At 30.5% G+C, this 57671-nt stretch carries 56 protein-coding genes and 3 pseudogenes (1 of these 59 running past the window's edge); 41 read left to right on the top strand and 18 right to left on the bottom strand.

Annotated features, from left to right (window positions below; all coding sequences use genetic code 11):
• The 10 genes from pstB to hypA all read left to right on the top strand — a co-directional run.
• Nucleotides 1-106, top strand: partial view of a phosphate ABC transporter ATP-binding protein PstB gene (gene pstB / locus FBE93_RS06705; RefSeq protein ID WP_052786404.1) — the end only. It extends 635 nt beyond the left edge of the window; only the last 106 of its 741 coding nucleotides appear in the window; the start codon falls outside the window, past its left edge; its stop codon occupies nucleotides 104-106.
• Nucleotides 107-184: 78 nt separating this feature from the next.
• Nucleotides 185-1501, top strand: a complete 1317-nt coding sequence (locus FBE93_RS06700; RefSeq protein ID WP_002931975.1) for an MATE family efflux transporter — start codon at nucleotides 185-187, stop codon at nucleotides 1499-1501.
• Complete coding sequence (locus tag FBE93_RS06695; RefSeq protein WP_002931976.1) at nucleotides 1477-2124, top strand: M48 family metallopeptidase; 648 nt, start codon at nucleotides 1477-1479, stop codon at nucleotides 2122-2124. Before FBE93_RS06700 ends, FBE93_RS06695 begins: the two co-directional genes overlap by 25 nt.
• A gap of 41 nt (nucleotides 2125-2165) precedes the next feature.
• A complete protein-coding gene (locus FBE93_RS06690; RefSeq protein WP_002931977.1) occupies nucleotides 2166-3686 on the top strand; it encodes a hypothetical protein in 1521 nt (506 codons plus the stop codon).
• Complete coding sequence (hypF, locus tag FBE93_RS06685) at nucleotides 3667-5853, top strand: carbamoyltransferase HypF (RefSeq protein WP_165434301.1); 2187 nt, start codon at nucleotides 3667-3669, stop codon at nucleotides 5851-5853. The genes FBE93_RS06690 and hypF overlap by 20 nt, the downstream gene beginning before the upstream one ends.
• 72 nt (nucleotides 5854-5925) lie before the next feature.
• A complete protein-coding gene (hypB, locus tag FBE93_RS06680) occupies nucleotides 5926-6669 on the top strand; it encodes a hydrogenase nickel incorporation protein HypB (protein WP_165434300.1) in 744 nt (247 codons plus the stop codon).
• Nucleotides 6669-6950, top strand: a complete 282-nt coding sequence (locus FBE93_RS06675; protein WP_002776342.1) for a HypC/HybG/HupF family hydrogenase formation chaperone — start codon at nucleotides 6669-6671, stop codon at nucleotides 6948-6950. Before hypB ends, FBE93_RS06675 begins: the two co-directional genes overlap by 1 nt.
• Complete coding sequence (hypD, locus tag FBE93_RS06670; RefSeq protein WP_002931980.1) at nucleotides 6934-8025, top strand: hydrogenase formation protein HypD; 1092 nt, start codon at nucleotides 6934-6936, stop codon at nucleotides 8023-8025. Before FBE93_RS06675 ends, hypD begins: the two co-directional genes overlap by 17 nt.
• Nucleotides 8022-8996: a hydrogenase expression/formation protein HypE gene (gene hypE / locus FBE93_RS06665; protein WP_002931981.1), complete on the top strand. Its 975-nt coding sequence runs from the start codon at nucleotides 8022-8024 to the stop codon at nucleotides 8994-8996. The genes hypD and hypE overlap by 4 nt, the downstream gene beginning before the upstream one ends.
• On the top strand, nucleotides 8996-9340 hold the full coding sequence (hypA, locus tag FBE93_RS06660) for a hydrogenase maturation nickel metallochaperone HypA (RefSeq protein WP_002931982.1): 345 nt from the start codon (nucleotides 8996-8998) through the stop codon (nucleotides 9338-9340). Before hypE ends, hypA begins: the two co-directional genes overlap by 1 nt.
• Nucleotide 9341: 1 nt before the next feature.
• On the opposite strand, the gene holA is transcribed toward hypA, so the two are convergent.
• Nucleotides 9342-10307, bottom strand: coding sequence for a DNA polymerase III subunit delta (gene holA, locus FBE93_RS06655; RefSeq protein ID WP_002921151.1), 966 nt, complete (start codon nucleotides 10305-10307; stop codon nucleotides 9342-9344).
• Complete coding sequence (locus tag FBE93_RS06650) at nucleotides 10300-12234, bottom strand: ribonuclease R family protein (RefSeq protein ID WP_165434299.1); 1935 nt, start codon at nucleotides 12232-12234, stop codon at nucleotides 10300-10302. Before FBE93_RS06650 ends, holA begins: the two co-directional genes overlap by 8 nt.
• Nucleotides 12235-12352: 118 nt before the next feature.
• Between FBE93_RS06650 and ilvC the strand changes: the two genes are divergently transcribed.
• Genes ilvC through FBE93_RS06625 form a run of 5 tightly spaced genes read left to right on the top strand, consistent with a single transcriptional unit; the run spans nucleotide 12353 to nucleotide 16472 of the window.
• Nucleotides 12353-13375 carry a ketol-acid reductoisomerase gene (ilvC, locus tag FBE93_RS06645; RefSeq protein WP_002931987.1) on the top strand — a complete coding sequence of 341 codons (1023 nt, stop codon included), beginning with the start codon at nucleotides 12353-12355 and terminating at the stop codon, nucleotides 13373-13375.
• A 3-nt stretch (nucleotides 13376-13378) separates the two neighbouring features.
• Nucleotides 13379-14461 (top strand): divergent polysaccharide deacetylase family protein, encoded by a 1083-nt coding sequence (locus FBE93_RS06640; RefSeq protein WP_002931999.1) that lies wholly within the window; start codon nucleotides 13379-13381, stop codon nucleotides 14459-14461.
• On the top strand, nucleotides 14451-15224 hold the full coding sequence (locus FBE93_RS06635) for a DNA-processing protein DprA (protein ID WP_002932002.1): 774 nt from the start codon (nucleotides 14451-14453) through the stop codon (nucleotides 15222-15224). Before FBE93_RS06640 ends, FBE93_RS06635 begins: the two co-directional genes overlap by 11 nt.
• The gene (gene ruvX / locus FBE93_RS06630; protein WP_002856861.1) at nucleotides 15221-15604 is read left to right on the top strand and encodes a Holliday junction resolvase RuvX; all 384 of its coding nucleotides are present in this window, start codon (nucleotides 15221-15223) and stop codon (nucleotides 15602-15604) included. The genes FBE93_RS06635 and ruvX overlap by 4 nt, the downstream gene beginning before the upstream one ends.
• Before the next feature lie 28 nt (nucleotides 15605-15632).
• The gene (locus tag FBE93_RS06625) at nucleotides 15633-16472 is read left to right on the top strand and encodes an RsmB/NOP family class I SAM-dependent RNA methyltransferase (protein ID WP_079264093.1); all 840 of its coding nucleotides are present in this window, start codon (nucleotides 15633-15635) and stop codon (nucleotides 16470-16472) included.
• Nucleotides 16473-16647: 175 nt separating this feature from the next.
• On the opposite strand, the pseudogene msrA reads toward FBE93_RS06625, so the two are convergent.
• The 4 genes and pseudogenes from msrA to aspS all read right to left on the bottom strand — a co-directional run bounded on the left by msrA (nucleotide 16648) and on the right by aspS (nucleotide 20039).
• Nucleotides 16648-17144 (bottom strand): annotated as a pseudogene (gene msrA, locus FBE93_RS06620) (peptide-methionine (S)-S-oxide reductase MsrA).
• 40 nt (nucleotides 17145-17184) lie between these two features.
• Nucleotides 17185-17703 (bottom strand): inorganic diphosphatase, encoded by a 519-nt coding sequence (ppa, locus tag FBE93_RS06615; RefSeq protein ID WP_002855031.1) that lies wholly within the window; start codon nucleotides 17701-17703, stop codon nucleotides 17185-17187.
• A gap of 9 nt (nucleotides 17704-17712) precedes the next feature.
• On the bottom strand, nucleotides 17713-18291 hold the full coding sequence (locus tag FBE93_RS06610) for an adenylate kinase (RefSeq protein ID WP_165434298.1): 579 nt from the start codon (nucleotides 18289-18291) through the stop codon (nucleotides 17713-17715).
• Nucleotides 18288-20039, bottom strand: a complete 1752-nt coding sequence (aspS, locus tag FBE93_RS06605; protein WP_002854803.1) for an aspartate--tRNA ligase — start codon at nucleotides 20037-20039, stop codon at nucleotides 18288-18290. Before aspS ends, FBE93_RS06610 begins: the two co-directional genes overlap by 4 nt.
• A 90-nt stretch (nucleotides 20040-20129) precedes the next feature.
• On the opposite strand from aspS, the gene FBE93_RS06600 reads away from it, so the two are divergent.
• From FBE93_RS06600 to mrdA, 12 genes are all read left to right on the top strand, one after another.
• On the top strand, nucleotides 20130-20990 hold the full coding sequence (locus FBE93_RS06600; RefSeq protein WP_002866499.1) for an NAD(+) kinase: 861 nt from the start codon (nucleotides 20130-20132) through the stop codon (nucleotides 20988-20990).
• Entirely contained in the window at nucleotides 20990-22513 is a 1524-nt protein-coding gene (locus FBE93_RS06595; protein ID WP_165434297.1) for an AAA family ATPase, read from the top strand. The genes FBE93_RS06600 and FBE93_RS06595 overlap by 1 nt, the downstream gene beginning before the upstream one ends.
• Nucleotides 22514-22615: 102 nt before the next feature.
• Entirely contained in the window at nucleotides 22616-23860 is a 1245-nt protein-coding gene (cbrR, locus tag FBE93_RS06590; RefSeq protein WP_002932013.1) for a bile resistance response regulator CbrR, read from the top strand.
• The gene (locus FBE93_RS06585) at nucleotides 23851-24666 is read left to right on the top strand and encodes a TatD family hydrolase (protein WP_059110962.1); all 816 of its coding nucleotides are present in this window, start codon (nucleotides 23851-23853) and stop codon (nucleotides 24664-24666) included. The genes cbrR and FBE93_RS06585 overlap by 10 nt, the downstream gene beginning before the upstream one ends.
• Nucleotides 24666-25784, top strand: coding sequence for a lytic transglycosylase domain-containing protein (locus tag FBE93_RS06580; protein ID WP_002852087.1), 1119 nt, complete (start codon nucleotides 24666-24668; stop codon nucleotides 25782-25784). The genes FBE93_RS06585 and FBE93_RS06580 overlap by 1 nt, the downstream gene beginning before the upstream one ends.
• Nucleotides 25744-26571 carry a septal ring lytic transglycosylase RlpA family protein gene (locus FBE93_RS06575; protein WP_002932024.1) on the top strand — a complete coding sequence of 276 codons (828 nt, stop codon included), beginning with the start codon at nucleotides 25744-25746 and terminating at the stop codon, nucleotides 26569-26571. Before FBE93_RS06580 ends, FBE93_RS06575 begins: the two co-directional genes overlap by 41 nt.
• A gap of 5 nt (nucleotides 26572-26576) precedes the next feature.
• Entirely contained in the window at nucleotides 26577-27065 is a 489-nt protein-coding gene (locus FBE93_RS06570; protein WP_002932029.1) for an HAD-IIIA family hydrolase, read from the top strand.
• Nucleotides 27056-27571 carry a hypothetical protein gene (locus FBE93_RS06565; protein ID WP_002876713.1) on the top strand — a complete coding sequence of 172 codons (516 nt, stop codon included), beginning with the start codon at nucleotides 27056-27058 and terminating at the stop codon, nucleotides 27569-27571. Before FBE93_RS06570 ends, FBE93_RS06565 begins: the two co-directional genes overlap by 10 nt.
• Nucleotides 27553-28014, top strand: a complete 462-nt coding sequence (locus tag FBE93_RS06560; protein ID WP_165434296.1) for an LptA/OstA family protein — start codon at nucleotides 27553-27555, stop codon at nucleotides 28012-28014. Before FBE93_RS06565 ends, FBE93_RS06560 begins: the two co-directional genes overlap by 19 nt.
• On the top strand, nucleotides 28011-28607 hold the full coding sequence (yihA, locus tag FBE93_RS06555) for a ribosome biogenesis GTP-binding protein YihA/YsxC (protein ID WP_002876714.1): 597 nt from the start codon (nucleotides 28011-28013) through the stop codon (nucleotides 28605-28607). Before FBE93_RS06560 ends, yihA begins: the two co-directional genes overlap by 4 nt.
• Complete coding sequence (locus FBE93_RS06550; RefSeq protein WP_165434295.1) at nucleotides 28604-29098, top strand: hypothetical protein; 495 nt, start codon at nucleotides 28604-28606, stop codon at nucleotides 29096-29098. Before yihA ends, FBE93_RS06550 begins: the two co-directional genes overlap by 4 nt.
• The gene (gene mrdA, locus FBE93_RS06545; RefSeq protein WP_002932032.1) at nucleotides 29099-30904 is read left to right on the top strand and encodes a penicillin-binding protein 2; all 1806 of its coding nucleotides are present in this window, start codon (nucleotides 29099-29101) and stop codon (nucleotides 30902-30904) included.
• A 119-nt stretch (nucleotides 30905-31023) separates the two neighbouring features.
• Here mrdA and FBE93_RS06540 read toward each other — a convergent pair whose 3' ends face one another.
• The 11 genes and pseudogenes from FBE93_RS06540 to FBE93_RS06490 form a co-directional block, all read right to left on the bottom strand.
• Nucleotides 31024-32814 carry an aminopeptidase P family protein gene (locus FBE93_RS06540; protein ID WP_165434294.1) on the bottom strand — a complete coding sequence of 597 codons (1791 nt, stop codon included), beginning with the start codon at nucleotides 32812-32814 and terminating at the stop codon, nucleotides 31024-31026.
• Nucleotides 32815-32829: 15 nt separating this feature from the next.
• Nucleotides 32830-34382: pseudogene (locus tag FBE93_RS06535) on the bottom strand (peptide MFS transporter).
• A 636-nt stretch (nucleotides 34383-35018) separates the two neighbouring features.
• Complete coding sequence (locus FBE93_RS08510) at nucleotides 35019-35297, bottom strand: hypothetical protein (protein WP_347564055.1); 279 nt, start codon at nucleotides 35295-35297, stop codon at nucleotides 35019-35021.
• Between the two features lie 44 nt (nucleotides 35298-35341).
• Entirely contained in the window at nucleotides 35342-35626 is a 285-nt protein-coding gene (locus tag FBE93_RS08505; RefSeq protein ID WP_165434293.1) for a peptide MFS transporter, read from the bottom strand.
• A gap of 126 nt (nucleotides 35627-35752) precedes the next feature.
• Entirely contained in the window at nucleotides 35753-36301 is a 549-nt protein-coding gene (locus FBE93_RS06520) for a hypothetical protein (protein WP_165434292.1), read from the bottom strand.
• On the bottom strand, nucleotides 36294-37400 hold the full coding sequence (locus FBE93_RS06515) for a hypothetical protein (protein WP_165434291.1): 1107 nt from the start codon (nucleotides 37398-37400) through the stop codon (nucleotides 36294-36296). Before FBE93_RS06515 ends, FBE93_RS06520 begins: the two co-directional genes overlap by 8 nt.
• On the bottom strand, nucleotides 37387-38262 hold the full coding sequence (era, locus tag FBE93_RS06510) for a GTPase Era (RefSeq protein WP_134224802.1): 876 nt from the start codon (nucleotides 38260-38262) through the stop codon (nucleotides 37387-37389). Before era ends, FBE93_RS06515 begins: the two co-directional genes overlap by 14 nt.
• Complete coding sequence (hslU, locus tag FBE93_RS06505; RefSeq protein ID WP_165434290.1) at nucleotides 38259-39578, bottom strand: HslU--HslV peptidase ATPase subunit; 1320 nt, start codon at nucleotides 39576-39578, stop codon at nucleotides 38259-38261. Before hslU ends, era begins: the two co-directional genes overlap by 4 nt.
• Nucleotides 39575-40117 carry an ATP-dependent protease subunit HslV gene (gene hslV, locus FBE93_RS06500; protein ID WP_165434289.1) on the bottom strand — a complete coding sequence of 181 codons (543 nt, stop codon included), beginning with the start codon at nucleotides 40115-40117 and terminating at the stop codon, nucleotides 39575-39577. The genes hslU and hslV overlap by 4 nt, the downstream gene beginning before the upstream one ends.
• Nucleotides 40117-40560, bottom strand: a complete 444-nt coding sequence (gene rplI, locus FBE93_RS06495) for a 50S ribosomal protein L9 (protein WP_002781628.1) — start codon at nucleotides 40558-40560, stop codon at nucleotides 40117-40119. Before rplI ends, hslV begins: the two co-directional genes overlap by 1 nt.
• Before the next feature lie 12 nt (nucleotides 40561-40572).
• On the bottom strand, nucleotides 40573-41793 hold the full coding sequence (locus FBE93_RS06490; RefSeq protein WP_165434288.1) for an argininosuccinate synthase: 1221 nt from the start codon (nucleotides 41791-41793) through the stop codon (nucleotides 40573-40575).
• Nucleotides 41794-41947: 154 nt separating this feature from the next.
• Here FBE93_RS06490 and FBE93_RS06485 point away from each other — a divergent pair, with 154 nt between their 5' ends.
• From FBE93_RS06485 to FBE93_RS06440, 10 genes and pseudogenes are all read left to right on the top strand, one after another.
• Complete coding sequence (locus FBE93_RS06485; RefSeq protein ID WP_002932492.1) at nucleotides 41948-42193, top strand: RNA-binding S4 domain-containing protein; 246 nt, start codon at nucleotides 41948-41950, stop codon at nucleotides 42191-42193.
• Nucleotides 42190-42597, top strand: coding sequence for a tRNA (adenosine(37)-N6)-threonylcarbamoyltransferase complex ATPase subunit type 1 TsaE (tsaE, locus tag FBE93_RS06480; protein ID WP_002854905.1), 408 nt, complete (start codon nucleotides 42190-42192; stop codon nucleotides 42595-42597). Before FBE93_RS06485 ends, tsaE begins: the two co-directional genes overlap by 4 nt.
• On the top strand, nucleotides 42590-43318 hold the full coding sequence (gene lptB, locus FBE93_RS06475) for an LPS export ABC transporter ATP-binding protein (RefSeq protein WP_002855252.1): 729 nt from the start codon (nucleotides 42590-42592) through the stop codon (nucleotides 43316-43318). The genes tsaE and lptB overlap by 8 nt, the downstream gene beginning before the upstream one ends.
• Nucleotides 43318-44568 carry an RNA polymerase factor sigma-54 gene (locus tag FBE93_RS06470; protein ID WP_002932495.1) on the top strand — a complete coding sequence of 417 codons (1251 nt, stop codon included), beginning with the start codon at nucleotides 43318-43320 and terminating at the stop codon, nucleotides 44566-44568. The genes lptB and FBE93_RS06470 overlap by 1 nt, the downstream gene beginning before the upstream one ends.
• 166 nt (nucleotides 44569-44734) lie before the next feature.
• Nucleotides 44735-46159 carry an anaerobic C4-dicarboxylate transporter gene (locus FBE93_RS06465; protein WP_002932496.1) on the top strand — a complete coding sequence of 475 codons (1425 nt, stop codon included), beginning with the start codon at nucleotides 44735-44737 and terminating at the stop codon, nucleotides 46157-46159.
• 141 nt (nucleotides 46160-46300) lie between these two features.
• Nucleotides 46301-46488, top strand: a pseudogene (kdpF, locus tag FBE93_RS06460) (K(+)-transporting ATPase subunit F).
• 9 nt (nucleotides 46489-46497) lie between these two features.
• Complete coding sequence (gene kdpA / locus FBE93_RS06455; protein WP_002932497.1) at nucleotides 46498-48189, top strand: potassium-transporting ATPase subunit KdpA; 1692 nt, start codon at nucleotides 46498-46500, stop codon at nucleotides 48187-48189.
• A gap of 9 nt (nucleotides 48190-48198) precedes the next feature.
• Nucleotides 48199-50244, top strand: coding sequence for a potassium-transporting ATPase subunit KdpB (gene kdpB / locus FBE93_RS06450; protein WP_002932498.1), 2046 nt, complete (start codon nucleotides 48199-48201; stop codon nucleotides 50242-50244).
• A gap of 1 nt (nucleotide 50245) precedes the next feature.
• A complete protein-coding gene (gene kdpC / locus FBE93_RS06445; RefSeq protein ID WP_165434287.1) occupies nucleotides 50246-50854 on the top strand; it encodes a potassium-transporting ATPase subunit KdpC in 609 nt (202 codons plus the stop codon).
• Between the two features lie 2 nt (nucleotides 50855-50856).
• Complete coding sequence (locus FBE93_RS06440) at nucleotides 50857-52788, top strand: sensor histidine kinase KdpD (protein WP_002932500.1); 1932 nt, start codon at nucleotides 50857-50859, stop codon at nucleotides 52786-52788.
• Here FBE93_RS06440 and uvrB read toward each other — a convergent pair.
• Nucleotides 52783-54756 carry an excinuclease ABC subunit UvrB gene (gene uvrB / locus FBE93_RS06435; protein WP_165434286.1) on the bottom strand — a complete coding sequence of 658 codons (1974 nt, stop codon included), beginning with the start codon at nucleotides 54754-54756 and terminating at the stop codon, nucleotides 52783-52785. The genes FBE93_RS06440 and uvrB overlap by 6 nt on opposite strands.
• 153 nt (nucleotides 54757-54909) lie before the next feature.
• Here uvrB and FBE93_RS06430 point away from each other — a divergent pair, with 153 nt between their 5' ends.
• Genes FBE93_RS06430 through FBE93_RS06415 form a run of 4 tightly spaced genes read left to right on the top strand, consistent with a single transcriptional unit; the run spans nucleotide 54910 to nucleotide 57641 of the window.
• The gene (locus tag FBE93_RS06430; RefSeq protein WP_002852327.1) at nucleotides 54910-55140 is read left to right on the top strand and encodes a hypothetical protein; all 231 of its coding nucleotides are present in this window, start codon (nucleotides 54910-54912) and stop codon (nucleotides 55138-55140) included.
• Complete coding sequence (locus tag FBE93_RS06425; protein ID WP_002854947.1) at nucleotides 55130-55372, top strand: hypothetical protein; 243 nt, start codon at nucleotides 55130-55132, stop codon at nucleotides 55370-55372. The genes FBE93_RS06430 and FBE93_RS06425 overlap by 11 nt, the downstream gene beginning before the upstream one ends.
• Nucleotides 55369-55806: a prepilin-type N-terminal cleavage/methylation domain-containing protein gene (locus FBE93_RS06420; RefSeq protein ID WP_165434285.1), complete on the top strand. Its 438-nt coding sequence runs from the start codon at nucleotides 55369-55371 to the stop codon at nucleotides 55804-55806. The genes FBE93_RS06425 and FBE93_RS06420 overlap by 4 nt, the downstream gene beginning before the upstream one ends.
• Nucleotides 55788-57641 carry a primosomal protein N' gene (locus tag FBE93_RS06415; RefSeq protein WP_002932503.1) on the top strand — a complete coding sequence of 618 codons (1854 nt, stop codon included), beginning with the start codon at nucleotides 55788-55790 and terminating at the stop codon, nucleotides 57639-57641. The genes FBE93_RS06420 and FBE93_RS06415 overlap by 19 nt, the downstream gene beginning before the upstream one ends.
• The last annotated feature ends 30 nt before the right edge of the window (nucleotides 57642-57671 follow it).

Genomic DNA, 57671 nt, shown 5'->3' with positions numbered 1-57671 from the left:
ATTTTTTCATCTAGGCGAGCTTATAGAATTTGGTGAAAGCAAGGAATTTTTTGAAAATCCAAAGCAAGAAAAAACCAAAGCTTATTTAAGCGGTGCTTTTGGATAATAAAACCGCTATTTTTAGCGGTTTTATTTTAAGAAAAATTTGTTAAAATTTGCTTTTTATCTTTATAAGGCATTAATCATGGCAAAAAAACAACTCTCCTTAACAAGACTTAGTTTTCCTATATTTTGGGATTTGCTTTCTAAGTATTTAACTGTGATTATCAATACCGCTATGGTGTCGCATTATTCTAATTTTCTTGTCGGTGCTATGGGGGCTGGAAATCAAATTTTAGATCTTTTTATCACTATTTTTTCATTTTTAAGTGTGGGTTGTAGTGTGGTGATCGCACAAGCAATTGGTGCAAAAGATCATGTTTTAGCAAGAAAAGTGATTCATCAAAGTTTGTTCTTAAATGCACTTTTAGGCTTTGTATGCGGTGTGCTTATTTTATGGCATGGGGAGTATTTGCTTTATCTTTTAAAAATCCCACAAGAATTGCTCAAAGATAGCGAAATTTACTTACATATGCTTGCAATTTGTTTGTTTTTTGATGCCATAGGAATTGTTTTAGCGGCTATTGTAAGGGTTTATAATATGGCTTATTGGGTTATGCTTATAGGCTTTTTGATGGATGTAGTGGTGATTTGTGGAAATTATTATGTTTTGCATTATACAAAATCAGAACTTTTTGGAGTAGGGCTTAGTAATATTTTTGCTCGTATTGTTGCTATAGTGGCTTTACTTGTGATACTTTTTTATAAACTTAAAATTCATCTTAAAATCAAAGAAATGATAAAACTTGAAAAAGAGGTATTAAAAAAGGTTTTAAATATAGGTGGATTTTCAGCAGGGGAAAATCTTTTGTGGATAGTCCAATACACTATAGCTTTTGCTTTTGTAGCAAGTTTAGGCGAGGCGAGTTTGAGTGTGCAAACGATTTATTTTCAAATTTCAATGCTTATCATGCTTATAGGACAAGCTACGAGCATAGCTAATGAAATCATAGTAGGTAAATTAGTCGGTGCTAGATATGAAAATATCGCTTATAAACATGCTTGGCGTGCTTTATATTTTAGTGTGGTGGCAAGTGCTTTAGTAGCACTTTTGAACTATCTTTGTCAAGATTTTACTATGCAAATTTTAGGGCTTAAAGAAGAGTTAAAAAATTTAATGATACCTTTATTTGCTCTTTCAATCTTTCTTGAAATTTCACGCACTTTTAATATAGTCATGGTTAATTCCTTGCGCGCAAGTGGCGATGCTAAGTTTCCATTTTTTAGTGGACTTGTTTTTATGATGGGGGTATCTTTACCTGTGGGTTATGTGCTTTGTTTTCATTTTAATCTTGGAATTTTAGGGGTTTGGATAGGATTTTGTGCGGATGAGTTTTTGCGTGGAATGGTAAATTCATACAGATGGAAAAGTAAAAAATGGCAAGGCAAAGCTCTAGTTTAAAATCATTTATTTATAAAGATGAGTGCTATTTTTATTCTAAAAAACGCATAAAAACTTTAAGATTAAGGCTAAATGAAAGGGGTGAATTTGTTCTTAGTATTCCTTATTTTTGCACCTTTAAAAGCGTTTATGAGTTTTTAGATAAATCAAGTTCTTGGATGAATGAGGCAAAAAAAAGATTTGAAAAAAAAGCCTTAAAAGATGATGAGTTAATCTTTTTAGCTAAAAAATATAAAATTATATTTGATGTAAATGCCAAAAAAACTTATTTTAATAAAGATAAAATTCTTTGTCAAAATAAAGCAAAATTAGATTTATTTTTAAGACAAAATGCTAAAAAGATTTTTACTTTTTATCTTAAAAAATGGAGTCAAAAAACAGGTTTATTTTACACGCATTTAAGCATTAAAAATATGAAAACGCGTTGGGGTTCATGTAATCACAATAAAGCTTATGTTAATTTAAATTTAAAACTCATTCAAAAGAGTTTAAGAGCTATTGAATATGTGATTTTGCATGAAATATGCCACTTAAAATTCCCTAATCACAGCAAAGAATTTTACGATTTTATTGAGTATTTTATGAGTGATTTTAGGCAAAGAGAGAAAGAATTTTTAAGTTAAAAATGTTATATTTATAGTTTATTTTTCAAAAAAGGCATAATATGACTTTGGATTTTGATTTTATTTATAATGCGGATAATGATATTTTTGAATATTTATTGCGTTTTTATGCGAAAAATTATAACTACACCCTTAGTAAAGAAGAAAATACCTATCATTTTTCTATTGATGCAGATGAAGAAAATTTAAAGACTTTTTGTGATTCTTTGAATTTCATGAGTCATAGCGTTTTTTTGAAAAAATTTGATGTAAAAGCGGGGCAGGGTTTTAACCCTTGTATACCAGAAGATAAAGAATTTTCGAAATTTTCTTATATTACGCATTTAAATTCTAATGCCTATCAAGAAAAAAAACTTTTAAACAAAAATGAATGGGGTGTGTTTTGTGAGTGTGAATTTTCAAGCAATTTATCAGAATTTGAAAAAATCAATGAAGAAAATTTCAATACTTTTTTAAATCTTGCTTTTGATTTGTTAAGTCAAGAAAAAAAGATTTATTTAAAAGATAAAAATGGTATTTATGAATTTTCTTTGTTTAAGAACGAATTTATAGGAGATTTTTTACTTCCTTGTGATATTAAAGCTATAAATTCAGTTTTTGTTTGTTCAAATGAAAATTTAAAACTTCTTGCAAGTTTGGAAAAACCTTTGATAAAGCTAAGGCTTAATGCTATGTTTAGAAAAAATCACAATCTTGATTTTAATGATTTTAAAATCAGACTTGCTAGAGATTTGTTTTGCTTTGCTTTAGGTTTAAAACTTTTTGAAAATGAATATAAATTTTTAAGCGTAAAAAAGATAGAAGAATATCAAAAAGATTTTTATATCAGTGCTTTAGATGAGCAAGTGGTGGTTTTGGAAGGCTTTGAATTTATGAATGCCAAGGCAAGAGAGCTTATTTTTTCTAAAGAAGATAAAAATATGGCAAGAATTTCTTATCTTGTAAGCCGTTATAAAGAAAAGGCTTTTATTTTAGAGCTAAGTAAAGATTATGAAGATATTTTGCTTATCAACAAAGAGCTTAATTTACTTAAAATTTCCTTACCAAAACACAGTAAAGAGCTTTATGATGAGATTAAAAAAGATGAAATTGGTGCAAGGCTTTTAGAAAATTTTAGCAAGGAATTTCCTCTTTTAGATGAAAATTTTGAACTTCAAAACAATTTTTATTCCTTGCTTGGCTTGCTAGGAAGAGTGCTAAATTTGGGTAAAAATTTACAAGAGAGTGCTAGTGAGCTTTTAAAAATCGCTGATGAGTCAAAAATGCCTCGTGGAGTAAAGATTGATTATCGTTTGAAAGAAGATAAAAGTTTTGATTATACAAGAACTTTAAGATCTGCTATGAGTTTTATGTTAGCAGGTGTGGATAGTGCTAATATCGCTTATGGATCGGTTGAGAGTTTGGCTTATTTCTTACGTGATACTTATGATGAATTAAGAGAGAAAAAGCAAAGTGATTTAGCACTTATAAGTGGATCTTTGTTTGAACATAAATCTTTGCTTAAAAACACTTTAAAACATCTTAAAAATTGTCAGTTAAGCGATGTGCCACTTAGGGTATAAGATCAAAATTTCAGGCTTAGTTCAAGGGGTGGGTTTTCGCCCTTTAGTTTATGAACTAGCTTTGAAATCAAAGCTTTTTGGAGAGGTAAGAAATGATGGTTTTGGGGTAGAAATCATCCTTGCTTGCACTCAAAAAGAATGTGAAAATTTCATAGAAAATTTAAAAAATCATCTTCCACCTTTAGCAAGAATAGATAAGCTTATAATCACGCAAATTTCTATTTCAAACTATGAGAATTTTAGCATTACTCCTTCTTTAAAGAATGTAAAAAGCGCGCCTATGTTAAGTGATTTTGCGCTTTGTAAGGAGTGTAAAAAAGAATTTTTTGATGAAAAAAATCCACGCTTTTTATATCCTTTTATCACTTGCACGCATTGTGGGCCACGCTTTAGTATTATAAAAAGTCTTCCTTATGATAGATTTAATACTTCTATGCAAGAATTATTGATGTGTGAGTTTTGCAAAAGTGAATACGAAGATCCTAAAAATAGGCGTTTTCATGCCCAGCCCATTAGTTGTCCTAAATGCAAAATCAATGTTTTTCTTAAAAATCCAAAGGGTGAAATTTTAGCCAAAGATCAAGAGGCTTTTATGCAAAGTGCGAAGTTTTTAAAAGAGGGTAAAATTTTAGCCATAAAAGGCATGGGTGGTTTTCATCTCATGTGCGATGCTTTTAATGAAGAAGCTTTAAAAACTCTAAGACTTAGAAAAAATCGCCCTAAAAAACCCTTTGCTTTGATGTGTAAAGATTTACAAAGCGCTAAAAAACTTGCCTTTATAGATGAAAAAGAAGAAGCTTTGCTTGGTGGGGTTTTGGCTCCTATTGTGATTTTAAAGGCAAAAAAAGCCTTTTCTTTAATCGCTCCTGATGTTGATAAAATCGGCATTATGCTAGCTTATACGCCTTTACATCTTTTGCTTTTTGAGTATTTTAAAGGAAATCTTGTGGCAACAAGTGCGAATTTAAGCGGAGAAAGTATTATTAAAGATGAGTTTAATTTGTGTCAAAAACTTGATAAAGTTTTTGATTTTTATTTGGATTATGATAGGGAAATTGTCAATGCAAGTGATGACAGCATAGCTCAAGTGGTAAATGGTAAAATTATGTTTTTGCGTACTTCAAGGGGTTTAAATCCTTTTTATTTGGAAAGAAAATTTGATAAAAAAGGCACTTTTTTAGCTTTGGGTGCGGAACTTAAAAATGAATTTGTGATTTTTTATGAAAATAAACTTTTAATTTCTCCTTATATAGGGGATTTGAAAAGTCTTGATGTACATGAGAGATTTTTTAAACTTTTAGAATTTTTTAAACAAAATTATGATTTGAAATTTGATGCGATTTTATGTGATAAACACCCACATTTTAGCTATGTAAAAGAATTTGAAGAAAGGATTAAAATTTCTCATCATTATGCGCATTTTTGTGCGGCTTATTTTGAATATGAAGAAAGTTTTGCAAAAGATGAAAAGGCTTTAGCTTTTATTTGTGATGGAACAGGTTATGGTGAAGATGGTAAAATTTGGGGTGGAGAAGTTTTTGTAGGAAATTTAAAAGAATATGAAAGAATTGCACATTTTGAAAATTTCACTCTTATAAATAGTGATATTAAAAATATACAAAATTTAGCCCTAAGTCTTATTTTTCATTATGATTTAGAAGATAAGGCTCAGGAGTTTTTAGCAAAAATTCCAAAAATTAAACTTGAAAATCTTAAAAAAATTTATTCACATTCTAACTTACAAACGAGTTCTTTAGGACGCATTATCGATGCTTTTGGAAGTATTGTTTTTAACTTAGAAAAAAGTTCTTATGAAGCCCAAGTTGGCTTAATGTGTGAAGCTTTTTATGATAAAAATCTTGATTTTTCTTACAAGCTTTTTGTAGAAAAAGGGCAGGTTAATTTTAAAAATTTAATCCTAGGGGCTTTACAAGATGAAAAAACTAAGGCAATTACAGGTATGTTTAATGCCTTGGCAAATTTTATCATAGATTTTAGCAAAGATTATGATTTAAAAGTGCTTTTAAGTGGAGGAGTTTTTCAAAACAAAACCTTACTTGAAATTTTAAAAGCTAAAAATTTTGATTTTTTTATACCTTTAAAATACCCTTGCAATGATAGCTCCATAGCTTTAGGACAAATGGTGCATTTTTTAAAAAAAGAGTGATTTTATCTTTAAACTCATAATTTTTTAATGCTTTTAAGGTTAAAATGAAACAAAAAATATAAAGGAAAGAAAATGTGTAAAGATTGCGGCTGCTCTATAAATTCAGGCCATACGCATGACCATCATCACGATCACCACCATGAAAATCCAAGTTTAAAAGAAAGTAAAACCATAGAAGTAATTTCTAAAATTTTAAGCAAAAATGATGAAGAAGCTAAACACAATAGAGCGCATTTTAATGAGGCTAACACGCTTTGTATCAATTTAATGAGTTCTCCAGGTAGCGGAAAAACCACGCTTTTAGAAAGCACGATCAAGGCTTTGAAAAATGAACTTAAAATTGCTGTGATTGAAGGGGATTTAGAAACCAATAATGACGCTATAAGAGTAAAAAATGCCGGAGCTTTGGCGTATCAAATCACTACAGGGCAAAGCTGTCATTTGGATGCTTTTATGGTGCATGAGGCTTTGCATCATTTAGCTATTGATGATGTGGATTTGCTTTTTATAGAAAATGTTGGAAATTTGGTTTGTCCTGCAAGTTATGATTTAGGAGAGCATTTAAATGTGGTTTTGCTTTCGGTAACTGAAGGAAGTGATAAACCGCAAAAATACCCTGTGATGTTTAAAAAGGCTGATATAGTTTTAATCACAAAGGCAGATTTGGCCCATCATTTTGATTTTGATGTTAAAGAGGCGACTAGGTTGATTAAAGAATTAAATCCTAGAGCAGATATTATCACTCTTGATGCAAAAAATGGCACCAATATGGAGCTTTGGTATAAGGTGCTTAAACTTAGAAAGGAGCTTTTTTAATGTGTTTGTCTATACCTTCTGAAATTTTAGAAATCGATGAGTTAAACAATGCTTTAGTGCAAACTTTAGGTGTGAAAAGAAAAGTTAATTTGGATTTGATTGATGAGCCTTTAAAACAAGGCGATTATGTCTTAATCCATGTAGGCGTTGCTATGGAAAAAATCGACAAAGAAGCTGCACTAGAAAGCATTAAAACCTATCAAGAAATAGTAGAAAAAATGAATAGTGGAGAGATAAAAAGCGATGAGGGAGATTTGGGCTTAAATGAATTTCATCGATGAATTTAGAGATAAAAAAAGCATTTTAGCTTTAAAAAAACTTATAGAACAAGAACTTAAAAATCCTATTAATATCATGGAAATTTGCGGTGGGCATACACATAGTATTATGAAATATGCCCTGCCTTCTATTTTGCCAAAGGAAATTAACTTTATCCATGGGCCAGGATGTCCTGTTTGTGTTATGCCAAGAGTTCGCATTGATACAGCTATTAAGCTAGCCTCCATGAAAGATACGATTTTTTGTACTTTAGGGGATCTTTTAAGGGTGCCTGGAAGTGAAATTTCTTTACTGGATTTAAGAGCTAAAGGGGCTGATGTTAGAGCGCTTTATTCTCCGCTTGAGGTTTTGGAAATCGCTAAGCAAAATTTAAACAAAAATATCATCTTTTTTGCTATAGGTTTTGAAACTACTACGCCTATGAGTGCTTTACTTCTTCAAAAGGTTATAGAAGAAAAAATAAATAATGTCTTTTTTCATATCAATCATATCACAGTTCCAGCACCTGTAGAAGCGATCATGAATGATGAAAATGTAAAAATCAATGCTTTTTTAGGTCCTTCTCATGTGAGTGTGATAACGGGTTATGGTATTTATGAGCCTTTAGCAGCAAAATTTAAAACCCCTATAGCAGTGAGTGGTTTTGAGCCAGTTGATATTTTAGAAAGTGTGTTAAATATCATAAAACAAAGCAATGAAGGTACTTTTAAAGTGTATAATCAATACAAAAGAGCCGTAAGCAAAGAAGGCAATGTTAAAGCACAAAATTTAGTAAAAAAATACTTTAGGGTGTGTGATTTTGAATTTCGTGGCTTAGGGCTTATTAAAGATGGAGGCTTGGAGCTAAAAGAAGAATTTAGCGCCTATGATGCGAGTAAAAAATTTGATTGTACGGTGCAAAGTAAAAATGAAAGCAAAGCCTGTATTTGTGGGCAAATTTTAAGAGGTTTGGCCAAGCCTTATGATTGTAAAGTTTTTGGTAAGGCTTGTACGCCAAGAAGTCCTATAGGAAGTTGTATGGTTTCTGGCGAGGGTGCTTGTGCGGCGTATTATAAATACTCAAAGGTGAATGTATGAAAAATATTTCCTTAGCCCACGGAGGTGGCGGAGAAGAGATGAATAAGCTTTTAACTAAGCTTTTTAAGATCTTTGATAATGAAATTTTAAATGCAAATAATGATGCTGCTATTTTGGGAAATTTGGCTTTAAGCACGGATTCTTTTGTTTTAAGTCCGATTTTTTTAGATGAAGAGGTCAATATAGGCAAACTTTGTGTTTGTGGTTCTATTAACGATGTTTTGATGGTGGGTGCTAAGCCAAAATATCTAAGTTTAGGGCTTATCTTAGAAGAAGGTTTTGAGCTAGAAAAATTAGAACGTATTTTAAAAAGCATTAAAGAAGAATGTGAAAAATGCGGAGTTATGTTAGTTTGTGGCGATACTAAAGTTGTTCCTAAGGGTAAGGCAGATGAAATTTATATCAACACTACAGCCTTAGGTGAAATTATTTCTAAAAAAGAAAGTAAAAATATCAAAGCAGGGCTTAGCATACTTCTTTCAGGCGATATAGGAAGGCATGGAGCTAGTGTTTTAATCAAAAGAAATGAGTTAGAAGCTGATATTAAAAGTGATTGCAAGGCTTTAGATAAAGAGGTTTTAGAGCTTTTAGAAAAAGATATAAAGGTTGTAGCAATGAGAGATGCTACTCGCGGGGGGCTTAGTGCGGTTTTAAATGAGTGGGCAAAGCAAAGTGGAAATGATCTTTTGATCTTTGAAGAAAAAATCATCGTTCAAGATGAGGTTTTAGGACTTTGTGAGCTTTTTGGTTATGAAGCTTATGAGCTTGCAAATGAAGGCACTTTCATACTTTGTGTGGAAAAAGAAGATGAGTTAAAAGCCTTAGAAATTCTAAAAAAATACAATGTAAATGCGAGTATTATAGGAGAAGTTTTAGAAGAGAAAAAAGCACGTGTGATTTTACAAAACGCTTATGGGGCAAAACGCTTTTTAGAAAGCCCTAAAGGCGAACTTTTACCAAGAATTTGCTAATGCACGAATTAAGTATAGTAGAATCTTTAATCGAACTTTGTGAAGAAAATGCCTTAAACAATAAGGCTTACAATGTGCAAGAAATTTATGTAAAAATCGGGCGTTTAAGCGGTATAGAAGTGGATCTTTTTAAGCGTTGTTTTGAAACTTTTAAAGAAAATTCAAATATTTGTAAAAATGCTAAACTTTTTATAGAACTTGTTTCACTTGAAATTTTATGCTTAAAATGCGATCAAACAAGTATTTTAGAAGAAAATGTTTTTAAGTGTCCTAAATGTCAAAGTATAGAATATAAAATCACACAAGGTGAGGACTTACACCTTATGCGACTTGTGATGGAGTGAGTTAGCTTTTCAAAATCCTTGCAAGTTTAAGTAAATTTGAAATTAAAAATTCTTTTTTTACGAGCTTAGAATTGGTTTTAAGCTCGTATTCGCTTTTAAGCAAAAGAGTGAAAATTTCTTTATATTGTTCGATTTTTAAACTAAAGGCTTGAGAGCTTAAATTTTGTCCCACTTGAGGGGGTGGAGTATAGCCTAAAAGATCTTTAAAATCAATTTTACCATTGACTTTAGCATAAAGTGCGATTTTAAATAAACGATAAAAAGAATTATATAAAGAGTTGATTAAAGCAATTTCATTAAAATTGTCTAAAATTTTTTCAAGTTCGCTTTTAAAGTCTTGTTTTTTTAAAATTTTCTCAAAAAAGCTTTCAAAACTTCCTGTATTCAAACTATAGCAGTATTGTTCTATGGTTTTTTCATCTACTCTTAAACCGCTAAATTTATTAAGTTCACTCGCAGCAAGATATAAATTCTCATCAAAACTTGTAAAAAGGGTAAATAAAGCATTTTGAGTGATTTCAACCCCTAGTTGTTTTGCTTTTATACTTAAAAGCTCCACGCCTTCTTTAGCTCCGTTAGCTTTAAAAAATCTTGCAAAATGAGGAGAGAAAATTTTTTCTATGTCGCTTTGCTTTGAGTTTTCATCATAAAGCTCTAAAAGAAAGAAATTGTCCGTATTGTTTTTACAAAGATCTACTAAAATTTTAAGATCTTTTGTTGGAATTTTTTTAGAAGTTTTGATTTCTAGTAATTTTTTTTCGCTAAAAAGCGATCCTGCGCTTAAAAAATCACTCGCACGAGTGAAGTTGTATTCTTCAAAAAAAAGTTTTAAAGTTTCATCGGGCTTATATTTTTCTTTTATAAATTCAGCATAAAGTTCGCTTTGAAAATTATCTGCTCCATAAAGAAAGAAAAAATTAGGTATTGAATCTTTAGAAAGTAGGGTTTGAAGCTCTTTTCTATACATTTTCTTCCTTTATAAGTCTTTGGGTGATTTTAGCATAAATTTTTGCCATAACTATATCTGCTTCCATGATTTGCACTTCAACACTTTCTAGCAAATTTACACGCGTATCATAAAGGATTATATCTGCTCCTTTGATTTCATCATCTAGTTTAGCTATGCAAACTCCATCATTTTGCACAACTAAAGCTTTAAATTTTTTGCCTATATTTTTAGCCGCCCATCTAGCAAATTTTCTATCCATAAAATCAAAAGCAACCTTATCCGCCTCTCTTTCAAGTGTACTAAGATTCTCGCAAGTGCTTTCTATGTTTAAAAGTAGATAATTAAAAAGTTTTTCATCGTTTTTTTGTTTGGCTTTTAAAAGTCTGTGTAAAATAAGATCAGAATACCTTCTTATAGGGCTTGTAAAATGTGAGTATTTATCAAAACCTAAGCCAAAATGTCCCGCATTTACACTAGAATATTCCGCTTTTTTTTGTGCTTTGATGATGAGTTTATCTACTTCTGCTCTTAAATTTAATTCATCAGCTAAAGCTTGTATGTCGCGTATGAGCTCAGGAAGATTAGGCTTAAAATTTACATCGATTCCGAGTTCGCGTAATTCATTTAAAAGCTTATTGATTTTTCTTGCATCAGCACTTAAGTGATTCCTAAAAACACCTATATCTATGAGTTTTGCTGCGGCTTTATTGGCTAAAAGCATACAATCTTCGATTAAATTATGCGAAGGTGTGTCTTTTTCAAAAACTGTGCTTTTTAGACTTAAATTTTCATCTAAATTCATTCTTAATTCTTCGGTGCGAAATTCAAAGGCATTTTTAAGACGCATTTTGCGTAAATTTTTTGTGATTTCAAAAAGCTCATAAAGCCATGAAAGCTCTTTTAAATCAGGTTTTTGTATCAAAATTTCATCAACTTCATCGTAATTAAAACGGCGTTTTGAGTTGATAATACCTTCAAAAAGTTCTTCTTTTATGACCTTATTTTCATGATCGAGTGCGATTTTAAAACAATACGCTAAGCGATCTAAATGAGGTTTTAAAGAACAGATATTTTCACTTAAGGGACGAGGTAGCATAGGTATAGCAATATGTGGAAAATAAATAGAAAATCCACGATTTCTTGCTTCTTTATCTATAGCACTATAAGCATAAACATATTCGCTAACATCAGCAATAGCTACATAAATTTCTCGTTTTTGAGTGTCAAAATAAATCGCATCATCAAAATCTTTTGCATGTATAGGATCTATGGTGCAAAAAGGTAAGGCTCTTAAATCCATGCGATTTTCATACATACTCGCATCAACACTATCGCCGTTTGCTAGAGCTTCTTTGATGCAAGCGTCGCTAAATTCGTTATTTTTATTAAAAAGAGCTAAGGAGATTTTTTCATCTACGCTTTCATCATCGATATGTCCTAAAACTTCTATGATATTGTTATTTTCATTTTCTATTTTTAAAATTGTCCCTAAAGGTAGTGCTTTTAAGGATTTTTGAGAAGCTTTTAAGGCAGTGCTTAATCCTGTTTTGATATTCATTCCAAGCACGGCTTCGCCGTACCTTTTGGTGATCACTAAAGAGGTTTCATTGGCTCTTTTTAGAACTAAAATCACCTTTGCACTGGGGCGTTTTTTCTTTAAAGGTAGAAGTTTTACTGCGACTATATCTTTATAGTTTGCACCTTTTAGGTTTTTGTTTTCTATCAAAAGATCTTTTTTGAAACTTTCATCAAAGCATTGTAAAAAACCTGTGCCTTTGCTTGAAATATCAAGTACTCCAAAGGCAAAACCATTGTTAAGATAGTATTTGTTTTTGTGTTCTTTGGTGATATGATTAGCTAAAAGCTCTCTTAAAATTTGTTTAAATTCATTGCTTACTTCATGAGAGCTAATGCCATAACTAAGACTGTTTAAAAATTCTTTCACTTTTGATACTTTATGATTTTTTGTAAAATTCTTACATAAAGTTTATAAAAAAAATATGAAATTTATACTTTAATTGCTATAATAATACCTTTAATTTTTGAATTTTTAAGGAGTGAATATGGCTATTACAGTATATTATGATAAAGATTGTGATTTAAATTTAATCAAATCAAAAAAAGTAGCAATTATAGGCTTTGGCTCTCAAGGACACGCTCATGCGATGAATTTAAGAGATAATGGCGTAAATGTAATTATCGGACTTCGTGAAGGTAGTGTAAGTGCTGTTAAAGCAAAAAATGCTGGTTTTGAAGTAATGAGTGTAAGTGAAGCTTCTAAGACAGCAGATGTGGTTATGATTTTAGCTCCTGATGAAATTCAAGCAGATATTTTTAATGTCGAAATAAAACCAAATTTAAGTGAAGGCAAGGCTATAGCTTTTGCGCACGGTTTTAATATCCACTATGGTCAAATTGTTGCTCCAAAAGGTATAGATGTTATCATGATAGCACCTAAAGCACCAGGACACACAGTAAGAAATGAATTTACTTTAGGAGGTGGAACTCCTTGTTTAATAGCCATCCATCAAGATGAAAGTAAAAATGCTAAAAATTTAGCCTTAAGTTATGCAAGTGCGATTGGGGGCGGACGCACAGGTATTATAGAAACAACCTTTAAAGCCGAAACAGAAACAGATCTTTTTGGTGAACAAGCTGTGCTTTGTGGTGGGCTTAGTGCTTTGATTCAAGCAGGTTTTGAGACTTTGGTTGAAGCAGGTTATGAACCTGAAATGGCTTATTTTGAGTGTTTGCATGAAATGAAACTCATTGTGGATTTGATTTATCAAGGTGGTATTGCAGATATGCGTTATTCTATCTCAAATACTGCAGAATACGGCGATTATATTACAGGGCCAAAGATTATTACTGAAGAGACTAAAAAAGCGATGAAAGGTGTTTTAAAAGATATACAAAATGGTGTTTTTGCAAAAGATTTTATCTTAGAACGCCGTGCAGGTTTTGCTAGAATGCATGCAGAACGCAAAAATATGAATGATTCTTTGATAGAAAAAACAGGGCGCAATTTGCGTGTGATGATGCCTTGGATCAGTGCTAAAAAATTAGTAGATAAAGATAAGAACTAAACATTGTCAAAGAAAAAATTAGTTCAAATTCAGCGTTATTTAATCATAGCTATACTTTTTTTACTTTGTATAGCTTTAGCTTTGGGAATTTTAGTAAAATATCAAAATTCCCAAGATGTTTCTTCTGTTAAGCCGGATTATTTTATTGATAAACAAGAAGATTTAATTTCATCAAATAAAGATCATTATGAAATTGGTATTTTTCAAGAGAATGAGTTTGATAATAATAAATCTGTAAGTATTTTAGAGCAAAAAATTCAAGAAATCGATGATTTAAATACAAGTTTAAATGAGCAAAATTTAAGCAGTGTGGAGCAGAATTTAAGTTTAGAGCAAAATCAGAGTTTGGAACACAATTTTATTCCAAAAGATACAAATTTAACCCAAGATCAAAATTTAACTTTTGATGAAGATATTCATTTAAATAAAATTTCTAAAAAACCAAAACTTGCTATTATTATCGATGATATGGCAAATGCAAGTCAGGTTAGAGGTTTAAAAGCTTTAAATTTAAAGTTAAATCCTTCTTTTTTTCCGCCAGATAAAAACCATAGCGAAACGCCAAAACTTGCTTTAAAATTTGATTTTTATATGGTGCATTTACCTTTAGCAGCGATTAATTACAATAAACCCGAGCTTGATACTTTAAATCCAAATGATAGCAAAGAAAGAATTTTTAAAAAAATCAAGCAAATTAAAAAAGATTTTAAGGATTTAAGATATATCAATAATCACACAGGAAGTTTATTTACAAGCAATGAAGAAGCTATGAGAAAGCTTTACGAGGCTTTAAAAAATCAAAATATATTTTTTGTAGATTCTAAAACTATAGGAAATTCTAAGGCAAATAAAATCGCTAAAGAACTCAGTATCCCTTATATACAAAGAGATATGTTTTTGGATAATGAAGATGATGTTAATTATGTTAAAAAACAACTTGAAAGTGCGGTAAAACTTGCACAAAAAAAAGGTTTTGTTATAGCCATAGGACATCCTAGGAAAAATACTTTTAAAGCTTTAGAGCAAAGTAAGGATTTGTTAAAAGGCGTTGATCTTGTGTATTTGAGTGAAATTTATGGCAAGTGAAATTTTGCCTGATGAATTTTTAGAACTTTTTAAAGATTTAAAAAAGCCTCCTAAAAAATTACACTATAAAGGAAATTTATCTTTATTAAAACAAGATAAAATCGCTATTATAGGTTCAAGGCGTATGAGTGTTTATACGAAAAATTGTGTTTTTTCTTTAGCGAGTATGCTTAAAAATGCTCATCTTTGTGTGGTAAGTGGCGGTGCTTTGGGTGTGGATATCACCGCAAGTGTGGCGGCTATGCCAAATACTATAGGTATTTTTGCTAATGGTTTAGATCAAATTTATCCAAGAACTAATGAAAAAATCATTAAACAAATTTATGAAAATGCTTTGGCTTTAAGCGAATACGAAGATGATTATTTGCCAAAAAATTATGACTTTTTACTAAGAAATCGTTTGGTTATTGCTTTAAGTAAGGCCGTTGTAGTTGCACAAGCAGATATAAAAAGTGGTTCTATGCAAAGTGCAAAACTTGCTTTAGAACTCAATAAACCTTTATATGTTTTACCGCAAAGACTAGGAGAAAGCACAGCAACTAATTTGCTTTTAAAGGAAAATAAAGCAAAATTGATTTGTGATTTCAAAGAATTTGTAAGTGAGTTTGCAAGTATAGATACAAATCAAGATGAATTTTTAGAGTTTTGTAAAAAAGGTGTGAGTGTTGATGAGGCTTTAAAAATTTATGGACAAAAAGTTTATGAATACGAACTTGAGGGAAAAATTTCCATAGAAGGGCTTTTTATAAGGGTTTTAGTATGAGAGCTTTGGCTTTAGATGTAGGTTTAAAACGCATAGGTGTAGCGCTTTGCGTAGATAAAAAGATCGCTTTGCCTTTAGATGCAGTTTTAAGAAAAAATCGCAATCAAGCCGCCAATGAAATCAAAAATTTACTTAAAATACATGAAATTTCTTTACTCATTGTAGGCATTCCTAAGGGTGGATCAAGCGAAGAAGAAATGACAAGACGCATTAAGCATTTTGTTTCTTTGCTTGAATTTGATAAAGAAATTTGCTTTGTAGATGAAAGTGGAACAAGTAAAGAAGCTTTAGGATACGGTGTAGCCAATACACGCAAAAAAGATGGTAAATTAGACTCTTTATCCGCTTTTATCATGATAAAGGATTATTTTGCTCTCTAGAATAGAAAAACTTTATACCAAAGATGAAATGCAAAATATTTTATCTTCTTTTACTCAAGAAAAAAATGTTTGTGTATTTGCAAATGCTTTAAAAACCAGCATTGAAGAATTAGAAAAAGAATTTTTAAAACAAAATTTAAAATTTAAAAAGATCAACGCTTATTGTTATTTGTTTGACGCCAAAGATAAGGCTATCTTAAGTTCTATGAAAGCTTTTAATGAGGCGCACTTTTATATACAAAATTATTCTTCTTATTTGTGTGCTTTAAATTTAGAAGTTAAAGCAGGGCAAAGTGTTCTTGATATGTGTGCAGCTCCGGGTGGTAAAAGTATCAATCTTGCAAATTTTATGCAAAATACAGGTTATTTAGCTTGCAATGAGATGAGTAGGGATAGATTTTTTATTTTGCAAAAAAATCTTAAAAATTACGGCGTGAATGCTAAAGTTTTTATGAAAGATGGTAAAAATATAGGCAATTTATGTCCTTTAAAATTTGATAAAATTTTACTTGATGCACCTTGTTCAACTTTTGCTAAAATAGGTTTTGATTTGGAAAAAAGTTATAAAGAAATCAAAAATATTGCAAAAACTCAAAAAAAACTTCTACATTCTGCTTTAAAGGCATTAAAAATAGGCGGAGAGCTTGTATATAGTACTTGCACCTTTACCAAAGAAGAAAATGAAGAAGTGATAGAGAATGCTTTAAAAAGCGAGTTTAAATTAGAGCTTTTAGATATTGATTTGGAAAATGTTGAGGCTAAAGCAGGGCAAAGTGAAGAATTTGCTGAAATTTCAAAATGCAGACGGATTTTACCAAGCTTAGACTATGATGGATTTTTTATAGCTAAGCTTAGGAAATTATGTTAATTGATAAAATTATTCACATTTAAATACAAATTCATAAAAAAACTTAAAAAACAATAAATAATTTTTTCTTTATTTTAAAGCTTAAAGTTCTATTTTTAAGTACTTTGAAAAGAAAATCACAGCGTGAAAAGGCTGTGAATAAAGTTGAAATTTTTTTAACCTTAAAAAGATGAAATTAGTCTGATTGTATTTTTTGCAGTTTTGGAACTATTACAGCTTGACAATATCCTTGATTGGGATTATTTATAAAATAATGTTGATGATAGTTTTCAGCTTTGTAGTAAGTTTGCAATCTTGAAATTTTAGTAACTATTTTTTGCTAAATATTTTTTGCTGTTCTTCGATGAAATTTTGAGCTAAAATTTTATCTTCTTCATTTTCGTAAAAGATTATTGAGCGATATTGTATACCAATATCTCCACCTTGTTTATCTATACTTGTTGGATCATGAATTTTAAAAAAGAGTGTTAAGATTTCAAGAAGAGAGATTTGTTTTTCATCGTAATTTATTTTGACAACTTCTATGTTATCATCACCATTACACACGCTTTCATAGCTAGGATTTGGATTTCCTCCGCTATATCCAACTTCAGTATCGATTACACCTTTTAGGCGTTCAAATACGGCTTCAACACACCAAAAACAACCACCACCTAAAACGATATTTTTCATTGCGAGTTTTCCTTGAGTTTAGCCCTTTGAAGGGCTAGGATTATTTGTAGTTTTTGATTGCTTTTTCTAAAATTTCAATTGCAGCTTTTTCATCTTTAAAATCTTGTACTTTAACCCATTTGTTTGGCTCTAAAATTTTATAAGTTTCAAAGAAATTTTTGATTTTATTTAAAGTTGCTTGTGGTAAATCTGTGTAAGTTTTTATATTGTCATATCTTGCATCTATTTTTGAATTTGGAACTGCAAGAAGTTTTTCATCCATTCCGCTTTCATCTTCCATGATTAAAACACCGATTAAGCGGCAAGGAATCACGGCTCCAGCTTGGATAGGATATTCATTAAGCACTAAAATATCCACAGGATCACCATCATCAGCCAAAGTATTGGCAATAAAACCATAGTTTGCTGGGTAAAACATCGCACTAGCCATAACGCGATCTACCATGATAGCACCACTATCTTTATCGATTTCGTATTTGATGCTTGATCCGTATGGAATTTCAATTACGGCATTGATTTTATTTGGAATATCTCCGATTTTGATTTTGCTTAAATCCATTTTTTCTCCTTATATACTTTGAATTTTTTTAATCAGTTCTTTCATGTCTGCAACGATAGGTTCGATAGTGCGTTCCCCATCGATAATAAAATGAAGTTTTTTCTTTTGATAAAAATCTAAAATTTCATTTAAAGGTTCTATATAAACTTTCATTCTATTATAAAACACTTCTTCATTATCATCTGCACCACGATTTCTGCCTAAAACTCTTTCTTTGGCAACTTCTTCGCTTACTCTTACTTCTATAACACCTTTAAGACAAATTTCATTTTGCTCACTTAAAACCTTGTCAAATTCCATCATTTGTTCTACGCTTCTTGGATAGCCATCGATGATAATAGTTTTAGTTGGAGCAGCTTTTAGTGCGCAAACTATAGTATTTACAACAACATCTAAAGGAACAAGATTGCCTTTGGATATAAAACTATCTATAGTTTTTCCAAGCTCACTCCCACTTGCTACTTCAGCTCTTAAAAGATCTCCTGTTGAATAGTGTGTGATATTTGTCGCATCTGCTTGTGCGATTAAACTAGCATCGGTAGTTTTTCCACTACCTGGTGCACCTATGATTAAAAACAATTCTTTCATTTTATATTCTCCCTTAATTTGATTCCTAATTCTCTCATTGCTTCATTGCTAGCAGGCGATGGTGCATCTGTCATTAAGCATTGCGCTCTTTGGGTTTTTGGAAAGGCTATAACCTCTCTTATGCTGTTTGCTCCTGTAACTAGCATGATGAGTCTATCAAGTCCTATAGCGATACCTCCATGTGGTGGAGCACCAAAACTTAAAGCATCAAGTAAGAAGCCAAATTTTTCTTTTTGTTGTTCTTCATCGATATTTAAAAGTTTAAATACTTTTTGTTGAATATCGTTTTTATGGATTCTTATACTACCTCCACCTAGCTCAACGCCATTTAACACTACATCATAAGCAATAGATGAAATTTCTTCTAAATCAGTCTCATCGATATTTTTTGGCATGGTAAAAGGATGGTGCATCGCAGAATAACTTCCATCATCATTTTGTTCAAACATAGGAAAATCAACAACCCATAAGAATTCTAAGGCATTTGGATCTATAAGATTTAACTCGTTGGCTAAGAAAATTCTAAATCTTCCCATATAATCAAGCACGGTTTTTTTAGCTCCTGCACCGAAAAATACCACATCTCCTACTTCAAGTTCACAGCGTTTGCTTAGCTCATTTAAATCTTCTTCGCTAAAGAATTTGCAAAGCGGACCTTTAAGTCCATCTTCTTTAACTTGTATAAAAGCTAAGCCTTGAGCACCAAATTTACGCACAAATTCTTCAAATCTTTGCATTTGTCTTTTTGAAAAAATAGTATCGCCTTTTGGAACGCGTATGGCTTTGATGCGATTTTTCTTTGTATCTTTGGCAATATTTGCAAAAATTTCATTATTTGACTTAGCAAAAATATCAATCACATCAATAAATTTAAGATCAAATCTTAAATCCGGCTTATCAGAGCCATAATTCTCCATAGCGTCTTTGTATTGCATTTGTCTAAAAGGGGTTTGAATTTCTTTGCCGCAAGCTTTGAAAATATCTTTTAAAAAAGTTTCAGCTACATTGATTACATCTTTTTGTTCGCAAAAACTCATTTCAACATCAATTTGTGTGAATTCAGGTTGGCGATCAGCTCTTAAATCTTCATCTCTAAAACATTTTGCGATTTGAAAATAACGATCAAAACCGCTACACATTAAAAGTTGTTTGAAAAGCTGAGGGCTTTGTGGAAGAGCATAAAATTCACCCTGATGCACACGAGAAGGCACGAGATAATCTCTTGCGCCTTCGGGAGTAGCTTTGGTAAGAATAGGGGTTTCAACTTCTAAAAATCCCATATTTGCCAAAGAATTTCTAGCTGCTATACAAGCTTTAGAACGCAAGGCAAAATTTTCATAAAGTTTAGGATTTCTTAAATCTAAAAAGCGATATTTTAAGCGTAATTCTTCATTTACACTTTCATCGGCGATAGCAAAAGGAGGTACGGCACTTTCATTTTCTATGGTAAGTTTAGAAACAACTACTTCGATTTCTCCTGTTTTTAATTTAGGATTTACAAGTCCTTCGCCACGCGGACGAATAGCACCTTCTGCAATAAGTACAAATTCATTTCTTGCATTGGAAGCGATTTCATGAGCTTCTTTGCTATCATTTGGATCGCAAACAAGTTGGATAATACCACTTCTATCTCTTAAATCTATAAAAATAACTCCACCATGATCGCGGTAGCTATTTACCCAACCGCAAAGTTTAACGCTTTGACCAACATGGGAAATTCCCAAGTCTGTATTATAATGACTTCGCAAATTTATTCCTTGAAAAAGATTTTTTAAGATAATGAGCAAAATTATAGTATTTTTATTCTTTTGCTTTGCTAAGATTTGATATAATTTTTTATGCAAAATAAAATAGATTATAAAAATATTAAAAAAATCGGACTTGTTACACGACCCAATGTGAGTTTAGATAAGGAAATTTTAAAACTTCAATCGATTTTATCTATATATAAAGTTGAACTTGTATTGTTTAAAGAAAGTTCTGAAATTTTAGATTTGCCAAAGTATGGATTGGATGATTTGTTTAAAATATCTGATTTTGTTATTTCTTTAGGTGGAGATGGAACTTTGATTTCTTTATGTCGTAAAGCTTGTGAATATGATAAAGCAGTTTTAGGAATTCATGCTGGACATTTAGGTTTTTTAACAGATTTTAAAGTTGATGAAGCTGAAAATTTTTTTCAAGCTTTTTTTCAAGGAGAATTTAGAATAGAAAAGCCTTATTTATTAAGTGTTTTTTTAGAAGATAAGCAAGGAAAAATTTTAGAAAAATTAGCTTTTAACGATGTGGTCATCAGTAAAAACAATCAAGCTTCTATGGCTCATATAGAAGTTTTTAGAAAAGAAAAGAAATTTAATGAATATTTTGGAGATGGGCTTATTGTTGCAACTCCTGCGGGTTCAACAGCTTATAATTTAAGCGCAAATGGGCCCATAGTTTATACTTTAGCTCAAGCTTTTATCTTAACTCCTGTTTGTTCTCATTCTTTAACACAACGCCCTATTGTTTTGCCAAAAGGTTTTGAAATAGAGATTATGGCAAAGGATTGCATACTTTGTATTGATGGGCAAGAAAATTATAAAATGAATGATTTTAAAAGTATAAAAGTGGGTTTAAGTGATAAAAATGTGGCTTTAATTCACCCAAAAAATAGGGATTATTTTCAAATTTTAAAAGAAAAATTACACTGGGGAAATTGATGATAAATAGAATTTTTATGAAAGAAAATCTTGGTTTTAAAAAGGCTGAGCTTGAAATTTCTAAAGGGCTTACCGTTTTTACAGGCCTAAGTGGAGCTGGAAAATCAGTTTTGTTTAAAGGAATTTTATCCGCATTTTCTTTGAGTGAAAGTGAGGCTAAAATTGTCGAAATAGAACTAGATGATAAGTTAGATTTAGAAAGTTTTGGCATAGAAAGCGAAGAGGAGAATGTTTTTAAGCTTTTAAAAGAAAAAAACACAAAATATTTTATTAACAATCAAAGCATAGCGAAAAAAAATTTGCAAAATTTAAGTAAAACTTTTATTAAGTATTTAAGCGCAAAGGAAAATAACGAATTTGGAAATGAAAAATTTTTAAATCTCTTAGATGCCTTAGAAATGCAAGAAAATACAAATTTTATTTCCTTTTTAGAAGATTTTAAAAAAGATTTTAATGCTTATAGTCAAATTTCTAATGAGCTTAATGCAATTTTGGAAGAAGAAAAAAAAGTAGAAGAATTAAAAGAATTAGCTAGAGTGCAAATTGAAAAAATTTCAAGCATTAATCCTAAAATAGGTGAGTATGAAGAGCTTTTAATACTTAAAAAAAAGCTTTCTAAAAAAGATAAATTAGAAGAAGCTTGGAGTAAGGCAGAGCGTATTTTTGAACTTGAAAAAGTTGTTATTGAAGCTTTAAATTTAAGCGAAGTTGATGCAAGTTTTTTTAGTGAATGTTTAAATGAATTACGCGTGATTTGTGAAAATCAAAAAATGGAAGATTTGGATTTTGATGTGGAGACGCTTTTAGATCGCATTGAAAATTTGTCCTATCTCATCAAGCGTTATGAAAGCATAGAAAATGCTTTAGAGGTTTTAAAACAAAAAAAACATGAACTAGAACATTATGAAAATTTAAGTTTTGAAAAAAAAGAACTTGAAAAAAAATTTCAAGAATTAAAACAAAAATTAGAAGAAAAAGCGCAAATTTTAAGTCAAACAAGAAAGAAAAACCTTAAAAAATTAGAAAAATGTTTAAATAATTATCTTAAAGATCTTTATATGAAAGACGCAAGTTTGACACTTAAAGAAAATGAAAAAATTTCAATTTTAGGCAAAGATGAGATAATGCTAGATATTAATTTAGCTCATTTAAAAAATTTAAGTTCGGGTGAATTAAATCGCTTAAGACTTGCTTTTATAGCCACAGAATGTAAAATTTTAAATGCAGGTAAAGGGATATTATTTTTAGATGAAATTGATGCAAATTTAAGTGGAAAAGAGGCTATGAGTATAGCCAAGGTTTTAGAAGAGCTTTCTAAGTTTTATCAAATTTTTGCTATTTCTCATTTGCCTCAACTTTCCTCTAAGGCACATAATCATTTTTTAGTTGAAAAAAATGGCGAAGAAAGCAAGGTAAAAAAGCTTGATCAAGAAGAAAGAATTAAAGAGCTTGCTAGGATGGTAAGCGGAGAGCTTGTTAGTGATGAAGCAATCGAATTTGCTAAGACCTTGTTTAAGAATTAAGCGGATTTTTTATTTTACTATGTTAGAATATATAACTATAAAATTTCCTTTCTTTGAAGCAAATATATTAAAAATTTTAGATATAAAGGTATTTTACACACTATGAATAAGAAAATTTTAATTATTGATGACAATAAAATGCTCGGCAAACTTTTAGCTAAAAAAATTCAAATGACTTTAGATTATGAGGTAGATATTGCTTTTGGTTTCGCCGAAGCTAAGGAATTAGTGAATAATGATTATTTTTTAGCTTTTGTGGATTTATGTTTGCCAGATGCCCCAAATGGTGAAGTTGTGGATTATGTTATAGAAAAGAAAATTCCTGCTATTGTTCTTACAGCTAGTGGTGATAAGGCTACTAAAGAAAAATTTATGGATAAAGATATATTAGATTATATTTTTAAAGAAAGTGAAACTTGCATTGATGAGATTATTAGTTCTATTGTAAAGCTTAATCAATATGCAAAAACTAAAGTGATTTTAGCTATGAGCAAGCTACCTGAACGTAATGAAATTAAAAAAATACTTACTCAAAGACAATTTAATGTTTTAGCTGCAGCTCATGGTGAAGAAGCAATGAGTTATTTAAATGATAATAATGATGTTAAGCTTATTATAGCAGATGTCAATATGCCAGTAATTAGCGGTTTTGAGCTTTTGACTCAAGTAAGAGAACGTTTTAGTGATGATGAATTAGGTGTGATTCTTTTGGGGGATCATAATGATTCATTTGAAGCAAATTCTTTTAAAAATGGAGTTAATGAGTATTTGTTTAAGCCTTTAAGCAAAGAAAGTTTTAATTGTCGCTTAGATCGTTGTTTATCTTACATGGATGATAAAAAATTTTTAAGCACTTATAATGTTTTAGATCCTGTATCTGGGGTTAAAAATTATAATGCTTTAATCGATGGAATAGATGATTATTTTAACGAAATAGCAACAAAAGACGAGGAATTTGCTTTTGCTTTCTTGGATATAGATAATCTTCAAATGATTAACGATGAATACGGCCGTGAAGTTGGTGATGAAGTAATTAAAATCTGCGCCAATGAAATAGTTAATGAAACTAAAGGAAGAGATCTTGTAGGTAGATATAGTGCAGAAAAAATTTGCATTTTGCTTAAAAATATATCCCAAGAAAGAGCGATTAAAATCTTTTCTCGTATACGAGTAAATATAAAAAAAGCTGGTGTTTTAGTTAATTTAGATGAAGTCTTTTTTACAGCTTCTATAGGCGTGGTTTTTGGAAAAAGTGGAGATAAGATTGATTCTTTGGTTGATAAAGCAAGTAAAATATTGTCTCAAGCAAAAGATAATGGCAAGGATAGAGTTGAAGTATGTTCTTAAATCTTGATTTTCAAGATGGTTTAAGGATTGTTGATACGCATTGCCATCTAGACAGTGAAGCATTTAAAGATGATTTAGATGAAACTTTAAATCGTGCTTTTAAAAATGGTATAGAGAAAATCATCATACCTGGTGCTGATATAAAAGATTTGCCCTATGCAGCTACAATTGCTCATAAATATAAAAATATTTTTTTTGCAGCAGGGGTGCATCCTTATGAAATTGATAATTATGATGAGAAAATTTTAAGGCAGTATTTATGCGATGAAAAGTGTGTAGCTGTAGGTGAATGTGGGCTTGATTATTTTCGTTTTAAAAGTGATCTTGCTGAAGAAATTCAAAAAGAAAAAGAAAATCAAAAAAAGATTTTTACCGCACAGCTTGAACTTGCTATTGAATTTAAAAAACCTGTTATCATCCACTCAAGAGAAGCAAATCATGATACTTATGAGATTTTACATGGGTATTCTAAGGATCTTGTAGGAGGAGTTTTACACTGCTTTAATGCAAGCGAACATTTGCTAACTCTTTTTGAAGAGGGATTTTATTTTGGTATTGGGGGAGTTTTAACTTTTAAAAATGCTAAGAAATTAGTTGAGATTTTGCCTAAAATTCCAAAAGATAAACTACTACTTGAAACTGATGCTCCATATCTTACTCCAGAGCCTTATCGCGGTAAAAGAAATGAACCTTTGTTAACTCAATTTGTAGCAAACAAAATGTGTGAAGTATTGAATTTATCAAGAAAAGAGCTTCTAGAAATTTGTTTTAACAATTCTGAAAAATTATTTTTTAAAGGTTATTAATGAAAAAAATTTTATTGTGTTTTTTAATATGTTTTAATTTTCTTTTTGCACAAATTAATACTCCTGAATTTTATGAAAGACAAATGAATGTTTTAAGAAATTTAGATATTAATCCAAGTTTTATTAGTGATTTGATTTTTGTGCAAACTCAACAAGATATAAAATCAAAACATGCTCAAACTTTAATAGATAGTATGCAAAATTTTTCAAAAGTTACTCCTATGATAAGAAAAATTTTAGCCCAGCAGGAAGTTCCTGATGAGATTTTGTATCTAGCTATGGTTGAATCAGGCTTGAAAACTCATAGTGTTTCTAATGCCAAGGCTGTAGGGGTTTGGCAATTTATGCAACCAACAGCTAGAAATTTGGGTTTAAGAATCGATGCTTATGTTGATGAAAGGCGTGATCCGGTCAAGTCAACTTATGCCGCTACAAATTATTTAAAAGAGTTAAAAGAAGAATTTGGCAAATGGTATTTGGCACTTTTAGCTTATAATTGCGGAAATGGCAAGCTAAGACAAGCTATCAAGCAAGCAGGAAGTGATGATTTAAGTGTTTTATTGAACCCTGATAAGAAATATCTTTCTTTAGAAACTAGAAATTTTATAAGAAAGATTTTAACGCTTGCTTTTTTAGCTAATGATAGGGATTTTTTATTAGATAAAGATGCGTCTTTAATGAATTATGCTTTAAGCAATGAATTTGCAAAAGTTGATGTGCCTTCTTCTGCATCTTTAAAAGAAATAGCTAAAAATTTAAATATGGATCTTGCAACTTTTAAGAAATATAATCCACAATTTAAACATAATTTTACGCCTCCTGGTAAAGGGTATTATATGTATATACCACTTAATAAAGTAGCATTTTTTGATAAAAATTTTAAAGCAGAAAAACTTGCAAAGGTTGATACAACTATACCTATGACAAGAACTTATACCGTTAAGTCTGGTGACTCTTTATATAAAATAGCAAAAAATTATAATATAAGTGTTGATGAAATTCGAGAATTCAATAAAATAGCAAAAAATCATCTTAGTATTAATCAAAAATTAATTATACCAATCAAGGAGAATAAAAATGCAAATAAAAACAATTACACTAAAGTTGTCAGCCGTTAGTCTAGGGGCTTTATTTTTTAGTGGTTGTTTAGGCACTAGTTTTTTTTCTAGCTTGGATAATGCTCAAGTGTATTATCCTTCAAATGATTTTAAAAGCAGTCCTAGTTCTTCAGGGACTAAAGGAACGATGAAGCCTTATACTATCAACGGTAAAACTTACTATCCTACTGTTGTAGCAGTAGGTGAAACTGCTGATGGTATTGCAAGTTGGTATGGTCCAGGTTTTCATGGTAAAAAAACCTCTAATGGCGAAACCTATAATCAAAACGGTTTAACCGCGGCTCATAAAACTTTACCTATGAATACCATTTTAAAAGTAACTAATCTAAATAACAATCGTCAAGTTACCGTTCGTGTGAATGATAGAGGTCCTTTTGTAAATAATCGTATTATAGATTTATCAAAAGGAGCTGCTAGTCAAATTGATATGATTGCTTCAGGAACAGCTCCAGTAAGGCTTGAGGTTATAGGATTTGGTTCAAGTAGCTCGGGTAATAATATTGTACATTCTAATGTAAACTATGGAAATAGTGGAGAGATTGCAAATAATGGACAAATTTATGAAGGTGGAAATTTCATGGTTCAAATTGGAGCCTTTAAAAACCCAGCTGGAGCACAAACGATAGCAGCAAGATATAAAACTTATAGAACTTATAGCTCCACTATACGCACAAGTTCAGCGGATGGGTTAAATCGCGTTTTCTTAACAGGCTTTAGAAGTGAAGATGAAGCAAGGGATTTTGCTGCAAGTGGTGCATTTTCAGGCGCATTTGTTGTAAGAGAGTAGAAATTATGACAGAATTGATTTTTTTGGATGTAGATGGCTGTTTAACTGATGGAAAAATTATTTATACTTCTAATGGAGAATTTATTAAAGAATTTGATGTAAAAGATGGAGCGGCTATCGAGGCTTGGCTAAAGCTTGGTAAAAAAATTGCTATTATTACAGGTAGAAATTGTCCTTGTGTTGAAAAAAGAGCTAAAGATTTAAAAATAGAAATTTTATATCAAGGTGTTAAGGATAAGTTAGCTTGCGCAAAAGAAATTTTGCAAAAACTTAATTTAGATTTTTCTCAGTGTGCGGCTATTGGAGATTATTTTAACGATAAGGCTTTGCTTGAAAGTGTAGGGCTTAGTTTTAAGCCAAAAGATGGTCATAAAGATTTAAATGTAGACATAGTGCTTAGCAAAAAAGGTGGTAAGGCTGCTGTAGCACAGATGATAGAAATTTTAGTAGAAAAAAATCATCTAGAAGAAGAATGGAATAAGCTTTGGCTATAAAAATTTTTGGAATTTTAATTGCTCTTTTTACAATTACTTTTACGATTTTAAGTTTGCAAGATCCGTATTCTTTGAATTTGCAAACTAATGCTTTAAATTTTAAAAATATTGAGGCTAAAAATTTGAAAGCTTATGAGAGTAATGCTAGTACAATTAAGGCATATTATAAGGCAAATTCTTGGGTGAGATATACAGATAGAGATGAATTTAATGATTTTATTACTTTAAATTTAGATTTTAATCTTAGTGCAAATCGTTTAGAGTTTTTTAATAAAGATATGAGCAAGGTTTTGTTTGAAGGAAATGTTACTTATATAGGTTCTGATAATGTCAAAATTATTTCTCAAGAGGTAGAATACCAACCTAAGGATAAAATTTTACACACAAATACTAATTTTAAAGCTCTGATCAATGGAAGTATTATTAACGGAAATACTTTAAACTATGATGTAAAAAACAAAATTTTAAATATCCAAGGAGTAAATGCGTGGTTGCAAGACAAATAATTTTATTGTTAGCTTGTGTAAGTGTAACTTGGGCAACTCAAATTGAAGTAAAAGCTTTAAATTTTTACTCAGATGAAAATAAGGGTGAAAGTATTCTTAGTGGAAATGTAGAAGTAATTAGGGGTGATGATATTTTAAATTCTGAAAAATTGATTATTTATACGGATAAAAATCGCAAACCTATTCGTTATGAAGCAATGCAAAATGCTAGGTTTAAGATTGTTTTAAAAGGTAAAACTTATAAAGGTAGTGGAGATAAATTTATTTATAATGTTATTAAAGATACTTACGAGATTAATGGTCATGCTTATATAAATGAGCTTGGAAGCAATCAAAAACTTTTTGGTGATAAAATAATAGTCGATAGAAAAGCTAATATTTATCGAGTAGAGAGCAAGAATCAAAAACCTGCTCGTTTTGTATTTGACCTTAAAGATAAATGATAATTAGTGCTAAATTTATCACTTCTTTAGTGAAATTTGATGAGAATTTGAGCTCAAATTTTAGTGAAGTAGCATTTTTGGGGCGTTCTAATGTCGGAAAAAGTTCTTTAATCAATTCTTTGTGTAAACAAAAAAATTTAGCCAAAAGTTCGGCAACTCCTGGAAAAACTCAGCTTATAAATTTTTTCGAAGTAACTTGCAAAAGAAATGAAGAAAAATTTAATATCAATTTTATCGATTTGCCAGGGTTTGGTTATGCAAAGGTTTCTAAAAATTTAAAAGAAATATGGAATCAAAACTTAGATGAATTTTTAAAATTAAGAACCTCGATAAAGTTATTTATACATTTGATCGATTCAAGACATACTCATTTAGAGATCGATGTAAATTTAAATGACTATTTGAAAAGATTTTTACGACCTGATCAAAAAATTTTAAAAGTTTTTACCAAATGCGATAAATTAAATCAAAGTGAAAAAGCTAAGTTAAAAAATGAATTTAAAGACTCTATTTTAGTTTCAAATTTGAATAAATTTGGCCTTGATTCTTTGGAAGATATTATTATCAATCAAACTTTAGGTCTTGGTAAATGAGAAGAAATTTAAGTGCTTATAAAGCAAAATTTAATGGAGCTTATGTCTTTTTAGGATTTTTTTTTCTAATCTATCAGATTCTTGGTTCGACTTTTGTATATGCTCCGTTACTTTATGGGATTTTTTTCTGTTATATGTTTTGCTTACTAGAAGAGAGAGAAAGAACTTTTTCAAAGCTTGATTTTAGATGGTATTTTTCTTTATTTTTTTTATTTTTTACTGATATAACTTATAATTTTTTTATTTTTTCATCTTGGTTGGCATTTTTTATTTTTTATTATCTTTGTGCAGATTGGATTAAGACAAATTTAAAAATTGGTAAATTTATCCCTGTTGTTTTTGTGCTTTGTGCTTACGGCATTATTTTGTTTTTGGATATGATATTGTCTTATATTGGAGATGAAAAAATTAAAATTTTAGGATGGGCGTATATTGTTTTAGTTTTTATAGAATGTTGTTTAGCTTATGTGTTTTTTAAAGGTAAAATTTAAATGAGAATGCGTTTAGTTGTTGGATTTATACTATTGTTTTTTATATTTTTATTAAGTCGTGTGTATTATTTGAGTATAAAATCAAATGTATATTATGAAGAGCTTGCTAAACAAAATGCCATAAAAACTGAATTTTTGCCACCTGTTAGGGGTCAAATTACAGATAGAAATGGAACTTTATTGGCTATTAATGATTTGGGTTTTAGTATTTCTATTAAACCTTATTTGAGTATTAAAAAGTCAAATAAAGGAATTTTGGATAAAGAATTATCTGAACTTACAAATTTATTTCCCGATTTAAATGCTAGTAAATTAGCAGAAATTTATAAGAGAAATGATTCTTACTATAATCAAGATTTTATTAAAGTTGTAGATTTTATACCCTATGATGAGATTATTCCGCATTATTCAGAGTTAAATCTTAATAAAACAATAAAAATAGATCCTGTTGTAAAAAGAAAATATCCTTTTGGAAAATTAGCTTCGCATATTATTGGGTATGTAGGTAAGGCAAATTTGCAAGATGTTCAAGAAAATGAAATAGCAAAACTTTCTAATTATACGGGAAAAAGTGGTATAGAACGCTATTATAATGATATTTTACAAGGAGAAAAAGGAACTAGGGTTTATAAGGTTAATGCCTTAAATCAAGAAGTAGAACAGCTTTCTTACACTCCTGCTATGTCTAATGATATAGAACTTACGATAGATATAGAGCTTCAGTCTTATTTAACTTCATTGTTTGAAGGGAATGCTGGAGCTGCTATAATTATGAATGTAAATGATGGATCTATTTTAGCTGCAGGGAGTTTCCCTGAATATGATCTTAATCCTTTTGTAACAGGGATTTCTTTTAAGGATTGGGATGAGCTTTCAAATAGTCTTGATCATCCTTTTACAAATAAACTTATAAATGGATATTATCCTCCAGGTTCTGTTGTAAAAATGGGAGTAGGGCTTTCTTTTTTAAATTCTAAAAATATTAGTCCATCAACTCAATATGTTTGCAATGGAAGTATTGAGCTTGGAGGCAGGTTTTTTAGATGTTGGAATCGATCAGGCCATGGACCTGTGGATTTAAAACATGCGATAAAATATAGTTGTGATGTTTATTTTTATAATGGCAGTTTGCAAGTTGGAATCGATCAAATAAGTGAAACTTTATCTCGCATTGGTTTTGGAGCGAAAACAGGGGTAGATTTACCTAGTGAATTTGTAGGAACTTTGCCAAGTAAAGAATGGAAGATGCAAAGATATAGACAATCTTGGTTTCAAGGTGATACTTTAAATACGGCTATAGGTCAAGGTGGTTTTCTTGCAACACCTATGCAAATTGCTAGATATACAGCTCAAATCGCAAAAGGTGGAGAGGTTATACCTCATTTTTTAAAAAGCATAGAAAATAACAATACAACTATAGAAAATCAAATGGATGAAAATAAAAAAGAAATTTTTACTTTATTTGAAAAGAGTCAATTGCCTTATATAAGAGATGCAATGTATGCTGTTGCCAATGAGCAAGGAGGAACCTCTTATCGTTATTTGCATAATCTTGATGTGAAAGTTGCAGCAAAAACAGGAACTGCTCAGGTTGTGGGATTTTCACAGACAGATAAAAATAGGGTTGATGAAAAACAATTTGAGTATTATACTAGATCTCATGCGTGGCTCACTTCTTATGCTCCTTATTCTAAGCCAAAATATGTAGTTACCGTTCTTTTGGAACATGGTGGGAGAAATATTACTTCAGGGGCAACTGTAGCTAAAATTTATCAAAAAATGATTGAACTTGGATATTTTAAATAATTTTTAGTTGTAAATCGAGTTTTTCAAAAAAACTTTTTTAGCAATTGGTTTAAAAACCTTGTATTAAACAAATTATAAGTTTAATACAAGGAAAATTTATCTATGTTAACAAAAGTATCTTAAAAGATGGCTTTTGTTCTTTTTTTAAGCCAAACTAGAGCTTTTGGATAATCACCTAGCTTAGGAGAAAGTTTTTCAAATACTTCTTTGTGGTAATTGTTTAACCACTCTTTTTCTTTTTCATCTAACATTTTTGTATCAATACAAGATATTTCAAAAGGACAAAGAGTAACAGGTTTAAAGTATAAAAACTCTCCAAAATCTTTATTTTTAGGATTTTCTACTTTGGTATGAATAACTAAATTTTCAAGTCTTATACCCCATTTACCTACTTTATAAATACCTGGTTCTATGGAGGTTAGCATACCTTCTTTGGCTTTTGTTTTTTCAAGCACAGGGGATAGATAAGATAAAACTTGTGGACCTTCATGGACATTTAAAAAATATCCCACGCCATGTCCTGTGCCGTGTATATAGTCAATTTGTTCTTTCCATAAAGGTGCGCGTGTGATTGCATCAAGTAAGGGCATAGCTATATCTTTTGGAAAAATTGCACTGGAAATGGCAATATGTGCTTTTAAAACCAAGGTATAGTCACGAATTTGTTCTGCATTAGCCTTTCCTATTGGTACAACGCGTGTAATATCTGTTGTGCCGTTTTTATATTGTCCACCAGAATCAATAAGTAAAAGCCCATCTTTTTTAAGATAAGCAAAACTCTCTTTTGTGGCTTTATAATGTGGATATGCTGCGTTTTCGTTAAAACCTGCTATAGTGGCAAAACTATCACTTATGTAGTACTTGCTTTGTGCTCTAAATTCGCTTGCTTTAGCATCTATGTCTAATTCGCTTATTAATTCTTTATTTTCTATTGCTTCTTCAAGCCATGCAAAAAATTTACATAAAGCCACTCCATCTTCTATCATAGCATCTTGTATATGCACTATTTCTTTTGTATTTTTAGCTGCTTTTAAGTGAGTGCTTGGATTAATTTCTTGGATGATTTTTACGCTTTTGTCTAAAGAATTTATGAGTAAAGCGGTCATTTTTGAAGGTTCAATAAGCAAATTTGTATTTGTAAGTTTTTCAAGCTCCATGATGATTTCATCATAATTTTTAAGCCAAAACCCATCTAAATTTAATTTTTTTTCAAGTTCTGAATTTACTTTTTTCTGATCAACAAAAAGCAAAGCTTTGTCTTCCAAGATTAGCAAATGACTTAAAAATACAGGATTATAATTTACATCATTCCCTCTTAAATTTGTAAGCCAAGCTATATCATCAAGGCTGGAGATTAAATGAGAAGTAGCATTTAAATTTTTCATTTTTTGACGCACTAATGCTAATTTTTCTTTTCTTGAGTAAGAGCAGTATTCTAGTTCGTGTTCATAAATTTTTTCTTGTGGTAAAGTGGGACGATCTTTCCAAAGTGGACTTATTAAATCTATATGTTTTAAATTTGCCTTGCAATTAATCTTTAAATCTTTTTGCAAAGATAAAGGTAAAAGTGCAAAATCGATGCCTAAAATTTGATCTTCGCTTAAATTTTTTTCCAACCATTTGGTAAAAGTATTTTTAGCATCTTGCTTTTGTAAAAGTATGCCACTACCTTCTAATTCCTTTTGTGCTTGAAGCCAATATCTTCCATCTACCCACAAAAAGCCCTCTTCTTGTGTGATAAGAACTGTTCCAACAGAACCCTTAAAGCCACTGATAAAGACTCTGTTTTTGTAATATTCTGGTAAATATTCGCTCAAATGCGGATCAGCACTTAAGATGAGATAGGCGTCAATATTATTTTCTTTCATTAATCTTCTAAGTTCTAATACTCTTTGTTTGTAAATACTCATATTTTCTCCTTAATATTAATTTTTTAGTATTTTATTGATAGGTTTTTTGAGTATAAGTAAAATTATAACAGCACCAAGTAATATCCACATACATTGGTAAAATAAATTTGGCAAATAAGCTATATTTTCTTTACTTGCTTTACCACCTATGAATCCAGCTAAAGCATTGCCTAATGCACTTGCTACAAACCAAAGTCCCATGACTTGAGATTTAATTAAATTAGGTGCAATTTTTGTCATTATAGAAAGTCCCACAGGAGAAAGGCAAAGCTCTCCTAAAACCATAAGCAAAAAGCTACTAACAAGCCACCAAGGTGAAACTAAAATAATTTGTGATGAATTTTCTAAATTTTCTCTTAATGTATCAGCATCGCCATTTAAACTAATTGCATGATTTGAAGCTAAAGCCATTATTAAAAATGCTAAAGCTGCACCCAAAAGTCCTAGTGCAAATTTAATAATAGATGAAATTTCTTTATTATTTTTGGCACATATAGTCCATATAAAAGCACTAAAAGGTGCAAAAAGTATAACAAATAAACCTCCAAGAGATTGAAACCATATTGTAGGAATTTCATAATTTAATATGGTTTTATCTGTTAATTTTTCTGCAAAAAAATTAAAAGAAGTGTATTGTTGCTCATATACTGACCAAAATAACGCAGCTGCTAAAAACAAAACAATAAAAATAATTAAATTTCTTTTTTCTTCTATTTTTAAAGAAGTAAAAGCGAAAAGATATAAAAAATAAATTCCAGCACAAGCTAAGATAGTTAAAATAATATTTTTATTAATAACTTGTGCATCTAATTTTATAAAACCACCAAGGATTAAAAATATTGCTCCAAGCAAAACAATACCTGATACAATGATGATGTAAAATGCGTTTTTGCTTTTTTTGCTTGGTCTATCCCAAGTAGAGTCTATGCCAACTTTTTCATCAAATTCTTTTAAATCAGGCATAGTTTTTAGGTAGAAAATAATTACCGCTAAAAGCATACCAATCCCACCTGCACCAAAACCAAAATGCCATCCGTATTCTTTTTGTAAAAAGCCGCAAATTAAAGGAGCTACAAAAGCACCAAAATTAAAGCACATATAAAAAAGAGTAAAACCAGAGTCACGCCTTGCATCATTTTTTTTATAAAGCATTCCAACCATTACAGAAGCACAAGTTTTAAAAAGTCCTGTACCTATAACCAAAAAACCATACCAACAAAAATCATTTTATTGTTAAAATAAGAAAAGGCTATGCACAAATGTCCAAATGCTATAGTTAAAGCACCTAGTAAAATTGCTCTTTTTTGTCCTAAGTAATTATCCGCAAGCCATCCACCTGGCAAAGCAGCAAGATATAAACAACTTGCAAAAATTCCCATAATTGCACTTGCTTCTTCAGGTTTTAAGCTCATTCCACTTTTTTCAAAACTTGCTATCATAAAAAGGTAAAGCAAGGGACGAATTCCGTAAAAAGAAAATCTTTCCCAAAGCTCAGTAAGCGAAAGAGATAAAAGTGGTTTTGGATGTCCAAAAAATGAAGTATCTAAATTTTTTACATTTTTACTCAATTTATGTCCTTTGTGTATTTTTATTTATAAATTATAGACAAGAAATTAAAAAATATGTATAACTTTGTAATATTTTTAAATGATTTATATCATAATGTTACTTTTTTGCAAATATAAAAAAAGAAATATTAAGATCAATTTTCAACTTTGGTGTATTTTGTATTTTAAGTTTAATTAGATAATTGCTTATTTTTTTCGTTAAGAATTTTATAAATTGATTTTTTGGCAATAAAAAGTAAAAGCGCTACAACAAAAAGCATCCACATACATTGCCTAAAAATACTGGGAAGTTGATCGATTTTTTTAATATTGACATTTTCTTCTATAAATCCTGCAACAAAATTTCCAAGCGCACTTGCTACAAACCAAAAGTCCCATGATTTGATTTTTGATTAAATCAGGGGCAATCTCAGCCATTATAGAGAGTCCAAACATAGTAAAATTACAATTAGAAGTTTTTTTGATAGTATCATGAGATTAATATCTACAAGATTAATAAAAATTAGAAAAAATCCAATAATACTTAACAGGCTTATACTTTAGCATAAGAGTTAAATTTTTACTTTTTTAAATGGTTGTTCCCAGTTTTGCTTTAAGGTACAATTTTTATGAAATTCTTCAAGCTCAGGGACAGCTTTAAAATATAAAATAAGCAAAGAGATTAGCATATCTACCCCCCCCCTCTATGCAAAATCCTAAATGATAATTCCATTTTGCTTGAACAAAACCACATATAAGAGGAGCAATGAATGCTCCAATGTTAATTCCTATATAAAAAATCGTATAGCCAGTATCGCATCTTGTATCATTTTGTTTATATAACATTCCAACTGTTACAGAAGCGCTAGTTTTAAAAAATCCAGTACCAATAATGATAAAAGTAAGCCCTAAGAAAAACATAGGTGTGCTTAAAATAGATAAGGCTATGCTAATATGTCCTAAAGCTATAATAAAAGAACCTAAAAATAAAGCCTTTTTTGCCCTAAATAATTATCAGTAATCCAGCCTCCAGGAAGTGCTGTTAAATACAAGCATCCTGCAAAAATGCCATAAATTGCCGAGGTGTATTCAGTACTTATTCCAAGTCCACCTTTGCTTATGGTTGTTGCCATGAAAAGCACAAGTAAAGATCGTATGCCATAAAAAGCAAATCTTTCCCAAAGTTCTACCATTGATAGAGAGAATAAAGGCTTGGGATGACCCAGGAAATTTGTATCGAGTTTTTGTATTTCTTGTTTAGTCACTTCCCAATACCTTTCTTTTTTATGCTTAAAATATTTTAACTAATAGTAATAGAAAAATAATTAAATTACAATATTTTTAAATATTTTTTTTATAATAATATTTAAAAATATAATATTTTAATATTATTATAAATTAACAAATTTAAACATTAAATCAAGCTTTAATTTTAAACCCTGTGTATTGTATAGTTTTATTTTATCAATTTTTAAAGCTATAGGAAGATTTTCTAAATTTTGTATAAAATTGAGTAAGTCTTTAAAGTTGCTATTTAAACTTAGAGAAACATAATTATAGTGAATAAAATTTTTGTTTTCTTGGGAAAATTTTATTTCATTAATGATTAAATTTTTGGATAAATTATTGATTTTTTTATTGAAAAAATCTTTATCATAAGAAAATAAATGTAATTTTTCTTTATAGTATTTTAATTTTTCTTCCTCTGTTTTTATCTGTTTTGTTAGCTTTGTCTCTATTTCTTTAAGATGTGAATTTTCTATTTTTGCTTCATTTAATGCAAGGTAATTATGTTCTACTAATGTTTTTTGAAAAATATCTTCCAAAAAGTGATCGTGAATTTTAAAAGCTAAAAACAAAGCACAAAGGCAGATAAAAGAAATAAAAAGAAATTTTTCCCTAGGATTTAAATTTTGCAAAAATACTTCTATTTTATTCATGTATGACTTCTAATATGATATTAAATGTTTCTTCATTTTTATCAAGAATTTTAAAAGCAGAATTTAGATTTTCTAATGCTCTTTTAAAGTGGTTTTCATCGATAAAAGAAAGAATGATTTTTGTTTGTTCAAATTCAAGATTTGTGATTTTAAGGTCATTGGAGTTAAGCCATGATATGATTTGATTTAGAATGATTGCTTTATTTTTATCTAAATTGATTTCTTTTGTTATGGTGGATAAAATATGAAATTGTTGTTGTGTAGATGATATTTTATTGGAAAGAGTAAAGTTTAAATCTTGTATGTTTGTTAATAATTTTTGCTTATCTTGTTTTAGTTTGGAAATTTCTTCTTGTATGATAAAATTTTTATTTTGAATTTCCTTATTTTGTTTGTACTCTATAAAATCTTTAAATAATAAAATCATCATGCTAAGACTAAAGCTAAAAATAAATATTAATATAATTTTAAAAGAAATAGATATTTTTATTTTATTATGCTTGATAAAATTACAATTTTGATCTAGATTTTTTATACTATATGAACTTAATTTCAATAAACTATTTTTATCAAGAATATCATTTAGATTTAAACATTTTATTTGAGATGAGAAGTAATGTTTGATTGTATCCAAATCCTGATAAAGTAGCAATTTGCTTTCATAGTGTTTTAAAAGTTCTGTAAATCGATTTTGTTTAAAAAATAAATCCATATTACCTGGGTTGAAATTTTCGATTTTTTTAAGATTGATAAATTTTCCTTCTTGGTAAAAATATAAATATAAAGTTTGATCATATAAATTTAAAACACAATAATCACTTTCCTCAATAAATCTTTCATCAAATAAAGCTTGAAAAATTAAAGGCTCAGGAAAGCAAAAACGGCTTTTTTTCAATTTGTAAACAGGCGCTAAAAAACAATGATAAATTTCATTATGTTTAAAAAAAGCTATTTGATAGTCAAAGGGTTTGCTTAGCTTAAAATCTGCGGTTAAATTGTTAAAAAGTTCGTCTTCTTTGGATATTCCTGTTCTTTGAGCATAAAGCAAATCTGTAGATTTTATAAAATTTATTTTATTTAATGAATTAATTTTCATCATTTAAAAGTTTTTTTAAAAATTCTTCATCTTTTTGCCAGTTTTTTTTCACTGTTACGAAAAGCTTTAAAAGTACCTTTTTTTGTGCAAGTTTTGAAATTTTAAAGCGTGCATCTTTGCCTATTCTTTTTAAAGTCGCCCCTTCTTTTCCTATAAGCATACCCTTGTGAGAGTTTGTATCGGTGATGATATTGGCTTCTAGGATTAAAAGATTAGGTGTGTCTTTGGTGCGATGGATAAGCACTTCGCTACTATAAGGAAGCTCATCGCTTAAATTTTCATAAATACTTTCAAGTATGAAATCTCTATAAAGTTCTTTTTCGCTACTCGCACTTAAAAATTCAGGATCATAAAAATATTCATGTTCGTCAAGATATTTTACTATCTCATCTAACAAGCCTTTTTTATAGCTTTTTTTCTTAGAAGAATAAGGAATGATAGCCTTAAAATGTTGGCTAAATTTTGCATATTCGCTAAGTTTTTTTAAAAGCGTAGCATTGTCGGTTAAATCTACTTTATTTAAAGCGATGATATGTGGTACTTGTGGGTTTAGACTAAGAAAATTTTCATAGTCTTTTGTACTATCAAAAACACTCGCCACAAATAAAATCACATCACAATCCCCCATAGATTTAATAGCACTTTGGACAAGCAGTTGATTAAGTGTAGCACCGCTTTCGTGAAGTCCTGGGGTATCGATGAAAATGATTTGATTTTTTTCATGCATCACTATGGCTTTGATTTTACGTCTTGTGGCGTTTTGTTTGTGAGAAACTAGGGCGATTTTTTCTTCTAATAAGGAATTGATTAAAGTACTTTTTCCTGCATTAGTACGCCCTATGATGCTAACAAAGCCACTTTTCACAAAATATACCTTGCAAGATCTTTATTTTCTATGATATCTCCGAGTTTTTCTTCTACTATTTTTTTATCCACTACGAATTTTTTACCCGCATACTCATCAGCTTCAAAGCTTAGATCTTCAAGTAATTTTTCTATCACAGTATGTAAGCGTCTAGCACCTATATCTTGCATTTCTTCATTGGCTCTTGAAGCTATTTTTGCTATTTCTTTAATGGCTTCATCATCAAATTCAAGTTCTAAATTTTCAGTTTTTAAAAGCTGAGAGTATTGTTTTAAAAGTGAATTTTTAGGGCGTGTTAAAATTTCATAAAGAGCTTTATCATCAAGACTATCTAATTCCACTCTTAAAGGAAAGCGTCCCTGAAGTTCAGGGATAAGATCACTTGGTTTGCTAAGATGAAAAGCTCCTGCAGCGATAAAAAGAATATGATCGGTTTTTAAAGTACCTAGTTTTGTTTGTACATTTGATCCCTCAACTATAGGAAGTAAGTCTCTTTGTACCCCTTCTTTACTTGGATCTTGGCGGTTTGAATTTCCGCTTGAAACAGCGATTTTATCGATTTCATCAATAAAAATAATCCCTTCATTTTCTGCTCTTTTTAAGGCTTCACTTTTGATACTTTCTTGATCTAGGATTTTTTCTCCTGCTTCGTTTTTTAAAGCATTTTTAGCGTCTTTGATTTTCATTTCTTTTTTGACTTTTTTACTGCCAACGCCTATAACCTTAACTATATCTTGCATTGCACCCATTTCAGGAGGTAGGTTGGGATTGGTATCGAACATATTTTGTGAAATTTCTATCTCTATGGTGCTTTCATCAAGATCGCCATTTCTTAGCTTAGTTCTCATTTTTTCAAGACTGTTTTTATATTCTTCTTGTTTTTCATCGCTGATACCCTTTGGTAGAGGTGGCAAAAGTTTTTCTAAAATTTTATTTTCTATAAATTCATCGATTTTATCTTTGTTTTTTTCCCTTTGTTCGTTTTTTACCAAATTTAAAGCCGCATTGGCAAGATCTCTTACCATGCTTTCTACATCACGACCTACAAAACCTACTTCAGTATATTTACTCGCCTCGATTTTGATGAAAGGAAAGCCCATCATTTTAGCTAAACGCCTAGCGATTTCTGTTTTTCCTACACCTGTAGAACCTATCATCAAGATATTTTTTGGCACTATATCATCTTGCAACTCAGGGCTAAGTTGCATTCTGCGGTAGCGATTTCTTAAAGCTATAGCTATGATTTTTTTAGCTTTTTTTTGTCCTATAACATAATCATCTAAAAATTTAACGATTTCTTTTGGAGTTAGATTCATTTCTTATCCTCGATTACATAAGTTTTGATATTGGTATTGGTATAAATGCAAATTTCACCTGCGATTTGAAGACTTGATTTTACAAGTTCTTCTTCATCTAAATCGGTATGTTTTGCTAAGGCTCTAGCAGCTGAAAGCGCATAGTTTCCACCACTTCCTATGGCTGCGATTTGTCCATCTTCAGGTTCGACCACATCGCCTGTACCAGAAAGTAGAAAAATGTGATTTCTATCAAGTACGAGCATCATGGCTTCAAGTTTTCTTAGGTATTTGTCTTTTCTCCATTCTTTAGAAAAGTCAATTGCTGCTTTTAAAAGATCGCCTTTAGAACTTTGAAGGAGATTTTCAAACATATCAAAAAGATTAAAAGCATCAGCTGTTGATCCTGCAAAACCTGCTAAAACTTTGTCATTGTTGAGTTTTCTAATCTTTACAGCATTGCCTTTTAGCACCGTATTTCCAAAGCTTACTTGTCCATCTCCGCCAATTACGGATTTATTTTTACCTTTGTAAGCTAAAATCGTTGTTGCGTGAAACATTATTCTGCCTTTATATTTATGTTAAATTTAGCATGGATTGCGTGTCCAAGTTTTACGCTTACTTCGTGGATTCCTAAGCTTTTTAAGGTGTCGCATTCTAAACTTTTTTTATCGATTTCTATATGGCTTTGTTCTTTTAGGGCGTGAGCGATTTCATCTTTGGTTACGCCACCAAACAAACTTCCATTTGCACCTACGGGTTTTGAAATTTCAAGAGTGATTTTGCTAAGCTCTTCTTTGAGTTTTTCTAAATTTGCGATTTCAAAGCGTAAATTTTCAGCCTCTTTTTTCTTGTCGCTTTCATATTTTCTTAAAACTTCATTAGTAGCTGCTTTAGCAAAGCCTTTAGCGATTAAGAAATTTTGTCCGTAGCCGTCTTTTACTTCTTTTATTTCTCCTGCTTTTCCAAGTGCTTTTACATCTTTGATTAATAATACTTTCATTTTATTCCTTTATTAAAATTTTCTTCCATTTTTTCCTGCGATGATAAAACGCAAAGCATTAAGCTTGATAAAGCCTGCTGCGTCTTTTTGATTATACACTTCATCTTCTTCAAAAGTACAATAAGCTACGTTAAACAAGCTATCATTTGCACTTTCGCGTCCTATAATCATCACATTGCCTTTGTAAAGCTCGAGTTTTACTCTGCCATTGGCATGAATTTGTGACTCGTCGATTAAGGCTTGAAGCATCATTCTTTCAGGCGAGAACCAATAGCCATTATAAATTAAACTTGCGTATTTTGGCATGAGTTCATCTTTTAAGTGTGCTGCTTCTCTATCAAGCGTGATGCTTTCAAGCGCTCTATGTGCTTTTAAAAGTATAGTACCGCCTGGAGTTTCGTAACAACCACGGCTTTTCATGCCTACATAGCGATTTTCTACTATATCAAGGCGTCCTATACCGTGTTTGCAGCCTAGTTCGTTAAGTTTGGTTAAAAGTTCTGCGGGACTTAGTTTTTCTCCATTTATCGCTACTAAATCTCCTTTTTGGAAATCAAGTTCTATAATTTCACTTTCATTTGGAGCGTCTTTTGGGCTTTTACTCCATCTCCACATATCTTCTTCAGGTGCGTGTGCAGGATCTTCTAAAACAAGTCCTTCGTAAGAAATATGAAGTAAATTTGCGTCCATAGAATAAGGGGATTTTCCTTTTTTCTTAGAAATATCAATACCGTGTTTTTGCGCATAAGCAAGGAGTTTTTCACGACTGTTTAAATCCCACTCACGCCATGGAGCGATGATTTTTAAATCGGGATTAAAAGCAAGATAGCCAAGTTCAAAACGCACTTGATCATTTCCTTTACCTGTGGCACCATGGCTTACCGCATCAGCACCTGTTTGCATGGCGATTTGTGCTTGAGTTTTTGCTATAAGCGGTCTTGCTATACTTGTTCCTAAAAGATATTCTCCTTCATAAATCGCATTGGCTCTAAACATAGGAAATACATAATCTTTAACAAATTCATCTCTTAAATCTTTAATGAAAATATTTTCTTCTTTTATGCCTAAAGAAAGGGCTTTTTTTCTTGCAGGTTCGAGTTCTTCACCTTGACCAATATCTGCTGTAAAAGTTACAACTTCACAATTATACTCATCTTGAAGCCATTTTAAAATGATGCTCGTATCAAGCCCTCCAGAATACGCTAAAACTACTTTTTTTACTTCATTTTTCATAAGATATCCTTTGTTAAAATAGATTTGAAAATTGTAAAATTGTATCCAAATTTCATTAAAGAAAAGTTTTTACTTGCTATTTTCTTAAAAAATAAAGCAAAGGCATAAGCAAATTTTGTTCCAAAAATTGATTTTTTTTGCTAAAATTGCTTTTATGAGAGTAGATAAATTTTTAAATGTAATTAATATCACGAAAAGAAGAGCTATTTCTGAGGATATGTGTAAAAGTGGTGTAGTGGGGATTAATGGCGTTATTGTTAAGGCGAGTAAAGAGGTTAAGGTGGGTGATATCATCACTTTGCATTTTACTGAATACACTCAAAAATATAAAGTGCTAGCTCTACCTAGTACGAAAAGCATTCCTAAAAACGCACAAAATGAATATGTGGTAAAATTATGAAAGAATTTATTTTAGCAAAAGATGAGATCAAAACGATGCTTCAAATAATGCCTAAAGAAGGTGTTGTTTTGCTTCAAGGAGATTTGGCTAGCGGAAAAACAAGCTTAGTACAAGCTTGGGTTAAATTTCTTGGTCTTGATGCAAGGGTAGATTCTCCAACTTTTTCCACTATGCAAAAATATGAAAATCATGATATTTGCATTTATCATTATGATATTTATCAAGAAGGTTTAGAAGGACTTTTAGCGAATGGTTTATTTGAAAATTTTTTTGAAAAAGGTTTGCATTTGGTTGAATGGGGCGGTGAAAATTTGAAAAAAACTTTAATGAAATTTGGAATTTCTACTATCCAGATTAAAATTAGCATTAAAGACGACAAAAGAAAGTATGAAATTTATGAGTAAATTAGAAATTGTAAATTTAGAAAAAATTATTAAAAAAACTAAGATTATACATGGAATTTCTTTAGAGGTTAATAGCGGAGAAGTTGTAGGACTTTTAGGGCCAAATGGTGCAGGAAAAACGACAACTTTTTATATGATATGTGGACTTATTTCCCCAAGTAGTGGAAAAGTTCTTTTAGACGGTTTAGATGTGACAAAAGATCCTTTAAATAAAAGAGCTAGATCAGGGATAGGTTATTTACCTCAAGAAAGTAGTATTTTTAAGGATTTAAGCGTAGAAGATAACCTGCTTTTAGCGGCTCAGATTTTTTATAAAGATAAAAAAATTTTACATGATAAAGTTGAGCAAATGCTTGAACTCTTAAGTATAGAGCCTATTCGTTTAAGGAAAGGTTTAAGTTTAAGTGGAGGTGAAAGAAGGCGTTGTGAGATCGCTAGAAGCTTGATGTGCGAACCTAAGTTTTTACTTCTTGATGAGCCTTTTGCAGGTGTTGATCCTATAGCAGTGGCTGAAATTCAAACTTTAATTAAAGAGCTTAAAAGATTGGGGATTGGGGTTTTAATTACCGATCATAATGTGCGTGAGACTTTGGCTATTTGTGATAGAGCTTATGTTATAAGATCAGGTTCTTTGCTTGCTAGTGGGAATGCTGATGAAATTGCAACCAATAAAGACGTGAAAAAGTATTATTTAGGAGCGGAGTTTAAACTCCTTGATTGATGTTAAAGCAAAAAATCACCCAAGCACCCAAGACTAAAATTTCTCAAACTTTACGCTCTTGGTTGCCGATTTTACAAGCAAATATAGAGGATTTAAAAGAAAATTTAGATAAATTTGCTGAGGATAATCCTTTCTTAAATGTTCAAGATTCGATACAAACTCATGATAAGGGTAAGAATTATTTTGATTCATTTTATAAACATAATGTAAATTCGGCTTTTGTGGATAGTAAAGGACTTGCCAAAAAAAGTGTTTATGAGCTTTTAAATGAACAGATTCTTCCTCCTTTGTTTCCTACAAACAAATCTCAAGAACTTGCAAAAAAAATTATAGAATGCTTAAATGAGGAAGGATATTTTGAATACGATGGAGAATTTTTAAAAGAGTATTCTTTGGAAGAAATTGAGCGAGTAAGAGCAAGATTTAAATTTTTAGATCCTGTAGGAGTGGGAGCTAAAGATTATAAAGAAGCATTTTTATTTGCTCTTGAAAATATGGAGTTAGATGAAGATATTGATGAGTTTTGTAGAATGTTGATTATGGATTTTGAAAATATACAAAACTATACCAAAGAGCCTTTATATAAAGAAGCATTGGCTGTACTTAAGCGTTTTAGCACTCCTCCTTTTTTGGAATATTTTGAAGATTCTCGTATAATTGTTCCTGATATTTTTGTTTATAAAGAAAATGGTGAAATTAAAGTAAAAATCAATGATGATTATTATCCTGAAATTTCAATCCAAACTGATGGTTTAGAGCATGATTTTTTAAGTCATTACATCAAAGAAGCAAAAAATTTAGTTGATGCTTTAGCGATGAGAAAAGCTACTCTTTATAAAATAGGGCTTATGATAGTAGAATATCAATATGATTTTTTCATGGGAAAAGAGATAAAACCTATGACTTTTAAGGATTTAGCACTTGATTTAGAACGCAATGCTTCGACTATATCAAGAGCTGTGGCAAATAAATATTTAAGTTGTGAAAGAGGACTTATTCCCTTGCGTGATTTTTTTGCTTTTGCTCTTGATGAAGAGGGAGAGACTTCAAATGTAGGTGTTAAAGAATTTGTGGCAAATTTAGTAAAGAATGAAGATCGCAATAAACCTTTAAGCGATAGTAAAATTTTAGAATTAATCAAAGAAGAATTTAAGGTCGATATCGGACGAAGAACTATTACAAAATATCGCAAACATCTTAATATAGCAAGCTCTACAGATAGAAAAAAAATATATGAACTTGAAGGATAAAATTCTATACAATCTGTCAAACCCATTACACTTTTGTTTTATATTTAAATTTAATTTAAATAATTTAAAAAATTATTATTTTTTATTTTTGGAAATATTATTCTTTAGTTTAAAAATGTGATACAATAATAACTGTTTTTAAATATCAATTTTCAAAGGAGTTAAAATGGACTTTTTAACAAGCCTTAGCGAGGGAGGGCAATTTGCAGTCCAAATCATTATCGTTTTAATTTGTCTTTTTTACGGTGCAAAAAAAGGCGGCATAGCGCTTGGTTTACTTGGTGGTATAGGTATTTTAATGCTTGTATTTGCTTTTCATATAAAGCCTGGAAAACCAGCCATAGATGTTATGTTTACAATTTTAGCGGTAGTGGTTGCGAGTGCAACTTTGCAAGCAAGTGGTGGTTTAGATGTTATGCTTCAAATAGCAGAAAGAATTTTAAGACGTAATCCTAAGTTTTTAACAATATTAGCGCCTTTTGTAACCTGCTTTTTGACTATACTTTGTGGAACAGGACATGTGGTTTATACTATTATGCCTATTATTTATGATATAGCGATTAAAAACGGTATTCGTCCTGAGCGTCCAATGGCAGCAGCTTCTATATCATCACAAATGGGTATTATTGCATCTCCTGTATCTGTGGCTGTTGTGAGTTTGACTGCTTTGCTTTTAAATGCTAATCATAAATTAGTAGGTTTTGATGGTTATATCAATCTTCTTCAAATTACCATACCTAGTACATTATTTGGTGTATTGTGTATAGGAATTTTTTCTTGGTTTAGAGGAAAAGATTTGGATAAAGATGAAGTATTTCAAGAAAAACTTAAAGATCCTGAATTTAAAAAATATGTTTACGGGGATTCTAAAACACTTTTAGGCGTTAAACTTCCAAAAAGCAATTGGGTTGCAATGTGGATTTTCTTAGGAGCTATTGCTTTAGTAGCTTTATTAGGTGTATTTGATTTCTTGCGCCCAAACTGGGGACAAGTTGTAAAAAATGGCATTCCTCAAGTAGATGCTTTAGGCAACCCTAAAATGGATGTTTTATCCATGGTTTCAGTTATTCAGATGTTTATGCTTTTAGCAGGTTCTTTGATTATCATCTTTACTAAAACAGATGTAAAGAAAATCGGCTCTAATGAAATTTTTAAATCAGGTATGATAGCACTTGTTGCGGTTTTTGGAATTTCTTGGATGGCTGATACTATGTTTGCAGTTCACACTCCTATGATGAAAGCAGCGCTTGGAGATATAGTAAAAGAGCATCCTTGGACTTATGCTGTAATGCTTCTTTTAATTTCAAAATTTGTAAACTCTCAAGCAGCAGCTATTTCGGCTTTTGTTCCTTTGGCTTTAGGAATTGGTGTTGAACCTGGTGTAATTGTTGCCTTTGCGGCTGCTTGTTATGGGTATTATATTTTACCAACTTATCCAAGCGATTTAGCTACTATACAATTTGATAGATCGGGTACTACTCACATTGGTAAATTTGTTATCAATCATAGTTTTATTTTGCCAGGTCTTATAGGTGTAATCACTTCTTGTATAGCAGGATATTTTATTGCTATGGCAGCGGGTTATCTTTAACAATTTTTAGCAGGATTTTTCCTGCTAAATTCTTCATTTATCTTTTTATTTAATATAGATAAAAATTATAAATAAATCATAAAATTAGTATTAATCAAAATATAAGCTTAACAAGGATAGAATAAATCCTATTTTGAATCAATGAGAAAGGGCTATCCTATGGATGTTATCTTTGCTTTGCTTCTGCTTTTAGCTTTTGGTAGCTTATGGTTTTTTATCCGTTTTTGTGAAATTCAAACTAGGACACGCGGATGATATTTTTACTAGTTTTAAGCTTAATATTTGCTCTTTATTTATTTTATGCTCTATTATATCCTGAAAAATTTTAAAGGAAAAATATGCTAGAAATTTTAATAACACTGATTATAGCTTTTATATTGGCTTTAATTTTTGGAAATTATCTTTATAAAATTGCAAGCTGTAAAAAAACTATTTTTGATTTTATTTTTAATCCAATTGATAACTTAATTTATAAAATTTGTGCAATTGATAGAAAAAATATGACTTGGCAAAAATATTCTTTGCATTTAATTGCTTTTAATGCCTTAGTGGCTATTTTTTCTTTCGTGATTTTTTATTTGCAAGATAAACTTTTTTTAAATCCCAATTTGATAAATTCTATGAAAGGGGATTTGAATTTAAATACTGTAATTAGTTTTATTACAAATACAAACCTTCAGCATTATAGTGGAGAAAGTGCTTTAAGTTTGCTTTCGCAAAATACAGGCATTTTGCTTGCTATGTTTGTTTCAAGTGCAAGTGGATATTCTGCTTGTATGGCTTTTTGTCGTGCTTTATGTGGTATACAAATGGGAAATTTTTATGAAGATTTTACGCGTATTATTACGCGTTTGATGTTGCCTTTAAGTTTTATTTTGGCTGTAATTTTTATCTCTGAAGGCGTGGTGCAAAACTATCACGCAAATTTTAGCGTGCTTACTTTAGAAAATAAATTTCAAAGCATTGCCACAGGTCCTGTTGCAGCTCTTGAGTCTATAAAACATTTAGGGACAAACGGGGGTGGTTTTTTTGGTGCTAATTCAAGCATGCCTTTTGAAAATCCTACTTCACTTACAAATTTTTTACAAATTTTATCCATGATGCTTATTCCTAGTGCCTGTGTTGTAGCTTTTGGATTGATGGTTTATCATAGAAAAGAGAGGCAAGGTTTTGCTCTTATGGGAAAAGAAGGGGGAGTTATTTTTGGCGCAATGGGGATTATTTTTATCATTTCTTTGCTTTTAATTTATTTTAGCGAAAAAATGTCAAATCCAAATTTGGATTCTTTGGGTTTAAATGCAAATTTGGGAAATTTAGAAGGTAAAGAAATAAGATTTGGCACAGATGGTTCGAGTTTATTTAGTGCTGTAACTACTGCTTTTACTACAGGAAGTGTCAATAATATGCACGATAGTTTAAATCCTTTAAGCATCAGCGCTACTTTGTTGAATATGATGCTAAATGTAGCTTTTGGTGGCGAAGGAGTAGGGCTTATGAATATGATTATTTATGTACTTTTAACCGTGTTTATTTGTGCACTAATGATAGGCAGAACTCCAGAATTCTTGGGTAAAAAAATAGAAAGCACACAAATGAAGCTTATAGCTTTGGTAATTCTTATCCATCCTTTATTAATCCTTGTTTTAAGTGCATTAGCTGTTGTTTTTACAAAAGATAGTATAAGCAATCCTAGCTTTCATGGCTTGGCTCAAATTTTGTATGAATTTAGTTCTTCGGCAGCAAATAATGGTTCAGGACTTGAAGGTTTAAAAGATGATAATTTATTTTGGAATTTAAGTACAGCTTTTGCTATGTTTTGTGGGCGTTATTTGGTTTTAATAGCTCAGCTTGCTATAGCTGGATCGCTTTTGGCTAAAAATACACAAGAAAATACTGCAAATTCTTTAAAAACGGATAATTTAACTTTTATGTTTGTGCTTGTTTGTATTATATATATTTTTGCTGCACTTACTTTTTTTCCAGTGCTTACTTTATCAAGCGTTGCAGAATATTTATCTTTATGGCATTAAGGAGAGTCAATGTCTAAAAAACAAAATAAACTCATTACAAAAGAAATTTTAAATAATGCCATAAAAGGAGCATTTTTAAAATTTGATCCACGCTTTATGGTAAAAAATCCTGTTATGTTTATTGTGGAAGTTGGATTGATTCTTACTTTGATTTTAAGTATTTTTCCTACTTTGTTTAATGGAAATTCTGATGAAAGAATTTATAACATCTTAATCACTTTTATTTTATTTATAACCTTGCTCTTTGCAAATTTTGCAGAAAGTATTGCAGAAGGAAGGGGTAAAGCCCAAGCAGCTACTTTAAGACAAAGCAAAAAGGATTCTAAAGCTAGATGCATAAAAAGTGATGGCAGTGAAGAAATGCTTAATTCTAGCGAGTTAAAAATAGGTGATATAGTTTTGGTTAAAGCAGGTGAACTTATACCTAATGATGGAGAAATTATAGAAGGTGCTGCAAGTGTTGATGAGTCAGCTATTACAGGTGAAAGTGCACCTGTTATGCGTGAAGCGGGCGGTGATTTTTCTTCTGTTACAGGTGGGACTACGGTTTTAACTGATTTTTTAAAGATTAAAATTTTAGTTGGAGCTGGGGAAAGTTTTTTAGATAAAATGATCAATCTTGTAGAAGGTGCTGCGCGTCAAAAAACTCCAAATGAAATTGCTCTTAATACTCTTTTAATTGTTCTTAGTTTGAGTTTTTTGGTGGTGGTTGTAAGTTTATATCCTTTTATGCAATTTTTAGGCGTGAGCTTGCCTATTTCGTGGTTAGTAGCATTGCTTGTATGTCTTATTCCTACAACTATAGGGGGGCTTTTATCAGCTATAGGAATAGCAGGTATGGACAGGGTAACGCGTTTTAATGTGATCGCGCTTTCAGGTAAGGCTGTTGAAAGTTGTGGTGATGTTGATACTATGATTTTAGATAAAACGGGAACGATTACTTTTGGAAACCGTTTGGCAAATGAATTTTATGAAGTCCAAGGTATAAGTAAAGAAGAAATGATTAAAGCTTGTGTTTTATCCTCTTTAAAAGATGAAACTCCAGAAGGTAAAAGTATAGTTGCATTGGCTCAAAAAATGGGTTATGAATTAGAAGGTAATGATATTAAAGAATTTATCGAATTTAGCGCCCAAAATAGAATGAGCGGTGTGGATTTGCAAGATAATACAAAAATTCGCAAAGGTGCTTTTGATGCTATAAGAGCTTATATAAGCGAAATGAATGGAAAAATTCCTAGCGATTTAGAAACTAAGGTAATGGAAATTTCAAATCTTGGTGGCACTCCTTTGGTAGTGTGTAAAAATGAAAAAATTTTAGGAGTGATTTATCTAAAGGATACAGTAAAACCAGGACTTAAAGAGCGTTTTGATGAGCTTAGAAAAATGGGCATAAAAACTTTAATGTGTACTGGAGATAATCCTTTAACAGCAGCTACTATAGCTAAAGAAGCAGGGCTTGATGGATTTATAGCAGAATGCAAGCCTGAAGATAAAATAGAAGCCATTAAAAAAGAACAAGCCCAAGGTAAGATAGTAGCCATGACAGGAGATGGAACCAATGATGCTCCAGCTCTTGCACAAGCTGATGTAGGTATAGCTATGAACTCAGGAACTCAAGCAGCCAAAGAAGCAGCCAATATGATAGATCTTGATTCTAATCCTACTAAAATTTTAGAAGTAGTTGAAATAGGAAAAGGTTTGCTTATTACTAGGGGTAGTCTTACAACTTTTAGTATGGCAAATGATATTGCTAAGTATTTTGCTATTTTACCTGCTATGTTTAGTGTGGTTTTACCTCAAATGCAAATTTTAAATATTATGCATTTGGCTACCCCGCAAAGTGCTATTTTATCAGCACTTATTTTTAATGCTATTATTATACCTTTGCTCATACCTATTGCTATGCGTGGAGTTAAATTTAAGCCTATGAAAAGCGAGCATTTGCTTTTAAGAAATTTGAGTATTTATGGTTTAGGCGGTATGATCGCACCTTTTATAGGGATAAAAATAATTGATATTCCTACAGCTTGGATACTTAGAATTTTAGGAGTGTGATATGCTTAGAACTTTGCTTAGTTTTTTTGCGGTAATGCTAATATTGTGTACTCTTATTTATCCTTTTGCTTTAAATACAGTTGCAAAATTTATTTTTCCTTATCAATCAAGTGGAAGTTTAGTGGATAAAGAAGGTCGTCCAACTTTGGATATAAGTAAAGCGGTAGGTTCAAAGCTTTTGGGTCAAGATTTTAATAAGCCTTATTTTCTACATTCAAGAGCATCTGTATTAAATTACAATACAAGTGATACAAATGAAAGCAGTGTAAGTTCAGGTGGATTTAATTATGCTATGTCAAATCCTGCTTTAAAAGAGCGTGTGCAAAAAGATTTGCAAAAATTTTTAGATGAAAATCCGCAAATTACAAAAGAACAAATTCCTTTGGATTTATTAAGCGCTTCAGGATCAGGTCTTGATCCTCATATCAGTCTTCAAGCAGCCCTAGTGCAAATTCCTAGGATAAGTCAATCTTCAAAAATCACCAAAGAAGAATTAGAAAAAATCATTCAAGAAAATACAGAGTCTAAATTTTTAGGGATTTTTGGGGAAGAAAAAGTTAATGTTTTAGCCGTTAATATAGCTATTGCTAAAGCCATGAAAAAAGAATAAACATGCAAAGACAAAGTCCTGAACAAATTCTTAAAAAACTTGAGGTTAAAGCCAAGGAAGAAGAAAAAAACAAACTTGCAAAATTAAAAATCTTCTTAGGTTATGCTGCAGGTTCTGGAAAAACTTATGCTATGTTAAGTGAAGCTAGAACTTTAAGGGATAATGGAGTTGATGTTGTTTTAGGCTATATAGAGCCTCACGATAGACCTGAAACAATGGCTTTAACACAAGGTTTTGAAAGTATAGCTAATCTTGAAATTCCTTATAAAAATATAGTATTAAAAGAATTTGATTTAGACGCTACCCTTAAGAGAAAACCTGCTTTGGTTTTAGTAGATGAGCTTGCACACACTAATGCTAAAGGCTTGCGTAATGAAAAGCGTTTTCAAGATATAGAAGAACTTCTAAAAGCAGGTATTGATGTTTATACTACTTTAAATATACAACATTTAGAAAGTTTAAATGATTTAGTCGCTAATATCAGTAAGATAGAAGTTAAAGAGCGTATTCCTGATCGTATTTTTGATGATGCTGATCAGGTTGAACTTGTTGATATTGAACCCAATAAGCTTTTAAAAAGAATGCAAGATGGTAAAATTTATAAGGAAAAACAAGCCAAACTAGCACTTGAAAATTTCTTTCGTCAAGAAAGACTTATAGCTTTGCGTGAGATTGCCTTAAGAAGACTTGCTTCAAGAGTGAATTTAAGAGCAAGTGAACAAAGGCTTATTAATGATGATTTAGCTTATCATACTGGAGAGCATATTTTAGTTTGTATTAATGCTTCAAATGCAAAGGTTATTCGTGCAGCTGCAAGACTTGCTTTAGCTTTTCATGCTAAATTGAGTGCGCTTTATATAAAAAATCCCAATATTAAAGAAGAAAAAGCCTTAAAAGAAAATATAGAACTAGCTAAAAGTTTTGATGCTGAAATCATTAGCGTATATGATGATGATATAGCAAGACAAATTGCAGAGTATTCAAGCCTTAGCAATGTTTCTAAAATTGTTTTAGGTAAAAATAAAGATAAAAAAAAGTTTAAAGAAGAGATTTTTGAAGCTGTTGCCAAAAAAGCACCCAATATTGATTTATATCTTGTTAATGAAAATCAAATTTCTACTCCTAAAATACGAAGTAAAAAAGGTTTTGATTTTTTAGGTTTTTTAAAAATCACAGGAGTTTTGCTTTTAGCAACTTTTATAGCTTTTGTGTTTCATAAATTTAATACTCAGCCAAGTAATATAGTTATGATTTTTATTTTAGCAGTTTTTGCTTCTTCTTTTATTTCTGATAATAAAATTTTCGCCTTTTATTCTTCTTTAGTAAGTGTCTTAATTTATAATTTTTTCTTTTTAGAACCTATTTTTAGTCTTAAAGTTCATGATAGTGGAAATATTATTACTTTTACAACTATGTTTATAGTTGGATTTTTAACAGCTGTTTTTACTAGAAGATTAAAATTGCAATCTAAAGAACTCACTAAAAGAGCTTATAGAACAGCTATTTTGCTTGAAAATAGTGAAAAGTTAGCAAGAGTGAAAAGCAAACAAGAGCTTTGGGAACAACTTGGAAATCAAGCTTTAAAATTATTAAATTTACCTATTATTATTTATCCTATAAATAAAAACAATATTTTATCAAAACCTTTGTTGTTTTTTAACGATGATAAGCAAATGTTAAAAAATTGTTTTAGTGCTGATGAGATTGCTATTGCTCAATGGGTTGCAACAAATAAAGAAAGAGCAGGTGTTTGCACAAATACCCTGCCTAATGCTAATGCTATGTATTTACCTATAGAAGATGGGGAAAAAACTAAAGGGGTCATAGGTATAGTTTTAAAAGAAAAACGTCCCTTGCAAGACTTTCAGTATGAAATTTTAAGTGCTTTACTTAATGAGGCAGGAGTTAGAACAAGGGATATATTTTTATTATAAATCCCTTAATTTATTAATCTCATCTCTAATTGCGGCAGCTTTTTCAAACTCAAGTGCTTTTGCTGCTTCAAGCATTTGTTTTCTTAATTCTTTGACAAGTTTAGCTCTTTCGCTAGCTGGCATTTTTTCTAGTTTTTTACCTTTGCGATAAATTTTGCCTAAATCCTCTTCATTTTTCAAACTTTCTTCAATATGGCGTTTGACTGAAGTTGGGGTAATATTGTATTTTTTATTATAAGCCATTTGAAGTTTGCGGCGTTCATTGGTGGTATCCATAGCTTCTTGCATGGATTTTGTGATTTTTTTGCAAAAAAGCAAAACCTTACCATTGACATTTCTAGCTGCTCTTCCCATGGTTTGGATTAAACTTGTTGTACTTCTTAAAAAGCCTTCCTTATCTGCATCCATAATGGCAATGAGTGAAACTTCAGGCAAATCAAGTCCTTCTCTAAGTAAGTTAATGCCAATTAGCATATCAAAAGCACCGCTTCTTAAACCTCTTATGATTTCATTGCGTTCTATAGCATCGATATCTGAGTGCATGTATTTGACTTTTATACCAAGTTCTAAATAATACCTTGTAAGTTCTTCAGCGAGTTTTTTAGTCAGCACGGTTACTAAAACCCGTTCGTTTCTTTGTATGACTTTTTTAGCCTCATCAAATAAAATTTCAACCTGATTATCACTATCTTTTAATTCTATTAAAGGATCAAGCAGTCCTGTAGGACGCATGATTTGATGAAAGATATTTTCTTTACTCAGTTCAAGTTCTAAAGGTGCAGGTGTGGCTGAAACAAAAAGAAATTGACAATTTTTATGGATAAATTCATCAAACATTAAAGGACGGTTATCCAAGGCTGAAGGCAAACGAAAACCATAATCAACCAAGGTTTGTTTTCTGCTTCTATCTCCTGCAAACATACCCCTAAATTGTGGTAAAGATACATGGCTTTCATCGACTATAACAAGAAATTTTCTATCTTTAATCGCAAAATAATCAAAAAGCGTATAAGGAGTATCACCTTCTTTAAGTCCTGTTAAATGCCTTGCATAATTTTCAACACCTTTACACATTCCTGTGCTTGTAAGCATTTCAAGATCAAATTCAACCCTTTGTTTAAGGCGTTGATATTCTACGAGTTTATTTTCATGTTCAAAATAAGCAAGGCGTTCGTTAAGTTCTGCTTTGATATCTTTTATCGCTTGTTTTAGTCTTGTTTCGCCCACGCTAAACTGGCTTGTAGGATAGAGTATGAAGCGTTTTAAATCTTTGCCTTTTTTATTTTCTAAAACATTGTAATGATACATAGTATCAAGCTCATCGCCAAAAAATTCAAGCCTTACTACTTCATCTTCATAATAAGCCGGATAAATATCTATAATATCTCCTTGAACTCTAAAATCTGCACGATCAAAAAAATTATCATTTCTTTTATAACCCATATCTACAAGTTTTTTTAAAAGTTCTTTTTGTGAAATTTGCATACCTAGTTCAAAGATTAAAACCATGCCTATGTATTCATTTGGATTACCAAGTCCATAATTTGCCGAAACACTAGCTATGCAAACTACATCTTCATAACTTAAAAGAGAAGCAGTAGCACTCAGTCTTAAACGTTCTAAGTCTTCGTTAGTAGAGCTGTCTTTTTCTATGAAAACATCAGTGCGTGGGATATAGGCTTCAGGTTGATAATAATCATAATAAGATATAAAATATTCCACATGATTTTTAGAAAAAAAGCCTTTAAATTCGCTATAAAGTTGAGCGCAAAGGCTTTTGTTGTGACTCATGATAAGAGTAGGCATATTAAGTTCTTTAATGACATTTGCCATGGTAAAGGTTTTTCCACTTCCTGTAACGCCTAGTAAGGTTTGATATTTGTTGCCTTTTTTTATACTTTTTACTATGCCTTTTATGGCTTCTTGTTGATCGGGACTGGGTTTAAATTCGCTGGTAAGTTCTAACATTTTTCTACTTTATTTTTATTTTTGAAAAAATTTTAAAAGAAAATGCTTTAATTAAAAATTAATTGACAATAAAAACCTAAATTTAAATTTTTTTCTGCTACAATATCAAATAATATTTTCCATAAATTACAAATTTCTTAAGAAGGCAAAAATATGTTTGATGAAAAAATAATCAATACTATGACAGATAAAGTAAATGAATTAATTGAAAAGTATAACGAAGTTTGCGAAGCCAATGAGGCTTTAAGAAATGAGCTTGTAAGCGTTAAAGCACAAAATGAAGCAAAAAGTAATCAAATCATGCGTTTAGAAGAAGAACTTAAATCTCGCAATATAGAAAGCGAAGATATTTATAAGAAAATAGAGGCTGTTCTTGGCAGATAATCTAAAACAAGTCATTGTTAATGTCAATGCAAAAGATTTCATTGTTAAGTGCAGTGAAGAATTTGCAAATTTTTTAGAAGATGATATCGCTTTGATTTCTGGCGGTACTAAAAAAATAGAACTTAAACGCTTTGTAGATGCGTTTGTTAAAAAAAGTTATGAAAATTATATTTTAGAAAGAGAACTTAAGAAACTAATAAAAGCAATCAATGAAGAACTCCCGACAAAATGAATAAAGCTTTTACTTTGCTTGAGCTTTTTTTTGTGATTTTGATTTTGGGAATTTTATCAAGCTTATCTTTATCTTTTATCAATACTACAAAAGATGAGGTTAAAATTTTAAAATTAAAAATGGACTATGAAATGCTAAGCTCAGCTCTTGCTTTAATGCGTAGTCAAATGAGACTTAAAAATTTAAATTTTCCAGAAATTTTAGATAATGCGCAAAACAATCAAGCCAAAGAAAAACTCTTTTATTGTTTAAATGATTGTGATTATTCTTTGCTTGATACACCTATTTATTCTGATTTTAAATCTTGGATAAAAATAGGTAAAAATCACTATAGATTTGCATTAAACGCCAAAGAGATGGTTGAATTTATTTATGATTCTAAAGAAGGTTTGTTAAAGTGTATAGGAAGTTCTAGATGCAAAGATCTGATATAAGATATTATGAACTTGCAATTTGTGGTTTGTATTTGGATAATTTAACTTTTCATAGTTTTGATGAAATCAAACCTTTAACACAAGTATTAGTGGATTTAAAAACTAAAAAAAACCTTAAAGCCATTGTGCTTAAAGAATGTCAAAAACCTAATTTTAAAACCGTAGAAATTAAAGAAATTACAAAGTATTTTTTAACTCCTTTGCAATTTGAATTAGCAAATTTTATTGTTTATTATTATGCTTCAAAACTTGGTTTTGTTTTGGGATTTTTTGAAACTAGTCCTAAGTATGAATGTCAAAAAATGTTTTTTAAAGATACCCCTAAGCTAAGCAATCAACAACAAAATGCCTTAAGTTTTCTTCAAAAAGAAAATAATTCTTTACTTTTTGCTGATACAGGCAGTGGCAAGACTGAAATTTATATTTCTTTGATAAAAGAGTGTTTAGGACAGGGTAAGCAAGCTTTACTTTTAATGCCAGAAATTGCACTTACTCCACAAATGAAAAAGCGTTTAGAAGTGTATTTTAAGGATAATTTTTTCCTGTGGCATTCTAAAATTTCAAAGAAAAAAAAGCAAGAATATTTAGAGCGTTTTTGCAAGGGAGAAGTACTTTTAGTAGCGGGTGCAAGATCGGCTTTGTTTTTACCCTTTAGAAATTTAGGACTTATTGTAGTAGATGAAGAACATGATAATTCTTATAAGTCTTCTAATCAACCTTTTATCAATGCAAGAGATTTAGCACTTTTTTTGGGTCAAAAAAATAATATTAAAGTGGTTTTAGGTTCTGCAACCCCATCTTTAACGAGTTTTTACAAACAAAAAAGTTTTAGACTAAAAGGAACTTTTTTTGAGAGTAAAAAGCATTTTTTATATGATGAAAATGAGCTTGGTATAACGCCTATGCTTTTAAGTGAATTAGAAAAAAGTTTAAAACACCAAAAACAAGCTATAGTGTTTTTACCTACAAGGGCTAATTTTAGGCAAATCATTTGCAAGGATTGCGGAGAAACGATAAAATGTCCTTTTTGTTCTATCGCCATGAGTATGCATAAAAAGAAAAATGTTTTAAAATGTCATTATTGTAATTATACTTCTTTAATAGAGCAAAATTGTCCAAGTTGCAAAGGAGAAATGTTAGAAGCTAGAAAAATGGGGACTGCTGAACTTTTAGAGCTTTTGCAAAATGCTTTGCCTTTAGCAAAAATAGCAAAATTTGATAGCGATGAAATCACAAGCGTTAAAAAGCTTAATACTATTTTAAAAGACTTTAATGAAAATAAGATCGATATACTTATTGGCACCTCTATGCTTGCTAAAGGGCATGATTATCATAGCGTGGATTTGAGTGTGATTTTAGGGCTTGATGAGTATTTGTTGCGTCCTAGTTTTAGAGCGAGTGAAGAAACTTTAGCTTTAGCTATGCAAGTTGCTGGTAGGGCAGGGCGTAAAGGTGAAGCAAGAGTGCTTTTACAAACAAAAAATAGAGCTTTTTTTGAAAAGTATATAGAGGATTATGATGCTTTTTTAAAAGATGAGTTAGAAAATAGAAAAGATCTTTACCCTCCATTTAAACGCCTTTTAAGAGTTCTTATAGAAGATAAAGATCAACAATCCTCACAAAAGCTCTGCGAAAAACTTGCCTATCAATTTAAAAATATCAAACAAGTAGAATTAGTAGGCTATGGAATTTGTGGAGTTGAAATGCTGCATGGAAAATATCGTTTTTATTTATTGCTTAGAAGTGAAAATTATAAAGCTTTAGTGGCAATTGAAAATTATATTTTGCAATTTAAAAATGTAAGTGCGGATATTGATCCTATTGATTTTATATGAAATTAATTTTTAAATCACTCATAAAATCAA

It is taken from the genome of Campylobacter sp. CFSAN093229, assembly GCF_011068225.1.
GTDB lineage: Bacteria > Campylobacterota > Campylobacteria > Campylobacterales > Campylobacteraceae > Campylobacter_D > Campylobacter_D jejuni.
This window is presented reverse-complemented; position numbering and strand designations above follow the sequence as displayed.

Bases quoted from the DNA above. Each gene is read 5' to 3' on its own strand.
- FBE93_RS06700 (WP_002931975.1), top strand. From the start codon at position 185: ATGGCAAAAAAACAACTCTCCTTAACAAGACTTAGTTTTCCTATATTT.
- FBE93_RS06695 (WP_002931976.1), top strand. From the start codon at position 1,477: ATGGCAAGGCAAAGCTCTAGTTTAAAATCATTTATTTATAAAGATGAG.
- FBE93_RS06690 (WP_002931977.1), top strand. From the start codon at position 2,166: ATGACTTTGGATTTTGATTTTATTTATAATGCGGATAATGATATTTTT.
- hypF (WP_165434301.1), top strand. From the start codon at position 3,667: ATGTGCCACTTAGGGTATAAGATCAAAATTTCAGGCTTAGTTCAAGGG.
- hypB (WP_165434300.1), top strand. From the start codon at position 5,926: ATGTGTAAAGATTGCGGCTGCTCTATAAATTCAGGCCATACGCATGAC.
- FBE93_RS06675 (WP_002776342.1), top strand. From the start codon at position 6,669: ATGTGTTTGTCTATACCTTCTGAAATTTTAGAAATCGATGAGTTAAAC.
- hypD (WP_002931980.1), top strand. From the start codon at position 6,934: ATGAATTTCATCGATGAATTTAGAGATAAAAAAAGCATTTTAGCTTTA.
- hypE (WP_002931981.1), top strand. From the start codon at position 8,022: ATGAAAAATATTTCCTTAGCCCACGGAGGTGGCGGAGAAGAGATGAAT.
- hypA (WP_002931982.1), top strand. From the start codon at position 8,996: ATGCACGAATTAAGTATAGTAGAATCTTTAATCGAACTTTGTGAAGAA.
- holA (WP_002921151.1), bottom strand. From the start codon at position 10,307: ATGTATAGAAAAGAGCTTCAAACCCTACTTTCTAAAGATTCAATACCT.
- ilvC (WP_002931987.1), top strand. From the start codon at position 12,353: ATGGCTATTACAGTATATTATGATAAAGATTGTGATTTAAATTTAATC.
- FBE93_RS06635 (WP_002932002.1), top strand. From the start codon at position 14,451: ATGGCAAGTGAAATTTTGCCTGATGAATTTTTAGAACTTTTTAAAGAT.
- ruvX (WP_002856861.1), top strand. From the start codon at position 15,221: ATGAGAGCTTTGGCTTTAGATGTAGGTTTAAAACGCATAGGTGTAGCG.
- FBE93_RS06625 (WP_079264093.1), top strand. From the start codon at position 15,633: ATGCAAAATATTTTATCTTCTTTTACTCAAGAAAAAAATGTTTGTGTA.
- ppa (WP_002855031.1), bottom strand. From the start codon at position 17,703: ATGGATTTAAGCAAAATCAAAATCGGAGATATTCCAAATAAAATCAAT.
- FBE93_RS06610 (WP_165434298.1), bottom strand. From the start codon at position 18,291: ATGAAAGAATTGTTTTTAATCATAGGTGCACCAGGTAGTGGAAAAACT.
- FBE93_RS06600 (WP_002866499.1), top strand. From the start codon at position 20,130: ATGCAAAATAAAATAGATTATAAAAATATTAAAAAAATCGGACTTGTT.
- FBE93_RS06595 (WP_165434297.1), top strand. From the start codon at position 20,990: ATGATAAATAGAATTTTTATGAAAGAAAATCTTGGTTTTAAAAAGGCT.
- cbrR (WP_002932013.1), top strand. From the start codon at position 22,616: ATGAATAAGAAAATTTTAATTATTGATGACAATAAAATGCTCGGCAAA.
- FBE93_RS06585 (WP_059110962.1), top strand. From the start codon at position 23,851: ATGTTCTTAAATCTTGATTTTCAAGATGGTTTAAGGATTGTTGATACG.
- FBE93_RS06580 (WP_002852087.1), top strand. From the start codon at position 24,666: ATGAAAAAAATTTTATTGTGTTTTTTAATATGTTTTAATTTTCTTTTT.
- FBE93_RS06575 (WP_002932024.1), top strand. From the start codon at position 25,744: ATGCAAATAAAAACAATTACACTAAAGTTGTCAGCCGTTAGTCTAGGG.
- FBE93_RS06570 (WP_002932029.1), top strand. From the start codon at position 26,577: ATGACAGAATTGATTTTTTTGGATGTAGATGGCTGTTTAACTGATGGA.
- yihA (WP_002876714.1), top strand. From the start codon at position 28,011: ATGATAATTAGTGCTAAATTTATCACTTCTTTAGTGAAATTTGATGAG.
- FBE93_RS06550 (WP_165434295.1), top strand. From the start codon at position 28,604: ATGAGAAGAAATTTAAGTGCTTATAAAGCAAAATTTAATGGAGCTTAT.
- mrdA (WP_002932032.1), top strand. From the start codon at position 29,099: ATGAGAATGCGTTTAGTTGTTGGATTTATACTATTGTTTTTTATATTT.
- FBE93_RS06540 (WP_165434294.1), bottom strand. From the start codon at position 32,814: ATGAGTATTTACAAACAAAGAGTATTAGAACTTAGAAGATTAATGAAA.
- FBE93_RS06520 (WP_165434292.1), bottom strand. From the start codon at position 36,301: ATGAATAAAATAGAAGTATTTTTGCAAAATTTAAATCCTAGGGAAAAA.
- FBE93_RS06515 (WP_165434291.1), bottom strand. From the start codon at position 37,400: ATGATGAAAATTAATTCATTAAATAAAATAAATTTTATAAAATCTACA.
- hslU (WP_165434290.1), bottom strand. From the start codon at position 39,578: ATGAATCTAACTCCAAAAGAAATCGTTAAATTTTTAGATGATTATGTT.
- hslV (WP_165434289.1), bottom strand. From the start codon at position 40,117: ATGTTTCACGCAACAACGATTTTAGCTTACAAAGGTAAAAATAAATCC.
- rplI (WP_002781628.1), bottom strand. From the start codon at position 40,560: ATGAAAGTATTATTAATCAAAGATGTAAAAGCACTTGGAAAAGCAGGA.
- FBE93_RS06490 (WP_165434288.1), bottom strand. From the start codon at position 41,793: ATGAAAAATGAAGTAAAAAAAGTAGTTTTAGCGTATTCTGGAGGGCTT.
- FBE93_RS06485 (WP_002932492.1), top strand. From the start codon at position 41,948: ATGAGAGTAGATAAATTTTTAAATGTAATTAATATCACGAAAAGAAGA.
- tsaE (WP_002854905.1), top strand. From the start codon at position 42,190: ATGAAAGAATTTATTTTAGCAAAAGATGAGATCAAAACGATGCTTCAA.
- lptB (WP_002855252.1), top strand. From the start codon at position 42,590: ATGAGTAAATTAGAAATTGTAAATTTAGAAAAAATTATTAAAAAAACT.
- FBE93_RS06470 (WP_002932495.1), top strand. From the start codon at position 43,318: ATGTTAAAGCAAAAAATCACCCAAGCACCCAAGACTAAAATTTCTCAA.
- FBE93_RS06465 (WP_002932496.1), top strand. From the start codon at position 44,735: ATGGACTTTTTAACAAGCCTTAGCGAGGGAGGGCAATTTGCAGTCCAA.
- kdpA (WP_002932497.1), top strand. From the start codon at position 46,498: ATGCTAGAAATTTTAATAACACTGATTATAGCTTTTATATTGGCTTTA.
- kdpB (WP_002932498.1), top strand. From the start codon at position 48,199: ATGTCTAAAAAACAAAATAAACTCATTACAAAAGAAATTTTAAATAAT.
- kdpC (WP_165434287.1), top strand. From the start codon at position 50,246: ATGCTTAGAACTTTGCTTAGTTTTTTTGCGGTAATGCTAATATTGTGT.
- FBE93_RS06440 (WP_002932500.1), top strand. From the start codon at position 50,857: ATGCAAAGACAAAGTCCTGAACAAATTCTTAAAAAACTTGAGGTTAAA.
- uvrB (WP_165434286.1), bottom strand. From the start codon at position 54,756: ATGTTAGAACTTACCAGCGAATTTAAACCCAGTCCCGATCAACAAGAA.
- FBE93_RS06430 (WP_002852327.1), top strand. From the start codon at position 54,910: ATGTTTGATGAAAAAATAATCAATACTATGACAGATAAAGTAAATGAA.
- FBE93_RS06420 (WP_165434285.1), top strand. From the start codon at position 55,369: ATGAATAAAGCTTTTACTTTGCTTGAGCTTTTTTTTGTGATTTTGATT.
- FBE93_RS06415 (WP_002932503.1), top strand. From the start codon at position 55,788: ATGCAAAGATCTGATATAAGATATTATGAACTTGCAATTTGTGGTTTG.